At 63.4% G+C, this 55,631-nt stretch carries 54 protein-coding genes and 1 pseudogene (2 of these 55 running past the window's edge); 37 read left to right on the top strand and 18 right to left on the bottom strand.

Features of this window, described 5'->3' with window-relative positions; all coding sequences use genetic code 11:
* The 9 genes from ACFOKF_RS23935 to ACFOKF_RS23895 all read left to right on the top strand — a co-directional run.
* Window positions 1-690 carry the 3' portion of a PRTRC system protein B gene (locus ACFOKF_RS23935; protein WP_380799126.1) on the top strand. It extends 147 nt beyond the left edge of the window, so only the last 690 of its 837 coding nucleotides appear in the window; the start codon falls outside the window, past its left edge; its stop codon occupies window positions 688-690.
* Window positions 687-1,346 carry a PRTRC system protein A gene (locus ACFOKF_RS23930; RefSeq protein ID WP_380799125.1) on the top strand — a complete coding sequence of 220 codons (660 nt, stop codon included), beginning with the start codon at window positions 687-689 and terminating at the stop codon, window positions 1,344-1,346. The genes ACFOKF_RS23935 and ACFOKF_RS23930 overlap by 4 nt, the downstream gene beginning before the upstream one ends.
* Complete coding sequence (locus ACFOKF_RS23925; RefSeq protein WP_380799123.1) at window positions 1,336-2,091, top strand: PRTRC system ThiF family protein; 756 nt, start codon at window positions 1,336-1,338, stop codon at window positions 2,089-2,091. Before ACFOKF_RS23930 ends, ACFOKF_RS23925 begins: the two co-directional genes overlap by 11 nt.
* 236 nt (window positions 2,092-2,327) lie before the next feature.
* On the top strand, window positions 2,328-2,789 hold the full coding sequence (locus ACFOKF_RS23920) for a hypothetical protein (RefSeq protein ID WP_380799122.1): 462 nt from the start codon (window positions 2,328-2,330) through the stop codon (window positions 2,787-2,789).
* A 17-nt stretch (window positions 2,790-2,806) separates the two neighbouring features.
* Window positions 2,807-3,451: an antitoxin of toxin-antitoxin stability system gene (locus ACFOKF_RS23915; RefSeq protein ID WP_380799121.1), complete on the top strand. Its 645-nt coding sequence runs from the start codon at window positions 2,807-2,809 to the stop codon at window positions 3,449-3,451.
* 117 nt (window positions 3,452-3,568) lie between these two features.
* A complete protein-coding gene (locus ACFOKF_RS23910) occupies window positions 3,569-4,351 on the top strand; it encodes a hypothetical protein (RefSeq protein WP_380799120.1) in 783 nt (260 codons plus the stop codon).
* Window positions 4,351-5,022 carry an RES domain-containing protein gene (locus tag ACFOKF_RS23905; protein ID WP_380799118.1) on the top strand — a complete coding sequence of 224 codons (672 nt, stop codon included), beginning with the start codon at window positions 4,351-4,353 and terminating at the stop codon, window positions 5,020-5,022. Before ACFOKF_RS23910 ends, ACFOKF_RS23905 begins: the two co-directional genes overlap by 1 nt.
* Window positions 5,023-5,277: 255 nt before the next feature.
* Window positions 5,278-5,535 carry a type II toxin-antitoxin system Phd/YefM family antitoxin gene (locus ACFOKF_RS23900; RefSeq protein WP_449325401.1) on the top strand — a complete coding sequence of 86 codons (258 nt, stop codon included), beginning with the start codon at window positions 5,278-5,280 and terminating at the stop codon, window positions 5,533-5,535.
* Window positions 5,525-5,857, top strand: coding sequence for a type II toxin-antitoxin system RelE family toxin (locus tag ACFOKF_RS23895; RefSeq protein WP_380799117.1), 333 nt, complete (start codon window positions 5,525-5,527; stop codon window positions 5,855-5,857). Before ACFOKF_RS23900 ends, ACFOKF_RS23895 begins: the two co-directional genes overlap by 11 nt.
* A gap of 18 nt (window positions 5,858-5,875) precedes the next feature.
* On the opposite strand, the gene ACFOKF_RS23890 is transcribed toward ACFOKF_RS23895, so the two are convergent.
* Window positions 5,876-6,520 carry a plasmid pRiA4b ORF-3 family protein gene (locus ACFOKF_RS23890; RefSeq protein ID WP_380799116.1) on the bottom strand — a complete coding sequence of 215 codons (645 nt, stop codon included), beginning with the start codon at window positions 6,518-6,520 and terminating at the stop codon, window positions 5,876-5,878.
* Window positions 6,521-6,667: 147 nt separating this feature from the next.
* On the opposite strand from ACFOKF_RS23890, the gene ACFOKF_RS23885 reads away from it, so the two are divergent.
* The gene (locus ACFOKF_RS23885) at window positions 6,668-7,168 is read left to right on the top strand and encodes a hypothetical protein (protein ID WP_380799115.1); all 501 of its coding nucleotides are present in this window, start codon (window positions 6,668-6,670) and stop codon (window positions 7,166-7,168) included.
* Between the two features lie 60 nt (window positions 7,169-7,228).
* Here the strand turns inward: ACFOKF_RS23885 and ACFOKF_RS23880 are convergent, their stop codons facing one another.
* Entirely contained in the window at window positions 7,229-7,618 is a 390-nt protein-coding gene (locus ACFOKF_RS23880) for a hypothetical protein (RefSeq protein ID WP_380799114.1), read from the bottom strand.
* Between the two features lie 163 nt (window positions 7,619-7,781).
* Here ACFOKF_RS23880 and ACFOKF_RS23875 point away from each other — a divergent pair, with 163 nt between their 5' ends.
* The 3 genes from ACFOKF_RS23875 (at window position 7,782) to ACFOKF_RS23865 (ending at window position 10,395) form a co-directional block, all read left to right on the top strand.
* Window positions 7,782-7,991 (top strand): DUF5818 domain-containing protein, encoded by a 210-nt coding sequence (locus ACFOKF_RS23875; RefSeq protein ID WP_380799113.1) that lies wholly within the window; start codon window positions 7,782-7,784, stop codon window positions 7,989-7,991.
* 805 nt (window positions 7,992-8,796) lie between these two features.
* Complete coding sequence (locus ACFOKF_RS23870) at window positions 8,797-9,303, top strand: DUF736 domain-containing protein (RefSeq protein ID WP_380799112.1); 507 nt, start codon at window positions 8,797-8,799, stop codon at window positions 9,301-9,303.
* Between the two features lie 78 nt (window positions 9,304-9,381).
* Window positions 9,382-10,395 (top strand): DUF2493 domain-containing protein, encoded by a 1,014-nt coding sequence (locus ACFOKF_RS23865; RefSeq protein WP_380799111.1) that lies wholly within the window; start codon window positions 9,382-9,384, stop codon window positions 10,393-10,395.
* Between the two features lie 82 nt (window positions 10,396-10,477).
* Here ACFOKF_RS23865 and ACFOKF_RS23860 read toward each other — a convergent pair whose 3' ends face one another.
* Window positions 10,478-10,819: a hypothetical protein gene (locus ACFOKF_RS23860; RefSeq protein ID WP_380799110.1), complete on the bottom strand. Its 342-nt coding sequence runs from the start codon at window positions 10,817-10,819 to the stop codon at window positions 10,478-10,480.
* 463 nt (window positions 10,820-11,282) lie between these two features.
* Here ACFOKF_RS23860 and ACFOKF_RS23855 point away from each other — a divergent pair, with 463 nt between their 5' ends.
* From ACFOKF_RS23855 to ACFOKF_RS23820, 8 genes and pseudogenes are all read left to right on the top strand, one after another.
* On the top strand, window positions 11,283-11,609 hold the full coding sequence (locus ACFOKF_RS23855) for a CopG family transcriptional regulator (RefSeq protein ID WP_380799109.1): 327 nt from the start codon (window positions 11,283-11,285) through the stop codon (window positions 11,607-11,609).
* Entirely contained in the window at window positions 11,606-13,657 is a 2,052-nt protein-coding gene (locus tag ACFOKF_RS23850) for a type IV secretion system DNA-binding domain-containing protein (protein WP_380799108.1), read from the top strand. Before ACFOKF_RS23855 ends, ACFOKF_RS23850 begins: the two co-directional genes overlap by 4 nt.
* On the top strand, window positions 13,654-16,581 hold the full coding sequence (gene mobF, locus ACFOKF_RS23845; RefSeq protein WP_380799107.1) for a MobF family relaxase: 2,928 nt from the start codon (window positions 13,654-13,656) through the stop codon (window positions 16,579-16,581). The genes ACFOKF_RS23850 and mobF overlap by 4 nt, the downstream gene beginning before the upstream one ends.
* Window positions 16,578-17,126, top strand: coding sequence for a lytic transglycosylase domain-containing protein (locus ACFOKF_RS23840; RefSeq protein WP_380799106.1), 549 nt, complete (start codon window positions 16,578-16,580; stop codon window positions 17,124-17,126). The genes mobF and ACFOKF_RS23840 overlap by 4 nt, the downstream gene beginning before the upstream one ends.
* Window positions 17,127-17,504: 378 nt before the next feature.
* Entirely contained in the window at window positions 17,505-17,789 is a 285-nt protein-coding gene (locus ACFOKF_RS23835) for an HU family DNA-binding protein (protein WP_380799105.1), read from the top strand.
* Window positions 17,790-18,152: 363 nt separating this feature from the next.
* Window positions 18,153-18,500, top strand: a pseudogene (locus ACFOKF_RS23830) (multicopper oxidase domain-containing protein); the annotation flags it as partial.
* Window positions 18,497-19,423, top strand: coding sequence for a copper resistance protein B (locus ACFOKF_RS23825; protein WP_380799103.1), 927 nt, complete (start codon window positions 18,497-18,499; stop codon window positions 19,421-19,423). The pseudogene ACFOKF_RS23830 and the gene ACFOKF_RS23825, both read left to right, overlap by 4 nt.
* 200 nt (window positions 19,424-19,623) lie before the next feature.
* Entirely contained in the window at window positions 19,624-20,562 is a 939-nt protein-coding gene (locus tag ACFOKF_RS23820; protein ID WP_380799102.1) for an NAD(P)H-dependent flavin oxidoreductase, read from the top strand.
* Window positions 20,563-20,606: 44 nt separating this feature from the next.
* On the opposite strand, the gene ACFOKF_RS23815 is transcribed toward ACFOKF_RS23820, so the two are convergent.
* From ACFOKF_RS23815 to ligK, 3 genes are read right to left on the bottom strand one after another with little or no spacing between them, the layout of a single operon-like run.
* Window positions 20,607-21,488, bottom strand: a complete 882-nt coding sequence (locus ACFOKF_RS23815) for an amidohydrolase family protein (RefSeq protein ID WP_380799101.1) — start codon at window positions 21,486-21,488, stop codon at window positions 20,607-20,609.
* On the bottom strand, window positions 21,485-22,549 hold the full coding sequence (locus ACFOKF_RS23810; protein WP_380799100.1) for a 4-oxalomesaconate tautomerase: 1,065 nt from the start codon (window positions 22,547-22,549) through the stop codon (window positions 21,485-21,487). The genes ACFOKF_RS23815 and ACFOKF_RS23810 overlap by 4 nt, the downstream gene beginning before the upstream one ends.
* Complete coding sequence (gene ligK, locus ACFOKF_RS23805; RefSeq protein ID WP_380799099.1) at window positions 22,542-23,216, bottom strand: 4-carboxy-4-hydroxy-2-oxoadipate aldolase/oxaloacetate decarboxylase; 675 nt, start codon at window positions 23,214-23,216, stop codon at window positions 22,542-22,544. The genes ACFOKF_RS23810 and ligK overlap by 8 nt, the downstream gene beginning before the upstream one ends.
* A gap of 103 nt (window positions 23,217-23,319) precedes the next feature.
* Here ligK and ACFOKF_RS23800 point away from each other — a divergent pair, with 103 nt between their 5' ends.
* From ACFOKF_RS23800 to ACFOKF_RS23775, 6 genes are all read left to right on the top strand, one after another.
* Window positions 23,320-24,471 carry a LysR substrate-binding domain-containing protein gene (locus ACFOKF_RS23800; RefSeq protein ID WP_380799098.1) on the top strand — a complete coding sequence of 384 codons (1,152 nt, stop codon included), beginning with the start codon at window positions 23,320-23,322 and terminating at the stop codon, window positions 24,469-24,471.
* A 64-nt stretch (window positions 24,472-24,535) separates the two neighbouring features.
* On the top strand, window positions 24,536-25,423 hold the full coding sequence (locus ACFOKF_RS23795; protein ID WP_380799349.1) for an NAD(P)-dependent oxidoreductase: 888 nt from the start codon (window positions 24,536-24,538) through the stop codon (window positions 25,421-25,423).
* 104 nt (window positions 25,424-25,527) lie between these two features.
* On the top strand, window positions 25,528-26,553 hold the full coding sequence (locus ACFOKF_RS23790) for an amidohydrolase family protein (protein ID WP_380799097.1): 1,026 nt from the start codon (window positions 25,528-25,530) through the stop codon (window positions 26,551-26,553).
* Window positions 26,550-26,972 (top strand): protocatechuate 4,5-dioxygenase subunit alpha, encoded by a 423-nt coding sequence (ligA, locus tag ACFOKF_RS23785; RefSeq protein WP_380799096.1) that lies wholly within the window; start codon window positions 26,550-26,552, stop codon window positions 26,970-26,972. The genes ACFOKF_RS23790 and ligA overlap by 4 nt, the downstream gene beginning before the upstream one ends.
* 1 nt (window position 26,973) lies before the next feature.
* Entirely contained in the window at window positions 26,974-27,867 is an 894-nt protein-coding gene (locus tag ACFOKF_RS23780; protein WP_380799095.1) for a class III extradiol dioxygenase subunit beta, read from the top strand.
* Between the two features lie 162 nt (window positions 27,868-28,029).
* Entirely contained in the window at window positions 28,030-28,968 is a 939-nt protein-coding gene (locus tag ACFOKF_RS23775) for a Gfo/Idh/MocA family oxidoreductase (protein WP_380799093.1), read from the top strand.
* Window positions 28,969-29,034: 66 nt separating this feature from the next.
* On the opposite strand, the gene ACFOKF_RS23770 is transcribed toward ACFOKF_RS23775, so the two are convergent.
* Window positions 29,035-30,429, bottom strand: coding sequence for a sensor histidine kinase (locus tag ACFOKF_RS23770; RefSeq protein ID WP_380799092.1), 1,395 nt, complete (start codon window positions 30,427-30,429; stop codon window positions 29,035-29,037).
* Window positions 30,419-31,072: a response regulator gene (locus ACFOKF_RS23765; protein WP_380799090.1), complete on the bottom strand. Its 654-nt coding sequence runs from the start codon at window positions 31,070-31,072 to the stop codon at window positions 30,419-30,421. The genes ACFOKF_RS23770 and ACFOKF_RS23765 overlap by 11 nt, the downstream gene beginning before the upstream one ends.
* Window positions 31,073-31,181: 109 nt before the next feature.
* Between ACFOKF_RS23765 and ACFOKF_RS23760 the strand changes: the two genes are divergently transcribed.
* From ACFOKF_RS23760 to ACFOKF_RS23745, 4 genes are all read left to right on the top strand, one after another.
* Window positions 31,182-32,255 carry an ABC transporter substrate-binding protein gene (locus ACFOKF_RS23760; RefSeq protein ID WP_380799089.1) on the top strand — a complete coding sequence of 358 codons (1,074 nt, stop codon included), beginning with the start codon at window positions 31,182-31,184 and terminating at the stop codon, window positions 32,253-32,255.
* Window position 32,256: 1 nt separating this feature from the next.
* Window positions 32,257-33,744 (top strand): porin, encoded by a 1,488-nt coding sequence (locus tag ACFOKF_RS23755; RefSeq protein ID WP_380799087.1) that lies wholly within the window; start codon window positions 32,257-32,259, stop codon window positions 33,742-33,744.
* A 34-nt stretch (window positions 33,745-33,778) separates the two neighbouring features.
* On the top strand, window positions 33,779-35,086 hold the full coding sequence (locus ACFOKF_RS23750) for a CitMHS family transporter (RefSeq protein ID WP_380799086.1): 1,308 nt from the start codon (window positions 33,779-33,781) through the stop codon (window positions 35,084-35,086).
* Window positions 35,087-35,171: 85 nt separating this feature from the next.
* Complete coding sequence (locus ACFOKF_RS23745; RefSeq protein WP_380799085.1) at window positions 35,172-36,155, top strand: AbrB family transcriptional regulator; 984 nt, start codon at window positions 35,172-35,174, stop codon at window positions 36,153-36,155.
* Between the two features lie 60 nt (window positions 36,156-36,215).
* Here the strand turns inward: ACFOKF_RS23745 and ACFOKF_RS23740 are convergent, their stop codons facing one another.
* The 5 genes from ACFOKF_RS23740 to ACFOKF_RS23720 form a co-directional block, all read right to left on the bottom strand.
* Entirely contained in the window at window positions 36,216-36,869 is a 654-nt protein-coding gene (locus ACFOKF_RS23740; protein ID WP_380799084.1) for a YjbE family putative metal transport protein, read from the bottom strand.
* A 256-nt stretch (window positions 36,870-37,125) separates the two neighbouring features.
* Window positions 37,126-38,784: a M28 family peptidase gene (locus ACFOKF_RS23735; RefSeq protein ID WP_380799083.1), complete on the bottom strand. Its 1,659-nt coding sequence runs from the start codon at window positions 38,782-38,784 to the stop codon at window positions 37,126-37,128.
* A gap of 47 nt (window positions 38,785-38,831) precedes the next feature.
* On the bottom strand, window positions 38,832-40,256 hold the full coding sequence (locus tag ACFOKF_RS23730; protein WP_380799082.1) for a CapA family protein: 1,425 nt from the start codon (window positions 40,254-40,256) through the stop codon (window positions 38,832-38,834).
* 89 nt (window positions 40,257-40,345) lie between these two features.
* Window positions 40,346-41,842 carry a sensor histidine kinase gene (locus ACFOKF_RS23725; RefSeq protein ID WP_380799080.1) on the bottom strand — a complete coding sequence of 499 codons (1,497 nt, stop codon included), beginning with the start codon at window positions 41,840-41,842 and terminating at the stop codon, window positions 40,346-40,348.
* A 15-nt stretch (window positions 41,843-41,857) separates the two neighbouring features.
* A complete protein-coding gene (locus ACFOKF_RS23720) occupies window positions 41,858-42,523 on the bottom strand; it encodes a response regulator (protein WP_380799079.1) in 666 nt (221 codons plus the stop codon).
* A 258-nt stretch (window positions 42,524-42,781) separates the two neighbouring features.
* On the opposite strand from ACFOKF_RS23720, the gene ACFOKF_RS23715 reads away from it, so the two are divergent.
* The 6 genes from ACFOKF_RS23715 to rutA all read left to right on the top strand — a co-directional run bounded on the left by ACFOKF_RS23715 (window position 42,782) and on the right by rutA (window position 50,461).
* Window positions 42,782-44,401, top strand: coding sequence for a serine hydrolase domain-containing protein (locus tag ACFOKF_RS23715; protein WP_380799078.1), 1,620 nt, complete (start codon window positions 42,782-42,784; stop codon window positions 44,399-44,401).
* Between the two features lie 73 nt (window positions 44,402-44,474).
* Window positions 44,475-47,174 carry a TonB-dependent receptor domain-containing protein gene (locus ACFOKF_RS23710; protein WP_380799076.1) on the top strand — a complete coding sequence of 900 codons (2,700 nt, stop codon included), beginning with the start codon at window positions 44,475-44,477 and terminating at the stop codon, window positions 47,172-47,174.
* A 219-nt stretch (window positions 47,175-47,393) separates the two neighbouring features.
* Window positions 47,394-48,122 carry a pyrimidine utilization protein B gene (gene rutB, locus ACFOKF_RS23705; RefSeq protein WP_380799075.1) on the top strand — a complete coding sequence of 243 codons (729 nt, stop codon included), beginning with the start codon at window positions 47,394-47,396 and terminating at the stop codon, window positions 48,120-48,122.
* Entirely contained in the window at window positions 48,122-48,505 is a 384-nt protein-coding gene (gene rutC, locus ACFOKF_RS23700) for a pyrimidine utilization protein C (RefSeq protein ID WP_380799074.1), read from the top strand. Before rutB ends, rutC begins: the two co-directional genes overlap by 1 nt.
* 94 nt (window positions 48,506-48,599) lie before the next feature.
* On the top strand, window positions 48,600-49,382 hold the full coding sequence (gene rutD / locus ACFOKF_RS23695) for a pyrimidine utilization protein D (protein WP_380799073.1): 783 nt from the start codon (window positions 48,600-48,602) through the stop codon (window positions 49,380-49,382).
* A 5-nt stretch (window positions 49,383-49,387) separates the two neighbouring features.
* Complete coding sequence (gene rutA, locus ACFOKF_RS23690) at window positions 49,388-50,461, top strand: pyrimidine utilization protein A (protein WP_380799071.1); 1,074 nt, start codon at window positions 49,388-49,390, stop codon at window positions 50,459-50,461.
* Window positions 50,462-50,485: 24 nt separating this feature from the next.
* On the opposite strand, the gene ACFOKF_RS23685 is transcribed toward rutA, so the two are convergent.
* The 5 genes from ACFOKF_RS23685 to ACFOKF_RS23665 form a co-directional block, all read right to left on the bottom strand.
* Window positions 50,486-51,499 (bottom strand): adenosine deaminase, encoded by a 1,014-nt coding sequence (locus tag ACFOKF_RS23685; protein ID WP_380799070.1) that lies wholly within the window; start codon window positions 51,497-51,499, stop codon window positions 50,486-50,488.
* A gap of 96 nt (window positions 51,500-51,595) precedes the next feature.
* Window positions 51,596-52,729: an NAD(P)/FAD-dependent oxidoreductase gene (locus tag ACFOKF_RS23680; RefSeq protein WP_380799068.1), complete on the bottom strand. Its 1,134-nt coding sequence runs from the start codon at window positions 52,727-52,729 to the stop codon at window positions 51,596-51,598.
* Complete coding sequence (locus ACFOKF_RS23675; protein WP_380799067.1) at window positions 52,726-54,099, bottom strand: FAD/NAD(P)-dependent oxidoreductase; 1,374 nt, start codon at window positions 54,097-54,099, stop codon at window positions 52,726-52,728. The genes ACFOKF_RS23680 and ACFOKF_RS23675 overlap by 4 nt, the downstream gene beginning before the upstream one ends.
* Complete coding sequence (locus tag ACFOKF_RS23670) at window positions 54,081-54,386, bottom strand: (2Fe-2S)-binding protein (RefSeq protein ID WP_380799065.1); 306 nt, start codon at window positions 54,384-54,386, stop codon at window positions 54,081-54,083. The genes ACFOKF_RS23675 and ACFOKF_RS23670 overlap by 19 nt, the downstream gene beginning before the upstream one ends.
* Window positions 54,383-55,631: the 3' portion of an ABC transporter ATP-binding protein gene (locus ACFOKF_RS23665; protein ID WP_380799063.1), read on the bottom strand. It continues 572 nt past the right edge of the window; the window shows 1,249 of its 1,821 coding nt (coding positions 573-1,821); the start codon falls outside the window, past its right edge; the stop codon is at window positions 54,383-54,385. The genes ACFOKF_RS23670 and ACFOKF_RS23665 overlap by 4 nt, the downstream gene beginning before the upstream one ends.

The following is a 55,631-nucleotide window of genomic DNA, read 5'->3' as shown; positions in this document are numbered from 1 at the left end:
AGCGTCGAGCATGACGGTGAAGGCCAGCCGACAATCGCCGTCGGCGTCCCGCTGTCGCGTGCGCACCTGCGTCAATGGACGCAGGCGTTGGGGCGGACCGTCGTGCCTGAGATCCTGCCGGACAATGTCCTGGTCGCGCATCCCGACATGATCGCCTGGTGGGTTCCAGCGCGCGTGCGCCCTGCCTATTTCGCGCTGTCCTCTCCGCCCGCTGGCCTGCGGCTTCTCGCTGCACGAACGACCGTGCCGGTCCCATATCCCGCCCATCTGTTGGTCGCCACCAGATCCGGACTCGGCGTTTATGCTCTTCCCGCAAACGCGCGCCCTACCGCCGATACGGAACTGCTGCACTCGCCTGTTCTGAACGTCTTTATCAATGGCAGCCTTTGCTGGGGCAATATCCCCCAGCCCAAAGCGCTCAGCATCGCGTCCATCCCTGAATATGAGAGCGCGGTCTTCGACTCCTGGTCGACGCACCCAAATCCGGGCCAGGAACTGACGGTCAGAGGGAAGGGCGGCCTCGTCCGGCTTTGGGACGATCTCGCCGCGCAGGGCGCGCGCCATTTCCCGGTGAGGCGCCTCAAACCGTTCGGTGCGACCATCAGGACGCAGGCCCGGCGACCGGCGGGCACGCAAGCGGCTGCCGCCATGACCGTAGGCAGGCTTATCGAGATGAGCGCGAGATCATGACAGTGCTCGCCGATGATCCGACCTCGGCTGCGGTGCTCGCGGCCATGCCCTGCTACCCGATCCCGCTCCATGGGCGATCGCCGGGTCTCGATGCGCTTCGGGTGGCTCGCGCCGGCCAGGGCGTTGCCGTGGGCCACGATGGCGTGATGCTCATCCTGCGCAGGCCGTGGCTTGCGCTCGACGTCCGCGTGGCGCCGCCGATTGCCGCCTATCTCCCCTATGGCAGCGTCGGTGAACCCAAGGCTGACCTCCGCTGTGGGTTCATTCCGCGCGTGTACCTGATGTCGGTTCTCGATCATTTCCGCGCTGCGCTCCCGAACGAGGCTGCCGCCTTCATAGTGTGGAACGAAAAGACGGGAGAGTTCGCGGTGAATTTTCCCGTCATCGAGGATGCGACGCCTTCGCGCCTTGTCTACCGTATCCCGACCTTGCCGCCCGACTGGCACATGGTCTGCGATATCCATAGCCATGGGCGCGGCTCGGCATATTTCAGCGCAACTGATGATGCCGACGATGCGCATGCGACGAAGATAGCCCTTGTCTTCGGCCGGCTGGATCACCCGGACCGTCCTGCCATGGCGTCGCGCCTGTGCGATAGCGGAATGGTCCTGCCTTTGCCGCGAAGCCCATTTTCCGGAGGGGCCGATGCAGCCTGACACCTTGGAACGCCACCATCTTCCTGCCACCTTCCACAATCGCGCGATCAGGATCTCGCTCGTCGGCTGTGGTGGGAATGGCGCGCAGATGCTGATGGGCCTCGCCTCCCTCGATACCGCGCTCCGCGCGATCTCCTCCCGCTCGCTCACCGTGACCGTGGTCGATGATGATATCGTCACCGAGGCAAATCTTGGCCGCCAGCCTTTCTATCGGTGTGACGTCGGAAACTCGAAAGCGCGCACGCTGACCGAGCGGATCAATCTGGCGCACGGACTCGCCTGGAAGGCGGTCCATGGTCGCGTGCCCGGTGCGATCAGCCTCGATAGCGTCGATATCCTCATCAGCTGTGTCGACACGGCTGCGGCCCGCCGGGCACTGGGCGCGGCGATAGGCGGACTCAACGCCATGCCAGCCTATTGGCTCGATCTCGGCAATCGGGCGACCGATGGACAATATCTGATCGGCTGTCCGGCTCGCGGCACCGACGATGATTGCAGGCGTCTTCCGACGGTCCTCGAATATTTCCCCGAGCTTGGGCAGGAGGGCGTGGCCGAGCACGATGCCCCATCCTGCTCTGTCGCCGAGGCGCTCGAACGCCAATCGCTGTTCGTCAATCGCGTCGTGGCGAGCCACGCTCTTGCCCTGCTGTTCGACCTTCTTGGCCATGGTTCGATCGGCCATGCCGGCGCCTTTCTCAACCTCGCCAGCGGTCAGGCCGTCCCGATCCCGCTGCCGCGAGGCTGAAGCGGCGATCCTCCTGTGTGAACTGGGGTCGAGGCTCCGGCTGATTGCGGTAGCGGCTTGCCCGTGGCTCCTCCGCCCTTGACGCAGATCGCGTGCGCTTCGCCTCGCCGCCGATCCCCGCCCGCCGGTCGATCTGGCGACCGGGGAGGGGAGGGAGAGGCATTTGGTGGCGCCGAACTTGTGCGCTGCATTCGGCCGTTTCCCGGCCAGGCCTCCTCCATTCAAAGGATTTTGCCATGGACGTCATCGTGTCCAGAACCCACCTTGCTGGTCCGCAGCCGATCTACCAATATCGCGCTCTCGTGCCGCTCGATGACGTCGCTGCCGCTCGGCGGGCGCGATGCGTTGTAATCGGGGCGCAGATCGGCGAGGAGCGCATCGCGTCGACCCGATTGTCCGATGTCATCGCACCGGACGCCTGGTTCGAGCGTCACCTTGCCATTGCCTGCGGCGATGCCGCGCGACTCGCATGCGTTGCAAAAAGGATCGAGGCGCTGATCATTCGCGCCATCTACCCCGAGATGACGTCGCAATTGCCGCCTCTGACCTTCGAGCTGGATCATGAGGCTGCGGACGCAACCTACCGTGTCATGGTCCTCGACCTCAATGGCAGCTTCGACTGCTTCGCCCCTGATATCGACACTTTGATGGCGAGTGATCTTGGCCTCTTCCAGGGCTGCGATCGCCGTGCGGCCTGAAGCCGAGGAGGCAGATCATGTCCCAGATTATCGAGACGACGGTTTATCAACTCGACGAACTGGACGCATCAGCCCGCGATCGAGCGCGCGACTGGTATCGGCGCAATGCCACTGATGAGGATTGGCACGAGTTCCGCTTTGCGGATTTCGCGACTGTCTGTGAAATCCTCGGGGTTTCGCTGTCGACAAAGTCTGTACGTCTCATGGGCGGGGGATCTCGCGCCGCGCCGAAAATCTATTTCTCGGGCTTTTCAAGCCAGGGCGACGGGGCCTGCTATGAAGGAGCGTATCGCTGCGCGCGCGACAGCGTAGGGCGAATGCGAGCCCATGCGCCGCAGGACGCCGGCCTCCATGCCATCGCTGCCCGCCTTCTCGACGTCCAACGGCGCAATTTCTACCAGATCAGGGCAGAGATCCGCCATGCCGGTCGATACTGCCATGAATATAGCATGCAGATCACTGTCCGCCGGGAAAGCGCGACGGGCCAGGATATGAGCAACGCGGACGAGGAGACCGTGATCGACGCGCTCCGCGATCTCGCACGCTGGCTCTACCGCCAGCTGGAAGCCGAACATGATTTCATAACGGCCGATGAGCAGGTCGATGAGGCGATCCGCGCCAATGGATACAGCTTCACCGAAGAAGGCTATCGCTTTGGCTGACGTCCGTCCGATATCTCGCTGACCAGTCGCCCTCCCGCACCGGAATATTCCGACTGGCATTTTCTTGCTATAATCGCTATATATATCTTACTGAATAGCGAAACTAGGACAACGCTTATGGTAGCCGCTTCCGCGATCGACAAGCAAGCTGGTTCCGGCGCGAATCGCCGCGGCCGTGGGAAAGGCCGCCCATTTTATGCTTCTTCTGGGCTTGCCGCCTCGGCGGTCGCTGACGGCCGCGTCCTGGTCGACCTCTCGATGGGAGGGGCGGGCAATCTCGAATTGCTGAAGCACGCGCTGGCATCATTGGGTCCTCAAGCAGCGGCGAAGACGGTCGGCGCCAAGGCAACCGACGATGCGGCCAAACTGCTTGCCGCGGCATTCGAGAAAGTTGCCGAGCGCTATCTGAGCGACGCCTTCGCCGGTGAATTCGCCAAGCTGATCTCGGAATATCGCGTGATGCTGCGGGAAAATCTGGCGAAAGCCGATGATGCGCCGCTCAAGGCTGCGCTCAACCGTGCCCGGCTTCAGGAACGCATTCTCGCCGGCACCCAAATGGCCGAACAGGCCGAAGCCTGCGAACTGCTGGGTCTTTCGGGGGCGAATCCATCGGCAACCATGAAGCGCAAGGAAGACCGGCACGAATTGCTGCGCTTCACCGTGGACGGTCGCGCCGTCTACCCGCTGCTGCAATTCGATGTCGAAGGTCGGCGCATCTACCCTGCGATGAGCCATATCATCGCGGCGAAGCCTGCCGATTGGAGCGATTTCCGGCTGCTGCTCTGGTTGACGCGGGAGCATCTCGATTTCGACGACACACCGGGCGCAGCGCTTGGCAGTGATCCCGAGGCCGTCATCGCCGCCTTCGAGCGGGAAGCCGAGCCTGCGGTCCACGGCTGATGCGCTTCAGCATCAAAGTTCCTAATCCCGCCACGATGAAGGTTGGGAAGGAGGACTATCATCTGCTGAAGGCGGGAACGCCGCTGCATCGCATTCACCCCAAAATCTTCCGGTCGACGCAGTTCAATGACAGCGACAAGGGGAGCGCCCGCTTTTCGCCGATTCGCGATGCAGGCGGAGCGATCATCCCGACGATCTATGCGGCGCAATCGTTCGAATGCGTCACTTGCGAGATCATCCTGCGTTGCCCGGACACGCCGCCGCGCGTCCGAACCTCGATCGCGCCGCCTGACATCGTCTATCCTGCCGACTATCGGTTGCATGCCCATAGCGAGGTGAGCACGACCCAGGATCTGAAGCTTGTCAGCATCACTGCCACAGGTCAGCGCAAGATCGGTATCAGCGGAAACGGTCTCCTGGCCGGCCCCAGAAGCAGCTATCCGATCACACGCAGTTGGGCAGAGCGCATCCATACGACCTGCCCGTCGGCGCAGGGGCTCTACTATATCTCCTATCAATATGGTCCCGAGTTCGCCCTGCTGCTCTTTGGCGACCGCGTTCCCGGCGAGGTCCTTGAAGCCGTCTCGACCCGTTCCGTCGCTGATCCGGTCTGCCACGGCGAAATCCAGAAGATCGCCGACGCGCTCTCGATCGATTATGAGGACGTCTAGCGCAACCGCGGCTTAGCGCCGTCTGACGGTCCATGGCTTCGAGCCGGTGCTGCGAAAGGCTGACGCTGTCTTGGCCAGCTCTGTTTATGGACAGATCGAAACCCGGCGCAGAGCACCGCGGGCGCGGCAATCGGTCCTCCATTTCGTCCCAACGTGGACCTCGGGTTTTTGAAGGCTGGGAATGTGACGTGTCTTTTAATGGTGCTGGAACCGTACCGTTAAAAGTGCTATTAAAAGTTCTATTAATGGATTTTGGTGATCGAGATGACAAATATCGTTCTTGCGGAAACAACCGCCAGCGTTTCGGAGCTGAAGCGCAATCCGATGGGAACCGTCGCTGCGGGCGAGGGCTTCCCGGTCGCTATTCTCAATCGCAATGAACCTGCTTTCTACTGTGTGCCAGCGAAGGCATTTGAGGCGCTGATGGATCGTCTGGAAGATGTCGAACTGAACGCTATCGCGGATGCGCGTGTGGGTGAGACCATCGTCAAGATTGCCCTCGATGAACTATGAGCTGGGCTTTCTTGAGTCGGCACTGAAAGAATGGCGCAAACTGGACTCGCAAACGCGAGAACAGTTTAAAAAGAAGCTGGGTGAACGCCTTACGGCGCCTCACGTCCCTTCCGCTCGCCTGTCCGGGGGCAAGGATCGCTACAAGATCAAGCTGCGCGGTGTCGGCTATCGTCTTGTCTATGAAGTGCATGACGCCGAGGTGATTGTGATCGTTGTGGCCGTAGGCAGACGTGACCGAAACGCCGTCTACAAGGCAGCGCAAAAGCGAGCTGATACCACTGCCGCAGTGGAATCCATGCGCCAGGCGCGCCGAAAGGACTGACTGCGTCGGCGTCGATAGTCAGGACGATCGGGCGCGCCTGAATCTATAATCACCCTTCGATGTTCGCAGAACGCGTGCGATCGCCCTGTTCGTGGCGTCGAGGTCGAAAAGTTCGGGGTCGAATTTCCGGCCGGCCCATCGGCGCACGTCCTTGTGGTCGTCATGGGCCGGATCCATCCATGCCTCCAGAAAGTCGGCGTAGCCGGAATAACCACCGACGTCTTCCGGCGGGCCGGAGCGCGTGCCTGCCACGCAGCGCGGGTATGTGGCACCGTCTTCGCGCGGCTGGCGGCGAAGGCTGATCAGGTGACGCCAGCAATCCCCAAAATCATATTCGTAGACGATAGTGAGCGTGGGCTCGGCTTCGTATGGAAAAGTCAGATCCTGGAGCCGGATCTCGGATGCCTCGAACGTGCGAGGCCCGTATAGCGCATCTTCGTTGAACTCCGGCGCACCAATGGTGAGACCGCCAACATGGAACTGGTGAAGGTGGCTGTCGGTCCAGCCAAAGGCGACCTGAAGTACATCGTGGAGCTGGGCGAAGTTGAGTTTGACCGGCAGTTCGAGGATCCGGCTGATCCGCGGTTCGATGCCGATAATGTGGACATCGGCGACAATGACGAAGGAATCTGGATCGAAGGGATCTAGCATGCGCCGGACCATGCCTTGGGTGCCCGTTGGCGGCAATGGTTGAGACAGGCATTTTTCGCAGCGCTGCCTTCATTATCGTTCGCCGCCTGATGGCAGTGTGGCCGATCCGGTGACAACTTTCCTTGACCGGTGGATGCCGGTGCCACTTATTGGATGCCGATGCGCCTTATCGACGAACTCGCTGCCAGAAGAGTTTACTATCGGCGGCCGCTGCCCACACTCCCCGATATTCTCCTGATCGACATTCCTCCCCGCTTCGCGGGGGAAGGGCTCGCGCTCGATCGCTATTATCCTGTGATTCTCGAAACGGTGGCAGAAGCCCACGAGTTTGAGGCCTATCTTTTGGAGCGCCGCGCTTCGTTGGTCCCGCCCTCGCTCCTCGATCGGCGCCCCTCAGCGCTGCGCGTCGAGGAGATCGTCTTCGCGCGCTACGCGCCGCCCGCGCCCGACTGGCCATGGCTCCAGCTATGCTGCTGGCCGCAGGCCTATACCCTGATGGTGCCGTCCCCCAATGATGATTTCGCGCGCGGCGCCTATACCATCGAAGCCTTCACCAGCGTCGGGCAAGTGGACGCGGCGGAGCGCATTCTTCTCGCCACGCTCGGCCCCCATGAGGCCCGGCATGTCAAAGCCTTGCATAGCTTTGGGGGCAACGCCTGACCTGCTGGGCAAGGGGAAGGCGGCGCATCGCGCGCCGCCTTCCCCTTGCCAGGGTCTCCATTATTTGCGGACGATTTCCGCGATCGGGCGCGCCATGTCGGCCCTCTTCTTCATCAGATCGGCAAGCCAGCACATATGCGCGGCAGCGTCGGCCAGCGGAAGTTCGCACACCTCCTCGAACAGCTCGCGCTGATAGTCGAGGTCGCGTTCAAGGATGTCCCGCAGCTTGTTGCGTGCCGGGCTGCCGTCATTCATGACATCAGCATTGGCTTCGCGTGCGGCATCAAGAAAGGCTTCGGCCAGTTCCTGGGCCTCATAATAACCGCCATCCAGGCCTTCGCTCGAAGCAAGGCTCGCCAGCCTGCGGCGCACCAGCGGCAGGTCTGGGTCGACCGCCGCATCGCCCAGCGGCAGGTTAAAATCATAAGAGGCAAGATAGGCACGGATCACGGCAGTTTCCTTCAGCTGGAGAAGGAACATAAAATGAACAAGATTGCAATCCCCCTTTGGGCTGTGTCATGGGCCGCTCTATGTGCGCCTCGATTTCTACAGTCTTTGCTCCTGCTCTTCGCATCTCCGAAACGCCTTCGATGAATATCGGAGGAGCGTCGCTGTGACCGCCAGCAAGGCACCGCTTCGTCTGCGGGGGATCCTCCGGTTTGGGGAACGCGGGCCTTGGCTTGAGGTCGATGACGGTCCCGTCTGGCGGCTCGAGACGACCGAGGATTTGCGTCCCCATGAGGACCAGCCTGTGCAGATCGAGGGCTGGCAGCGAGGGGCAAGCCTGCTCGAACTGCTCTGGATCGGGCCTGCGCCGGTCTGATCGATCATCCCGGCATCGTGCCTTTCGTGCGGTTGGGGCTGCCCGCGATGGGTGGGCAGGGGCTCGTAAAGCTCCGTCGTCAGGTTGGTCGGGAAGGTGATTGCCTCCGGCGGGTTGGCGGATGCCCGTCTTCGCCGGGCACCGGGCTCTATCTCCGCTTCGCTCCGACCAAGCCCCCTGCGGGGTCTTCGCGGCTGACGCCGTAACGATCCCTTCCGCGGGGATGGTGGAGAGGTCAGCCTTCAGCCGCTGACGGCTTTGTCAGGTACGCGACTTGCGCATTTCAGGCTTCGCCTATGGAATCGCGCTTCGCGCGATGTGGTTCGTGGAGCCAGCGGACAAGACGTCACCCCCTTCGCCGCCCTCGCAGGTTCCGCGCGTTGCAGAACCGGTTTCGGCCACAACGAGTTGCGTCGGAGCCAAGCTCCGCCAGGCGAAAAGGGGCCGACGGCGTTTGTCCGTTTCAGCGGCGGCGCCGGCCCCTTTTCACCAGGCTACGCTAAGCCCCTCCCGTGCCTGTTGTGGCCAAGAGCCCGGTCCTGCGCCTTCGGACCTGCGAGGGCGGCTCCGGGTGCGATGACTTGTCAGCCGGCCCACGCTCCCTCTCCGTCGATAAGGAACCGGCCGCAGGCGGCCGGTGCGTCCTTTTGGCCGCTACGCGGCGGTCTTTGTGCTCGGGCTCACCAGGTACGATGGGAACCTGTCAATAAATCAATGAGATAGAAGCAATGGAGGGAAGGGGGTAAGTTAAAAATGCGGACGGGGAAGGAAACTCAAGCCGCTTTTTGGATGAAAGGATGAAGTCATGAAGATCGGTAGTTTCGCATTTGACGAACGGATCAACGATATTGTCGGAAAGATCGCGACGCGCCAGATGCGTTTTCCTTATGTCATCATGCGCAAGGTTGCGGACAGGCAGAGCGATACTGCTCCACTCTATGAATTGTTCGAGACGAGCCCGGCGGGTGATGAAATCCAGATCGGCGTGGTCTGGGAACGCAAGATGACCAAGACCCAGGAAACCTTCCTATCCGGCATGATCGACGATCCGAGCTTCCGGGAACCTTTGCCGATCGCTCTTTTCGGAGATGAACGCAGCGGATTCGACGTCCAGTGGCGGCGCGAGCGCGACCGTGACGCACAGGGCGGAAATTTCGGCGGACGGTCGGGCGGCGGGCAGCGCCAAAGCGCAGGTTCTGGCGGTTACGGCGGAAGGCAGGGCGGCGGCTTTGCGGGCGGCAGCACCGCAGGCGCAGGCGGCGAATATACCGGCGGCGGCGCTCGCGATCTTGACGATGAGGTGCCTTTCTAGTCGCAGCCATGACGGGCCGGGAAGCGCCGTCATTCTGTCCCGGCCCTGTACCGTCAGCCTCCCAACAGGAGCGATCCCATGAGTAAGCCAACAGCCTACCGGAGCGTCAGCAGCTTTGCCGACCTGCCGGAACTCTATGCAGACCTCATTGCCACGCCTGACTTTCTGGCGTCGTTCGGCGATCCCATACCGCTTACGATTATGGAGCGGGGCGAGGAACCCGCAGAACTCGACATGCCCGAACCCATCGCGGCGCAGGCGGAATGCGGCGGCATCATCGCGTCAATTTTCGACCTGTTCACCGATACCCGCCTTGAGGCGCTTGCCCCCGAAGTCGCATGGGGCATTGTCAATTCGTTGCATTTCGTGGCCGGAAAACTGGAGCGGCGCGAGGATCAGTTAGCCGATACGATCCGCGACATGGCGCGGCGGCTGGAACCGGGCGAAGTCTTCACGAAAGAGCTGGAGGACACGCAGCTTGAATGCCAGTCCATAGCCGAACAGCGCGCCGCCATTGAGGCGATGCGGGATTATGCCGCTGCCATGTATCGCACCTGCTCAGGCCGCCCATGGTCCCCGGCTCGCGGTTCGCGGGCGTCCCATGTCACGACCGCAAGCCAAATATCCGCGCTCGACTTCCTGCGCGTCCGGGCGGAAAAGCGGCGGGAGCGCTACGAACCGCAAGGCCCTATCGTCGTCGTATCCGGCCCGCAAAACTGGCATGACGGTCGCATCATCTGGAACCGGCTTGACCAGATCAGGACGCGCATCCCGCGCATGTTGCTTGTCACCACCGGGCAGCGCTTGGGGGTGGATGCCGCGGCCGCCGCATGGGCCGCGCAAAGGGGCGTGCCATGTGTCACCTTCGGCATCTATGGACGCGGGAAAGGCGCGGGCTTTAAACGCAATCGCGACATTGCGGCACTCATGCCGGTTGAGGCGATCCTGTGCGAAGGGTCGGGCATACAGGCCAGCCTTTATGAACTGTTCAACCCTCAGAGCGGCCATCGCGTGCCCACCCATGTTTTCCTGGCGAGCGAGCAGGCACCCGACATCCCCATCAAGCGCAGGCGGCGCGTCATACCCGCATAGGCCCCAAGGCAGAAAAGGATGGGACCGGCCCGCATGTGCGCGCCGGTCCCTTTTTTTGTGCCAGCGGCACTATCCCACATCGCTAGGACTGGACGACGGGTATTGCCTTGTCGCCATTCGCTCCGCCGCCTTGCGGCGGCTTGCTTCGCGCCTCCACAGCTTTCTTGAGCGGCGGCTGTGCAGGCGGGGCGCTCGCACCGGGCAGAGTCCTGAGCGCCACTATCGCAGCGCCGCCGCCGACCCGGATCGCGTGGCTGAGCACATCCCGAAATTCGCGCTCGCTCAGCCTTTCGACGGCAAGTTCCGTAGCGATTTTTCCATAGTGCGCACGTAAAGCCCGCCGCACCGTTTCAGCCTCTTGGGCGAGGCTTTGCTGGTCGGCTTCTATCTTCGCGAGCCGCTCGCGGTCCGTCATCTTGGGCATGTATCGACTCCTCATTGCAAGGGGTCTGCCCGCCATCGCCAACTATTCCCCAAGGAGCAGGCACTTTGCAACGATCTTCGCAGTTCGGCCGCGCTGACGCGCGGCAGTTGACCCCATGTCAGGAGGCTCGCCCCCGCCATTTGAGGACGGGCGCAGCGGCCAGGCGCTGCGAAGGGCGGACGCACGGCCCCAAGGCCGGTGTAATGCACCCTACGCACGGGTGCTGCGGAGAAATATGGCTTAAAATCAACAATGTATAGCCAAATACGTGTATTCGCCCGACACCGGAATTTGTGGTCCATGGCCCACAAGCAGGAAAGGCAGGCCTTGAAACCCGCAGCAATCAGCCATTTTTTGGCGCAATACATGTATTCCACGCGATCGGTTTGAACCGGAGCGTAATCAAGAGTATAAGGGCAGCGCTTCACGACATCCGCAGGGCTCCAGCTATTGGAGCAAGCCTGTGGTCAAAGTTAATTTCAGGATCGAAGAGGGGCTCCATGAGCGCCTCGTTCGGCGCGCTGCCGCCGCCGACCTCAGCCTATCCGAGTTTGTCAGGCTGGTTCTGGCGCAGGCCGCCGAACCCAATCGTGGCTACATTTTCTCGTCCAAGGATGAGATCCTTGCCACCAGCATCCAGATCCTTTCCATCCTCGTCGTCGCGGTAGGACGGCGATCGCCGGAAGCCGTCGAACAGGGGATGGCCGAAGCCCGAGCGCTTCTCGCTGAAAGGGGACTGCTCGATCCGGAACTCGACCCAATTCCGGGTGCGCGGGAGATGGTGCGATGAGCATTTTCCGCAACGATACGCTCGGCTCCTGGACTCGCGGCGGCCAGGCCATCGTCCACAATGTCCGCATGACCACCCAGGTCTTTTTCCAGACCATGTCGGCCTGTCTTGTGCTTTGGGTAATGGGCATCCTCTGGTACTGTTTCGAAACCCTGACAGCTTATCAGCGCTATGTGCTGGTCCAGCTGGCGCTCGCGGAATTCCGCAAGGAGGCGACTCGCGGTGCGGCCGATCTGGTCCAGTTCCAGACGCCCGGCGGCCAAAAATATTGGACAACCGCGGATGCCTTGCTCAATTCGGGCGTGGCGAGAAAAACGCTGGAGGCAGGCGAGGCCGCGCTCATCACCGGCTCGCTGATCGGGGGCATCGGCGCTGCGCTCGCTCTTGGCTGGGCCTGGTATTACTTCACGCGGACCGGCCGTGGGCTTGGATCGAACCAGTTCCTGCGCGGCGCCCGGTTCGGGACGGTGCGATCGATCCGCCGGCTCCTGCGTCGGTATCGAAAGGGCAGCCTGACCATCGGCGGCGTGGCGATGCCGCATGCCTTTGAACCCGAGCATATTGTCCTGTGCGGCGCGCCCGGTACGGGCAAGACCAACATCATCACCACGATGCTCGAAGGCATCAGGAAAAACGGAAAGCGGGCGATCGTCTATGATACCGCTGGCTCCTTCGTCGAAAAATTCTACCGGCCGGGGAAGGACATCCTCCTCAATCCGCTCGACCAGCGAACCGACCATTGGTCGCCTTGGGTCGATGTCCCTCGGGAATATCATTATGATCAGATTGCCCAGTCGACGATCCCCGACAAGGCAGGCGATCCCTTCTGGGCGAAGGCCGCACGCGGGACGTTGGTCGGCGTTCTGCGCAAGCTTGCCAGGCAGAAACACACCTTGGTCTCCATCCTGCTCGATCGCCTTCTTCGCTCGGGGCTGAAGGATCTCGTCGCCTTCGCCGAGGGGACCGAGGCTGCCGCCTTCATCAGCATGGAAGGGGACAGGACCTCCGCCGGCATCCAGGCGGAGCTTGCATCGGTCATGCGCAGCTTTGACTATCTCGACGACACTACCAACGGCTTTTCGATCCGAAGCTGGGTCGAGAATGAGACCGACGACAGCTGGCTGTTCATCACGGTGAAGGCGGACCAGCTTCCCTCCCTACGGCCCCTCATCACCGTCTGGATTGACATTGCGATCGGGGCGATCATGAGCATGAAGCCCGACCCCGAGCGCCGGCTCTATTGCATCATCGATGAGCTTCCGACGCTCCAGCGGCTTCCTTCGCTCAGCGACTTCCTGGCCCGCGCGCGGAAATATGGTGGTTGCGGCATATTGGGGTTCCAGTCCTATCCCCAGCTCGAAGCCACCTACGGCATTCAGGATGCTGCGGCGATCACCGGCTACTGCTCGACCTGGATAGCCCTGCGTGCCAACGACACGCCGACGGCGAAGCACGTCTCGGAAAATCTGGGGCAGGTTGAGCAGATCGAGGCCAACGAGGGCATGTCTTACGGGGTCAATGACATGCGCGATGGGGTCAACCTATCGCGGATGCAGGTGACCAGGCCGTTGGTCATGCATACGGAGGTAACGAACCTCCCCAACCTGTCTGGCTTCCTCCGCTTTGGCCGCGATCTCCCGGTCATCCGATTCGCCGATCGCTTCAATCCGATCGCGAATGTCGCGCCGGCCTTCGTCGAGCGGACCAAGCCGCCGATCCGCCTCCCGTTGGCCGATGAGATCATCCAGGCCGCCCGCGCTGCCGCAGAAGAGCAGGCGGCGCAAAGCGGTCGGACGGGTCGCAGCGGCCGAGCGAAGGTTGTCCGTAAGGGCGGATCGGTAACGCCACAGAGCGCTCCACGTCCCGGTACGCCTTCGCCTGAGTTGCCGCTCGGACAGCCCCCGCAAGCCTCACCCTCAGACGGCAAGCGAGAGAAGGCAGTATCACCGACCCCCTCCATGCTGGGCGCTCGAGCCGGCGCGCGCACTGTCCCGCTATTGAGCCATGGCCGGGTCAACGAAACCCCGGGAGAGGCTGATCCGGCATGATCCATCCTCGCCGCCTGTCCGGCTCAGCCGGCAACATCGCCCGCTACTATACGGTAGGCGACTATTATACGAAGGGCTCCGACGAACATAGCGAGTGGGCCGGGAAGATCGCTGCCGAACTCGGGTTGGAGGGCGCTGTCGATCCGGCCATGTTCCGGGAGCTTCTGGCGGGCAGGGTGGCCGGCGTTCAGCTTGGCCGACGGCGCGCAGACGGCAATATCCAGCATCATCCCGGATGGGACTTTGCCGTCAATGCACCCAAGTCGGTGTCGATCATGGCCCTGGTCGCCCAGGACAAGCGGGTGCTGGAGGCGCACGAGCAGTCCGTGGGGGAGGCGATCGGCTGGTTGGAGGAACATGCCGCCTTTCGCTATCGGAAGCAGGGTGAGGTCGTCCACGAGACGACCGGCCGGATCATAGCCGCGCGCTTCACTGAGCATGCCAGCCGTGAACTCGATCCCCATCTCCATACCCATGTGGTCGTGATGAACATCACCGATCGGCAGGATGGCGCGCCTATGACCAGCATGGAAACCCGCGCCATGTTCGCCGAGCAGATGGTCGCCGGGCAGATCTATCGCAATGGGCTTGCCCAGAGGCTTCATGCTCATGGCTTTGAACTGGAAACCGATCCTCATCGGGGGCTGTTCGAAATCAGGGGCGTGCCCAAGAGCCTGATCGTAGAGTGGTCCAAACGCGCCGAGCAGATCGACGCGCATGCGGAGGAACATGGCCGCAAGGGCCAAGCGGCTCGCGTCGCCTCTTTCTATCAGACCCGTAAACCCAAGCAGAAGACGACGATCGACGGACTTCGGGAGCGCTGGGACAAGGAGGCCGGCCCACTCATCGAAGTGCTCCATAAGGTGAAGGATGCCGCCGACCATGACGGGGTGATCGACCATGAGGCCAATCGCGCCATCGCGGGCCGCGCCGCGCTGTTCGGCATCCGAAACAAGGAAACGCGCGAGGCCGTGAATAGCCAGGGGCAACTGATCCGAACCGGCCTTGCTGCCCATGTCGGGGAAGTGAGCCTCAGCGATGTCCGTCCCTTCATCAGGGAGCATGAAGACCGGGAGAAGCTTCTCGTGACGCGATCCCAGACCGGGGACGCCGTCCTGACTCGCGGGAGAACGACCCGCGCGACTGCCCGGCTTGAGATTGCCCTGTCCAAGCACCTTGCCCTCTCATTGGATGACACCCGGCCGCTGGCTTCGACTGATCGGTTGCTGTCCGTTCTTGAAGGGGAGGCGCTTTCCTCCCAACAAGAACGGGCGCTCGCTAAGCTGGCAACGTCCCGCGACCGTCTGATCGGGGTCCATGGTGTGGCGGGTTCGGGCAAATCGACCCTCGTAAGGGCGTTGGTGAAGGCGGTAGATGCGGATGTCCGGGTGCAGGCGCTGGCGCCCACATCCTCAGCCGCGGCAGAGCTTGGCGTCAAAGCCAATATTCCATCCCAGACCGTTATGAATTTGATCGTCTCGGGCGGGCGAAAACTCGACGCGCGCGACCTATTGGTCGTCGATGAGGCGGGGCAGCTCAGCAACCGTCAGGCGCTGCGGCTTCTGGAACTCAGCCGGAATACGGGGGCCAGAATCCTCTTTCTTGGCGATAACAAGCAGACAGGGGCGATCGAACAGGGGAAGGCATTCTGGCTTCTCCAGCAGCTTGGATTGCCCAAAGCGGAACTCACCGAGACGATTCGACAGCAGGATGAGAAGATGAAGATGGCGGTCAAAGAGGCGCGCCTCGGCGAATATGCGCGCGCGATTGGCTTTCTCGACGGCGTGGTGAGCGGCGACAAAGCGAGCAAGCTGGCGAAGAATTTGGTCGATCGATGGATGGATCTCGCCCCCGAAACGCGAAGTGCCACCAACATTCTCGTGCTCGACAATGCGACCCGAATCACCGTGAACGCCAATGTCCGGCGAGGGCTTCAAAAGGAAGGCGTGATCGCCGCCGAAGAAACGCCGTTGAAAATTCTCGCGCCGACGGGGCTCACCAGCGAGGAGCGCCGGATGGCACGCCTCTACTCGAAGGGGCAGGTGGTGATGTTCAACCGGGACATCGAACGGCTCGGTGTGGCTCGGCAGGCAGAATATGAGGTCGCCGGACTTCGCCGTGATGCCGGCGGTCGCGAAGTTGTCCTGTTGGAAGATCAGCAGGGACGATTCTTGCACTGGGATCCGCGTCGGACCCGCACCTCTTTGGTCAGCGTCTTTAACGTACAGGACCGTGGCCTCGCTTCGGGAGATCGCATCCAATGGCGTCTCGCGACGAAGGAGCTCGGGCTGAAGAATGCCGAACGCGGCACGGTCGAGCGCATGGAGGGGGGACTGGCGACGATCCGCTGGGACCGAACAGGCGAGGCGAAGGAGATCGACCTCTCGCGATATAAGACTTGGGACCATGGCTATGCGGAGACGGTCTACTCTTCACAGTCGAAAACCTATCCGCGGGTCTTCGTTCTTGCGCCGGTCGGCTCTCCGCTGGTCACGGGACAGAACTTTTACACTGCGATCACACGCGCGGAATATAGTGTGACGCTTTGGACGGAGGATCGAGCGGACCTCGTCGACAAATTGAAGCACAACACCGGTCAGAAGACATCCTCCCTCGAAGGGATGGATATGATCAGGCGGAGCGGGACGGAAGCCCGGCTCGATCGAGAAGCTGTTCGCATCCAGAAGGAACGCGACCTCAATGACGTGCAGCGGCGAGAATTGGCCCTTCTAGGTGCTGAGCGGCGAGGCGTTTATAGAGGGAGCGACCGCAAAGGTCTGGCTGGCGCTGGGCTCCGCGCGACGGAAACGCTCACCGCCCTCATCGAGCGTATGCTGCGGAACCAGCCCAAACCGGAAATCTCCCGTCCCAAAGAACCCGACCGGACGGACGAGGAACGCCGCGACCGAGGGCGCGATCGATGACCGGGCCGCATCGCGCATCGCTGATGAGTTGCTGCCTGGCAGCTGTGCTCATTGGGCAGGTTACAGCCGCCGAAGCTGTTATAGGGAGCCACGGCGTCGTAGAGACCGAGAACGCGATCGATCAGTGCATCCATCAGGCAGCGTCCGGGCGCCCATGGCTTGCGCAAACCCTGCGGGCCTTGAGGAGGCAGGAGGGGGGATGGATTGGTGCGGAAGTGAGGAATGCAGACGGCTCGGTCGATCTGGGGCTGATGCAGGTGAACAGCTGGTGGGTTCCTCGTATCGCCCGGCTGATCCACCGAAGCGAGTCGCAGGTAAGATCATGGCTCCGGAATGATCCCTGCTTCAACGTAGACGCTGCCAGATGGATATTTCTTTCGGCGCTCCACGAAGCGAAGGATTTCTGGCGGGCCGTCGGCATCTATCATAGCCCTACTCGCTGGCGGCAGATGCGATATGCAAAGGGAATTGCCCTGATAATGGCGAGTGATCGCCGCAGCCTGCCACTGGCGCGCGGCAACCCACAAACTGCGGGCCGCAGATAATTTTTGCGGATCGGAAGCATTCGCAGCCAGCTACCACCGCGCACGGTACGGCGGGGCTTTCCGCAGCGGGGGTAGGGAAATTGTCAGCGTCCAGGTTCACTCGTCTCAAGCGATTGCGCCGTCAGTTCAATCTGGAGCCTGGCGAATCGGCTGATCGCGGGGGCGAGAGCATTGCGGCCAAAGCCCGGCCGGCTGATGGATTGATAGAGCCAAGCCTATCACCGGCCGCTCAACGGCGGTTGATCCTTCTGCGCAAGGCAGGGAGATCCGGCGTCCGGTAACGGCCTTGGGACTCAGGCTCTCATGGTCGGAAACACCGCTTTCCGCGACGAAGCATCTCTGCCACTGTGGCTGGACCTATGGGGGTAGGAAAGCATTATGGTACGATCTGACCTGATTGACATGATTGCCGAAGAAAATCCGGGTTTGAGCCAAAGCGAGGTCGAAAAGGTCGTCGAGACATTCTTCGACGCGATCGTTACCCAACTCAATGCTGGCGGCCGCGTCGAACTGCGTGGCTTTGGTGCCTTTTCGGTGAGAAGCTACCGGGCTCGGACTGGGCGCAATCCCCGGACCGGCGAGGCGGTCAGCGTGGAGGCGAAGAGCCGGCCATTTTTCAAGCCCGGCAAGGCGGTCTTAACACGCCTGAACGATGGTAGTTGACTGGAAAAGGTCAGGCAGTGCCCAAAGGAAAATTGCGCTTTGGTCGGGATGGACCTTACTCGCGCAAGGATACCGATACACTGTACGTCGTTGCTTCACGACACATGAGGCTAGCTTCGCGAGCGGCAGCGAGGTCGTCTTGGCTCGCGGTTTCGATCCGATCATGAAGCGGACCATTCCATGGCGTCGGCCACTCGAGAAGGCGCTTGCTACAATTCGCTTCTCTGCGCCTGAACTTGCTTTAGCGTGGCTCCCATATGGCTCCCAGCTAGAATTCTACCCAATGCCATCAATTTGCAGCCACATATAAAATACTGAAAAAGCTATATAAAATCTTTCGTCGCACTCTTCGAGCGGTCTATCGCAAACATTGAACGCTATATGTGGTCGTTTGACGGGGTGAAGCTGTCGGACGGCGCGGAACGCATTCCCTTCCGTCACATGGAAAGGGTGCGCGTGAACCTCATCAACGATACGATGATGCCGCACCCTATCCATATTCATGGTCATTTCTTCCAGCTCGTGACCAGTGAGGATGCCGCCACCAATCCGCGCAAGCATACGGTGAATGTCCTGCCGGGGGGGAAGGTTAGTTTCGATCTGACGGCTGATGCGATCGGCGACTGGGCTTTCCACTGTCACATGCTGATGCACATGCATGCCGGGATGATGCGCGTCGTGACTGTCCGCCATGAAGGAGATGCGGCATGAAGCGCCTGACTTTCGTCGCGCTGCTGCTCGCCGGAAGCGCTCTGCCAGCGCAGGCGCAGACCATGGACCATAGTCAGATGGACCATGGCGCGCATCAGATGCCGCAAGCACAAGACGCGCCGCCTGAAGCCATCCCCGCCAATCCGCATGCCGGCCATGGCGCACCCGCGACCGACGCCACAATTCCGCAGGGCGCAGCCCCTTCGGTTCCGACAGACTATGCCGCCGAAGCCTTTTACGCGCCCGATGTCATGGCCCGCGCCCGCGCCGCCATGACGAAGGAAAGCGGCGGCATGACCTTTTCCCAGTTGATGATCGATCGGCTGGAATATCGCGCGCAAAAGGGCGGCGATGGCTATCATTGGGAAGGCGAAGGCTGGATTGGCGGCGACATCAATCGCCTCGCCATCAAGTCGGAAGGCGAGGGCGAAGCCGGCGGCCGCCTTGAAAGCGCCGAATTGCAGGCGCTCTACAGCCGCGCCATCGACCCCTGGTGGAATGTCGTCGCCGGTGTCCGTCAGGATTTTCGGCCCCAGCCGCAGCGCACCTACGCCACGGTCGGGATCGAGGGGCTGGCGCCCTATTGGTTCGAGGTGGAAGCGCAGGCTTTCCTGTCCGACAAGGGCGATGCGCATTTGCGCGTCGAAGGCACTTATGATCAGCGGATCACCCAGCATCTGATCCTGCAACCGGCCGCTGAAGTGAATTTCGCGGCGCAGGATGTGCCCGACATCGGCGTTGGGTCGGGCCTGTCCAACGTGGAGCTGGGCCTGCGCCTGCGCTATGAAATCGTGCATGAATTTGCGCCCTATATCGGTGTCAATTGGGAACGCAGCTTTGGCGATACGGCGCGCTACGTTCGTGCTGCTGGCGATCGGGCGTCGGCCACCAGTCTGGTCATGGGTATCCGCTTCTGGTTCTGACGCTGCATCTTCGCTGAAATAATTATAGTCTCTGCGACGCTACGGCACGCCGTTATCGTCTCCGATCCGGCCTCTTCCGTCCCGCTCCGGCCTAGGAGTGGACGAAGAAGGCGATTATGCATCCTTCATCCGGGCAGGATTCGCGCCGCGACATTCATGCCGGACCATGAAGATATAATGGTGAAGGAGTGCGCGTTTCCATGTCTTTGCTTGACCGTTTCAAGGATCGGCTCGTCCTTCCGGCCATCGCGTCCCCCATGTTCATCGTGTCGCAGCCCGATCTGGTGATGGCCCAATGCCGGGCCGGCGTGATTGGCGCATTTCCCTCACTCAATGCCCGGCCTTCGGGTGTATTCGAACAATGGCTGCGACGGCTGACGGCGGAACTGACGGATGATGACGCGCCCTTCGCGGTCAACCTGATCGTGCATCGGTCGAACCCGCGGCTTCAGGAGGATCTGGAGCTTTGCTGCAAATATAAGGTGCCGATCGTCATCACCTCGCTCGGCGCGCAGGTGGAGGTGAATGCGGCGATCCACAGCTATGGCGGCGTCGTGCTGCATGATGTGATCGACAATCGCTTCGCCCGCAAAGCGGTGGAAAAGGGCGCGGACGGGCTGATCGCGGTGGCGGCCGGCGCGGGCGGCCATGCTGGCACGCTGTCGCCCTTTGCCCTCATTCAGGAGATTCGCGACTGGTTCAGTGGCCCGCTGGCCCTGTCAGGATCGATCGCCAATGGTGGCGCCATTCTGGCGGCGCAGGCGATGGGGGCCGACTTCGCCTATATCGGATCGGCCTTCATCGCCACGCAGGAAGCCAATGCGGAGCCGGCCTATAAACAGATGCTGGTGGACAGCAGCGCCAGCGACATCATCTACTCCAACCTCTTCACCGGCGTGCATGGCAATTATCTGCGCGGATCGATCGAGCGGGCCGGGCTGGACCCTGACAATCTTGCCCTGTCGGATCCGACGAAAATGGATTTTGCCAGCCTGTCCGAAGATAAGAAGGCGTGGCGCGATATATGGGGCTGCGGTCAGGGCATCGGCGCGATCGACGCGGTGGTGCCGGCTGCTGATCTGATCGCGCGGCTCAGCCGGGAATATCAGGCCGCCCGATCACGGCTTTGCGCCATGTGATCGGCAAAACCCCGGATAGCGCTCGTGCGCCATCCGGGGAATCGTCAGCCGACCAGTTCTTCGGGCCAATAAAGGCGCATCGGATTGTCGATCAGCAGCTTGCGCTGCAAGGCTTGTGTCGGGGCGATGCGCGGGATCATGTCGACCAGATGCCCGTCATCGGGAATATTGTCCTGCATATTGGGGTGCGGCCAGTCGGTGCCCCACAGGACGCGATCCTGATAGTCGGACACCAGCGGGGCGACCGCATCGGCGAAGGCATTCCAAGGGTCGCCGGTCGGATCGAGACGGTCGGAGCAGGTTGCCTTGAACCAGATGTCGTCCCGACTGTCGAGGAAGGCGCGGAACGCCTTCATGTCAGTGCCGTCCGGCCCCTGGGTCACGTCAGGGCGGCCCATATGGTCGATCACCAGCGGCACCGGGATTGCATCCATGAAGGGACGCAATTCCTCCAATATGTCCGCCTCGAAATAGATGACGACGTGCCAGCCGGGGGGAAGGCGCTTCGCCACCTCAAGGAATTTGTCCTTGGGTGCATCATCGACCAGCCGCTTGAGGAAATTGAAGCGGATGCCACGGATGCCGCCGTCATGCAGGACGGCGAGGTCGGTCTCCGAAATCGCCGGATCGACCACGGCCACGCCACGCGCCTTGCCATTGGATTTGACGATGGCGTCCAGCGTGGCGGCATTGTCGGTGCCGTGACAGCTGGCCTGCACGATGACGTTGCGGGCAAAGCCCAGATGATCGCGCAGCGCGAACAGCATGTCCGGGCCGGCGTCTTCGGGCAGATATTTCGCCTTCGCGCTGAACGGGAATTGCGCCATCGGGCCGAACACATGGCAATGGGCGTCGATCGCGCCGGCCGGCGGCGTGTACAGCGGCTTGGACGGATTGCCGTGCCAGCTGGTGATGCGGTTACTCATGCGAAAACCTCTCCATCCATCAATTTGCGCGCGGTGCGCAGCATCGCCGCGCTGATGACCGCGCCGCTATCGTCCAGTTCCATGACACAGGTCGTCTCGCCGGTCGGATGCTCCACCGACAGCGTCTTTCGGTTGCCGGCTGGGATCGAGGCGACCTCGGCCGCCGGCGAACCGTCAATCAGGCAGGCGGTGGCGACGCTGACTGCGCCAAGGACGCCGATCGATGCATGGGCGCGATGCGGGATGAAGCTGCGCACCGTGACCGCGCCGCCATCGCGGGGCGGGGCGACCAGCATCATCTTGGGAACGGACTTCTCCCTGACGTCGCCCAAGTTCATCCGCTCGCCCACGGCAAGGCGGATGCCCTCAATGCGGGCCTTGAGCCCCACATCCTTGTCGAGCGTGTCGCGGTCTTCATAGCCAGTAACGCCGACATCCTGTGCCTTCATGACCACGCAGGGCATGCCATTGTCGATCAGCGTGACGCGCACGCCTTCTACCTCATCAAAGGCATTGCCAGTGGGCAGTAGCGCACCGCAGGAGGAGCCGGCGGTATCACGAAATTCCAGCGGTATTGGCGCGGCGCTGCCGGGAACGCCGTCGATCTTCGCGTCGCCGTCATAGCGGACCTTGCCGCCCGGTGTTTCCACGGTCGCGATCGCAATCTGGCCGGTATTTTCCATGAAGATGGCGACACGAGTTTCGCTGTCCTGTGCGGCGACAAGACCGCGCTCGATCGCGAAAGGGCCGATGCCGGCAAGGATATTGCCGCAATTCTGGGCGTCGCTAACAATCGCCTGTTCGACGAAGACTTGCAGGAAGAGATAGTCGACATCGACCCCCTCCCGCTCCGATTTCTTCACAACGCCAACCTTGCTGGTCAGCGGATCGGCGCCGCCCATACCGTCAATCTGACGCGGATCGGGCGATCCCATGATGCGCAGCAGGAAGGCGTCCCTTGCAGCCGTATCGGTTGGCAGGTCGTCGGCCAGGAAATAGCCGCCCTTCGATGTGCCGCCGCGCATCCACATCACGCGGGCGCTGGTCTGGCTGTCAGACATATTTCAGGCCCATTTCTTCCAGACGTGGGCGCATATTGTAGATGTCGAGGCCCAGTTCGCCGGCGGCAAGGCGCACGCGCTTGGCTTCTTCGGCTGCTTCGCGAGCCTGCGCCTTTTCCAGCACGGAAGCCGCGTCGGCGCGGGGGACGATGCACACGCCATCATCGTCGGCGATGATGACGTCGCCCGGATTGACCAGCGCATTGGCGCAGATAACGGGGATGTTGACGCTGCCCAGCGTATTCTTGACCGTGCCTTGCGCATGCACCGCCTTCGACCAGACGGGGAAGTTCATCTGGGTCAGGTCGCGCACGTCGCGCACGCCCGCGTCGATGATGAGGCCGCGGCAGCCGCGCGCCTGTGCCGATGTGGCGAGCAGATCGCCGAAATAACCATCGGTGCAGGGGCTGGTGGGGGCGAGCAGGAGGATGTCGCCTTCCTTGAGCTGTTCGATTGCGACATGGACCATCCAGTTGTCGCCGGGCGCTGCGGAGATGGTGACGGCGCTGCCGGCGATCCGTGCGCCGCTGTAGATCGGGCGCATATAGGCGGCGAGCAGGCCGGTGCGGCCCTGCGCTTCATGGACGGTGGCGACGCCGCATTTGGCGAGGCCGTCGATGACGGAGAGGTCCGCCCTTTCGATATTCTGGACGACGACGTTGGACATGGAACCGTTCCTTCTCCCTAAGTCGACAAGGAAATGGACACCATAAGCGCAATGCTCAAATCCGAACTGGCGCAGGCCCATAAAATTTTGATAATCATCAAACATGCAGCCTGATCAGTTCAATATCCGTCACCTTGCCGCCATGGCCGCCGTTGTCGATCAGGGCAGCGTCAGCCTGGCGGCGCGTGCGGTCAACCTGACCCAGCCGGCGGTGACGCAGGGCATCGCCAAATTGGAGGCGCAACTGGGCGTGCGGCTGTTTGATCGGCAGCCCGGCGGCATGGCTGCGCTGGAGGCAGCGTTGCGTCTGAAACCACGCATCGATGTGGCGCTGCGGCTGATTGGCAGCAATCGGGTGACGGCGGCGCAGGTGCGTGCGTTCGTCGCGCTGGCGCGGGCGGGCAGCTATGCCGCCGCGGCGGCGGCGACGGGCGTGGCGGAACCGTCGCTGCACCGTGCAGTCGGCGATCTGGGGCTGGCGGTGGGCAGCCGGTTGGTGGATCGCCGGGGCCGGGGTGTGATGCTGACCAAGGCAGGCGTCACGCTGGCGCAGCGATTGCGGCTGGCGCTGACGGAATTGCGGCAGGGGCTGGAGGATCTGGCCGACCTGAAGGGCGAGGAGGGCGGACGCATATTGGTCGGCGCGATGCCATTGTCCCGTGCGCGGCTGTTGCCTGACGCGATTGCGCGGTTCCGGGCCGATTTCCCGCAGGTCCACATCGCGGTGCATGAAGGATCGCATGCCGAATTGGCGGGGCCTTTGCGGGAGGGCGAGATCGACATGATGATCGGCGCACTGCGCGATCCGGCGATGGCCAGCGACTTGATGCAAACCCCCCTGTTCGAGGATCGTCCGACCATATTGGCGCGGCGCGGCCATCCGCTGGAACAGGGCTGGGATGCGAAAGCGCTGCGCCGTTTTCCGTGGATTTTGCCGCCCGAAGGCACGCCGCTGCGCCAGTTGTGGCGGATGATGTTCGCCGAACTGGGCGGTGATCTGCCCGCCGTGCCGATCGAGTGCGGATCGGTGATGACGATCCGCCAGTTGCTGGTCGGCGGCGATTATCTGACATTGCTGTCTTACGATCAGCTGGCGCTGGAGCTGGAGGCGGGGTTGCTGACGGACATCGGGCCGGCGCCGGGCGCGATCAGCCGGACCATTGGCCTGACGACCCGCGCAGACTGGCGGCCGACCCGGTTGCAGCAACAATTCATGGCGGCGGTGAAGGCCTCTGCGGCAGACATGACTTCGTAATTTCTTATGATGATGTGGCGGATTCGATTGGATGCGTTTGAAAGGATGCGTCATCCCTGAAGCCATGGAGCAGGACATTGGTCTGATCGGATTTGGCGAAGCGGGGGCCACCTTTGCACGGGCAGGGGACTGGGCCGATGCTGCCCATGTATTTGATATTAAGACGGATAATGAGGGCGCCTCGCGGGACGCCATGCTCGCCGCCTATGCCGATGCCGGCGTTCGGCCTGCAATCAGCCTGGATGACGCATTGAACAATGTGTCGCTGATCATATCGCTGGTGACGGCGGATCAGGCGCTGTCTGTCGCGCGCATGGCGGCAGGGCTGATCGCAACTGGCGCTATCTTCTGCGACATGAACAGCGTTGCGCCGCAGACGAAGCAGGCGGCGGCGCAGGCGATCGAGGCGGCGGGCGGCCATTATGTCGACGTGGCGGTCATGGCCCCGGTCGACCCCGCGCGCCTCAACGTGCCGTTGTTGTTGAGCGGCGGATTGGCGGGCGAAGCGGAATCGCGGCTGCGGGCGCTGGGTTTTGGCAAGACCCGCGTCGTTGGCGCGGATGTCGGCCGGGCGTCCTCGATCAAGATGATCCGGTCGGTCATGGTCAAGGGGATCGAGGCGCTGACCGCCGAATGTGTGCTGGCAGCGCAGGCGGCGGACGTGCTGGACGAAGTGCTGGCTTCCCTCGACGCGAGCGAGAAGGCGCGGCCCTGGGAGGCGCGGGCGGATTATAATCTCGACCGGATGCTGGTGCACGGGCTGCGCCGCGCAGCGGAGATGGAGGAAGTGGTCAAGACGCTGGAGGGGCTGGGCACCGGCGCGGCGCTGACGCGCGGCACGGTCCAGCGCCAGGAGGCGATCGGTGCGCTGGGCGTGAAGGCGCCGCCTGAAGGGCTGGGTGCGAAAATTGGCGTGATTGGCTTCGATGGCGTCCCCGCCCGGGCGGGATGACGAGGTTTATGGGTTCGGCATCGCGTGCCTCCGCCTGAGATCCCAGCTTTCGCTGGGATGACGGAAGGAGGGGAGAATGCGCATAAGGTTGGAGATAGAAGCGGATGAGCCTGATTATCGATTGCCACGGTCATTATACAGTCTTGCCCAAAGGGCATGACGCCTGGCGCGAGGAACAGAAAGCGGCGTTCAAGGCCGGCACGCCCTGCCCGCCTTACCCCGAGATCAGCGACGCGGAAATCCGCGAGACGATCGAGGCGAACCAGTTGCGCCTGATCAAGGAGCGCGGCGCCGACCTGACCATCTTTTCCCCGCGCGCATCGGCGATGGCGCCGCATGTCGGTGACGAAGCGGTGGCGAAGGAATGGGCGATCCGTTGCAACGACCTGATCGCGCGCGTCGTGGCGATGTTCCCTGAAACCTTCGTTGGCGTGTGCATGCTGCCCCAGTCGCCCAAGGCGGACATGGCCAATTCGATCGCGGAGCTGGAGCGTTGCGTCACCGAACTGGGCTTCATCGGCTGCAACCTCAATCCTGATCCGGGCGGCGGCCACTTCACCCACCCGCCGTTGACCGACCGTTACTGGTATCCCTTTTACGAAAAGATGGTCGAGCTGGACGTGCCGGCGATGATCCATGTGTCGGGCAGCTGCAACCCGGCGATGCACGCGACTGGCGGCTATTATATCGCCGCTGACACCATCGCCTTCATGCAGTTGCTGGAAGGCGATCTGTTCAAGGATTTTCCGAGCCTGCGCTTCATCATCCCGCATGGCGGCGGCGCGGTGCCCTATCATTGGGGGCGCTATCGGGGGCTGGCCGATATGCTCAAGAAGCCCGACCTGTCGACGCATCTGATGAACAACATCTTCTTCGACACCTGCGTCTATCACCAGCCGGGCGTTGATCTGCTGGCCGACGTGATCGAGAATAAGAATATCCTGTTCGGGTCGGAAATGGTCGGCGCGGTGCGCGGCATTGATCCCACCACCGGATTCTATTTCGACGACACCAAACGCTATGTCGATGCGCTGGACATCAGCGACGAGGAACGCGCCGCGATCTTCGAAGGCAATGCCCGCCGCGTCTTCCCGCGCCTCGACGCGAAGTTGAAGGAGAGGGGACTATGATAACAGAAGATCCCAAACATCAGGACATTCACGAATATCTGGCCGAGATGGAGGATATTCCCGGCACCCGCGTCTTCACCGCCGCGCGGGCGCGTAAGGGCTACCATATCAACCAGTTTGCGATGAGCCTGATGAGCGCCGAGAATCGCGAACGGTTCAAGGCTGATGAGCGCGCCTATATGGACGAATGGCCGCTGACCGAGGAGCAGAAGCTGGCGCTGCTGGCGCGCGACTATAACAAATGCCTCGATCTGGGCGGCAATGTCTATTTCCTGTCGAAGCTGTTTTCGACCGACGGCATTCCGTTCGCCGAAGCCGTCAGCACCATGACCGACATGAGCTTTCCCGAATATCGCGAAATGATGATGAAGGGCGGCCGCTCGCCAGAAGGTGTTCGCTCAATCAAGGAGGGTCGCTGAAATGGCGCATATTACCGCTGGCGTGGCGTCGAGCCATGTGCCGTTGCTGGGCGTGGCGTCCGACTTTAACAAGGATCGCGACGAGTATTTCGGGCCGATCTTCGCCGGTTATGACTGGACCCGCGAATGGGAGAAGGCCGAGAAGCCCGACGTCGTCATATTGGTCTATAATGACCATGCCTCCGCCTTCGACATGAAGATCATCCCGACTTTCGCGATCGGTTGCGGCGAGCGTTACAAGTCCGCCGACGAAGGCTGGGGGCCGCGCGCGGTGCCGGACGTGGAGGGGCATCCTGACCTGGCCTGGCACATGGCGCAGAGCCTGATCCTGGACGAGTTCGACATGACCATCATCAACGAGATGGATGTCGATCATGGCCTGACCGTGCCGCTCTCCATGATGTTCGGCAAGCCCGACGCCTGGCCGTGCAAGGTCGTGCCGCTGGCGGTCAATGTCGTTACCTATCCGCCGCCATCGGGCAACCGCTGCTGGGCGCTGGGGGAGGCGATCCGCAAGGCGGTTGAAAGCTTCCCGGAAGATCTGAATGTCCAGATATGGGGCACGGGCGGCATGAGCCACCAGTTGCAGGGGCCGCGAGCCGGCCTGATCAACCGGGAATGGGACAATATGTTCCTGGACGGGTTGATCGGCGATAGCGACCATCTGCGCCGCATCCCGCATATCGAATATCTGCGCGAAACGGGCAGCGAAGGCATCGAGATGGTGATGTGGCTGATCATGCGCGGCGCGCTGGGCAAGAAGACCCGCGCGTTGCACCGCCATTATCATGTGCCCTGTTCCAACACCGCGATCGGCCATCTGGTCCTGCGCCCCGACAATGGCGAAGGGCTGGACATGACCGGCAGCGACGTGACCGCGATCGCGGCGGAGTAAGCTCACTTAAAGCCCCTCCCTTTCAAGGGAGGGGTTGGGGTGGGTCGCGAGCGCAGCGCGCATCCAGCCTATCCCACATAGGTCAACGGCGATTGCTGATGCAATCGCCCCACCCCCAGCCCCTCCCTTGAAAGGGAGGGGAGTTAAGATACGGAGTTTCCCATGCGTATTGCCCTGGCTGGCGCCGGCGCCTTTGGCGAAAAGCATCTTGATGGCCTCAAGAATATCGACGGCGTGACCGTCACGTCGATCATCGGTCGCGAACTGGATGCGACGAAGAAGGTCGCGGAAAAATATGGCATTGGCCATGTCACCACGGACCTGAACGAGACTCTGGCCCGCGATGATGTCGATGCGGTGATCCTGTGCACGCCCACCCAGATGCATGCCGCGCAGGCGATCGCCTGCATGGATGCGGGCAAGCATGTCGAGGTGGAAATTCCGCTGGCGGACAGTTGGAAGGATGCGCAGGCGGTGCTGGCCAAGCAGCAGGAAACCGGCCTGACCTGCATGGTCGGCCATACCCGCCGCTTCAACCCGTCGCACCAGTTCGTCCACAACCGCATCAAGGCGGGCGAGTTCAACGTCCAGCAGATGGATGTGCAGACCTATTTCTTCCGTCGCAAGAATATCAATGCGAAGGGCGAGCCGCGCTCCTGGACCGATCATCTGCTCTGGCATCACGCCGCGCACACGGTCGACCTGTTCGCCTATCAGGCGGGCAAGATCGTGTCGGCGCACGCCATGCAGGGGCCGATCCATCCGGAACTGGGCATCGCCATGGACATGTCGATTCAGCTGAAGAGCGAGACGGACGCGATCTGCACCCTGTCGCTGTCGTTCAACAATGATGGACCGCTGGGCACCTTCTTCCGCTATATCGGCGACAGCGCGACCTATATTGCGCGCTACGACGATCTGGTGAACGGCAAGGAAGAACCGATTGATCTGGCCGGTGTTGCCGTTTCCAACAATGGCATCGAATTGCAGGACCGCGAATTCATCAGCGCGATCCGTGAGGGCCGGGATCCCAATTCGAGCGTCGCCAAGGTGTTCGATTGCTATCGCGTGCTGGGCGAGCTGGAAACGCAGCTGGGCTGATGGGCAGTTTCCCTTCGGGGTCGCAGGAAAGGGCGTGGTCGTCAAAGCGGCCGCGCCCTTTTCATATCAGGCTGCATCTGCCGGGAAACGGACGCAGATGTGCGTGCCGGGGCCGTCAGGCAGAATTTCGACGCTCGCGCCCATGCGCGACGCAGCGGACTGGACGATTGCCAGGCCCAGTCCCGTGCCGTCAGGTCCGCTCTGGCTGTTGGCGCGGAAAAAGCGTTCGAAGACCTTTTCATGATGCTGGGGCGCGATGCCGGGACCATCGTCGCCGACGGTCAGCAGGATCTGATCCGACGTACGGGATAGGGTAACGGTGACGGCGCCGCCGGGTCGGTTGTAGCGAATGCCATTGTCGATCAGGTTGGCGAGGATTTCGAACACCAGCGTGCGATGCGCCTGCACGCGATAGGGGCAATTGTCCTGCACATCGAGGTTCAGTTCGACTGTGGCATGGATCGCCTGGTTGATCAGGCGGCCGATCACGGCGGCGCTGACTTCCTTCAGGTCGACTGTCTCCAGCGGGGGCGCGGCCCCGGCCTCTTCGGCGCGGGCCAGCGCCAGCAATTGCGTCACCAGCCGCTCCAGCCGCTGCACGGCGTCGGCAATCTCATCCATCGCCGCGATCGATCCGCGCCGGGCCAGTTCGATCTGCACCTTCAGCACGGACAAGGGCGTGCGCATCTGGTGCGAGGCGTCGGCGGTGAAGCGGCGTACGCCGCTCGTCGCGCGGTCCAATTGCGCCAGCAGATGGTCGAAGGCGGTGGCCAGCGGCTCCAGCTCATTGGGCAGCGGCCCGGCGTCGAGCGGAGAGAAATCGGGCCGGGTGCCTGCATCGCGCGCCTCGACCGATCGGCGCAGGCGCGCGAGCGGACGCAGGCTCCACCCCAGCGCCGGGCGCACCAGCAGCACCGCAACGCCGACCAGCGCGACTTCGCCCAGCAGCAGCGCGATCACCAGCTGCTTGACCAGCGCCTTGCGATTGTCGAGCGTTTCGGCGACCTGCACGATGACCGGCTGGCCGATCCGGGGCAGCATCCGCTTCACTTCGGCAATGCGGATGCCCTGATCGCGGTAGCGGGCGAAGCGGAAACGGGGCTGGTCGACGAGCATCGTCGCCGGATCGGGCGCGGGGAGATCGGCATAGCCGGTCAGCAGATCACGGCCCACGGCGATGCGGTAATAGACATTATCGCGCTCGCCATTTTCCAGCATCCCGAAGGCGGCGGGGGGCAGGTCCAGCGTGACCTCGCCGCGCTCCACCTGCACCGTTTCGGCGATCGCCCCCAGCGCGCCACCCAGCACGCGGTCGTTGGTGCGGCGCACGACGTCGGCGATCAGCGTCGCGCCGCCAATGCCGATGATCGCCGCCGCCCCCAGCAATGGTCCCAGCATTGCCGCCAGCAGCCGCGTGCGCAGCGCAATGGCGTGCGCCTTGCCCGCTCCGTCAGCCGGCATCGAGCATATAGCCAACGCCCCGCACCGTGCGGATGCCCGGGCCATCGGGGGCCAGCTTGCCGCGCAGCCGCGTGACATGCACTTCGATGGCGTTGCCGCCAACCGGCTCGTCGAAGCCAAAGACTTCACCGATCAGCAATTCGCGCGGCACAACCTGGCCAGCGCGGGTTGCCAGTGCCTCCAGCACCGCCAGTTCGCGGCGGCGCAGGTCCAGCGGCCGGCCCGCGACGTCCGCCGCGCCGGTGGAGCGGTTGATGGTGAGCGACCCCACGCTGATTTCCGGCGTCGGATCGCCGCCGCGCCGACGGCCCAGCGCGCGAACCCGCGCCTCCAACTCTTCGGGATCAAAGGGTTTGCGCAGATAATCGTCCGCGCCCAGATCCAATCCACGGACCCGATCATCCAGCGCGTCGCGCGCCGTCAGCATCAGCACCGGCACCTTTTCTCCGCGTCGCCGCAATTCGGCCAACACGGCGAATCCATCCATGTCGGGCAGGCCGACGTCCAGAATCACCAATGCATAGGGTTCGCTGCCGACCACGGACAGCGCATCCTCGCCGGTTGCGACATGATCCACGGCATTGCCCCCCGCACGGAGCAGGGCGGAAATGCTGCGCGCCAGAGCGGCGTCGTCCTCGATCATCAAAATCCGAATGGGGCACCTGATGCTGAAAGGTTGATGACAGCTTGGCTTCGTAACTGACCCCCACATTCTTATCCGACGACAGAAACGGAAAGCAAAGGACAGGGTGATGCGAAGGGTTATTCAGATACTGGCAGCGTTGGCAAGTCTGGCCATGCCGGCCGCCATCGCGGTGGCGGAACGGCCGACCGGCTATCCCCGATCCTATGACCAGCTGATCGCGGACGCGCAGGCGGAGCGGCAGGTCATCGTCTACGCCAATGCCGACACGTCGGAAATGGCGCCGGTCATCATCGCGTTCCAGCGGCGCTATCCCGGCGTGATCGTGCGCTATGCCGATCTTGGCTCCAACGAAATGTATCGCCGGTTCGTGGCGGAAGCGCGATCGCGCAAGCCGTCCGCCGATCTCGTCTGGTCCTCGGCCATGGACCAGCAGGTCAAGCTGATCAACGATGGCTATGCGCAGGCCTATGCCAGTCCGGAAAAGCCCGCTTTGCCACCGTCCGCGGTGTGGAAGAATATGGGCTTTGGCGTCACCGCCGAACCGATCGCCTATGCCTATAACAAGAAAGCTGTTCCCAATCCGCCGCGCAGCCATGCCGCGCTGGAGGCGATGCTGCGCAGGGATCGCCGGGCGCTGACGGGCAAGGTCACGACCTTCGATCCGGCCCGCTCCAACACTGGTTACCTCTATCTGACGCAGGATTATGCGATCACCGGCGATACCAAATCGCTGGTGGCAGCGATGGCGGCGACACGCCCGGTCCTGTCGATCACGACCGAACCGATGCTGCGCGGCGTGGCGGAAGGAAAACTTGCCATCGCCTATAATGTCATCGGATCCTACGCCGTTGAACGCGCGCGCCGTGACCCGCGCATCGGTGTGGTCTTCCCGACCGATTATACGATCGTGATGTCCCGCATCGCCTTCATTGCGCGGGAGGCGCGCCACCCCGCCGCCGCTAAACTGTTCCTCGATTTCCTGCTGTCGCGTCAGGGCCAGTCCCTGCTCGCACAGCACAGTCTCTGGCCGGTGCGCACCGATATTCGCGGTCGCCGGCTTCCCGCGGCGCAGGCGCGTCCGATTCGCGTCGGGCCGCAGCTTCTCGTCAATCTCGATCGCCTGAAACAGCAGCGCTTCCTGCGCGACTGGAACGCGATTCTCGCTTCTGGAGCCAAATGAAATGATGTCTTCGTTGCTGCGTGGCGGTTGCGCCGCGCTGGCGCTGATCGCCGCCACACCTGCCCTTGCCCAGACGCCCAGCGCGGAAGAACTGGCTGCCCTCGTCAAGGCGCAGGCGGCCGAAATTGCGGCGTTGAAGGCGCGCCTCGACAAGATTGAAGGGCAGGCGGTTGCGCAAAATGCTGCGCCTGTTGCTGCGCAACAATCCGCACCGCAGGTCGCCCGGCAACAGGCGAGTGAACCGCTGGTCATCGCGCCCTTCGCGCCGCAGATCGTGCCGCCCGGCCCCGCCGACATCGACGTGGCGCAGGCGCGCGCCGTTGCCGCCAATCCGTCGGGCGTAACGACCGAATGGGGCGCGGGCCTGCCCGTCTTCCGGTCCGCCGACGGCGTCTTCACCTACAAGCCGCGCGGCCGCATATTGGTGGACGTCAGTTCGACCATGGGGTCGCGCTATAATGGTCGCAACACCACTACTACCGGCATGCGCGCGCTGCGTCTGGGTCTGGAAGGCGGCGTGGGTCCGCATTTCTTCTATCAGTTCGAAAGCGACTTCTCCGAAAATGAAGTCGACATCGTCACCGCCTTCATGGGCTGGCGCAATCGGCTGAGCAGCAAGGTCGACTATGACGTGCGCGCCGGCCACCTGTTCAACGACCGCGCCTTCGAAGGCAGCACGGGGTCGGATTCCACCCCCTTTCTGGAGCGCGGCGTAGTGTCCACCGCGATCATCCCGCAACGCGGCTTTTATGGCATCGGCATCATGGGCCGTATGTTCGGGCCGAACTGGCATGCTTCGGTCAGCGTGACCGGCGATCGCGTCGATGGCCAGCAGGCCACCAACGACAGCCGCACAGCCGCCTTCCGCGCGCACTGGAACCCGATCAAGACCGACAATTCGCTGCTGCATGTCGGGGCGTGGGGCTTTGACGAGGCGCTGTCCTCCGCGGCCACCACACTCACGCGCAGCACTGTTATCGGCGGGCGCTTCAACGGCGCGGTGCGGGTGTCGACCGGCGAATTGCTCGGCGGCAAATCGACCACCGGCTATGGCGTCGAACTGGGCGGCTATACTGGCGGCCTTTGGGTCATGGGCGAAGCCGGCCGCCGCGTCGCGCGCCTGACCGGCGGCCGTCCTGATTTCGAAAGCAAGGCATGGAGCGTATCGAGCGGCTTCTTCCTGACCGGCGAACTGCCGCCCTATAATCCGCGTCTGGGCAGCTTTGGCCAGCCCAATGTTCTCGATCCGGTGCTGAACGGCGGATCGGGCGCGATCGAACTGACGGCGCGTTATGAAAATCTGGACTATACCGACCTTGTCCTTGGCGGCGACGGCTGGGCCGCGACGCTGGGCGTGAACTGGTATCTCAACAGCTTCACCCGCATTCAGCTGAACGGCATTCACTGGCGCACCAACAACCGCGCCGGTGCCTACACCGGCAGCGACGACGGCCAGACCGTCAGCGCGCGCGTCGGCGTGACCTTCTGATCTTTCTTCTCTCCGCCTCTTCAAGGATGCAGCGATGAACCTTGCCCTGCTCGGCTTCCTGATGGTCGTCACCTTCATGACGCTGATCATGACCAAAAAGATGACGCCGCTGGTGGCGCTGATCGTCATCCCTTCCATTTTCGGCGTGGTCGCCGGTCAGGCCGCCGGTCTTGGCGACATGATGATCGACGGGATCAAGAATCTGGCCCCAACCGGCGTCATGCTGCTTTTCGCCATCCTCTTCTTTTCGACCATGACGGATACGGGACTTTTCGATCCGCTTGTCGGCCGGTTGGTGAAGCTGGTGCATGGCGATCCGCTGCTGATCCTGCTGGGATCGGTGGTGTTGTGCGCGATCGTCAGCCTGGATGGCGACGGGTCCACCACCTACATCATTACCTGCGCCGCGCTGCTGCCGCTCTACAAGCGGTTCGACATGAAGCGCATCTACCTCGTCTGCCTGTTGATGGTGACGAGCGGGATCATGAACCTGACGCCCTGGGGCGGGCCGACCGCCCGCGCCGCCAGCGCGCTGAAGCTGGACCCCGCAACCCTGTTCCTGCCGTTGATCCCCGGCATGATCGCAGGTCTTGCCTTCCTGCTGGGCCTCGCCTTCTGGTTCGGCGTCAAGGAGCGTCGTCGCCTCGGCCATGTGCATCTGCCGCAGCGTGAATCGGTCGACATCGCCGACCTTGGCGTGTCGCAATATCCCGAAGCGCGCCGCCCGCATCTGCGTAAGGTGAATGCGGCGCTGGTCATCGCGCTGCTAGTTCTGCTGGTATGGGGCGTCCTGCCGCTATCGGTGCTGATGATGATCGCCTTCGCCATTGCGATGATCGTCAACTATCCCGGCGTCGCGCAGCAGAAAGAGCGGATCGCCGCCCATGCCGGCAATGTCCTGTCGGTCGTGTCGCTGATCTTCGCCGCTGGCATCTTCACCGGCATCCTGGGCGGCACCGGCATGGTGGAAGCGATGAGCAAGGAAGTCGTCGGCGTCATCCCGCCGGCGCTGGGGCCATATATGGCGCCGATCACCGCGCTTCTCTCCATGCCGTTCACCTTCTTCATTTCCAACGACGCCTTCTATTTCGGCATGCTGCCGATCCTGGCGGAGGCGGGCGCCCATTATGGCGTTGACCCGATGGCGATCGCGCGCGCTTCGCTGATGGGCCAGCCGGTTCATCTGCTCAGCCCGCTGGTGCCGTCCACCTATTTGCTGGTCAGCCTGGCCGGCATTGATCTTGCCGATCATCAGCGGTTCACGCTGCTGCCGGCCGCGGCCGTCTGCATCGTCATGACGCTGGTCGGCATGATCGCGCTGGCCTTTCCCTTTGTTGCCTGACGGGTCGCAACCGGTCAAACACCGGGCAACGCAGGGCGTCCTCCGCTTCCTGGCAGCCATCGCTGTCGGCGCAGCGGGGGGCGCTTTGTTCCTGGAGATTGGCGCCCCTTTGCCCTGGGTGCTGGGGTCGATGGCGGCCTGCGCTGTGGCCAGCGTCATCGGGCTGCCGATACAGGCATCCGCCGCCACCCGTCGCCCGATGGCGGCGGTGATCGGCGTGGTGCTGGGCAGCAGCTTTGGTCCGCATCTCTTTACGCAGGCGCGCGACTGGATCATCCCGCTCGCCGCCTTGCCTTTCTTCCTGGCGACTGCCGCGCTGCTGTGCGTCACCTATTTCCGCAAGGTCGCGAAATTCGATCCGGCAACGGCCTATTTCGCCGGCATGCCGGGCGGCATCGCCGAAATGGTGGTGATGGGGGCGGAGCGGGGGGCGGACGAACGCGCCATCGGCCTGATCCACGGCGCGCGCATCTTTCTGGTCGTCTTCATCCTGCCCTTCCTGATCCGGCTGGATCATGACCCGGTCGTCACCGCTCCGACGGCGGCCGTCACCGGCGAGGTGGCGGACTGGTCGCTGCTGCTGTGGGCGGGGGGCTGTGTGATAGTCGGGCTTGCCATCGGCAAACTGCTGCGCCTGCCGGCCTGGCATCTGGTCGGGCCGCTGGCGGTCAGCGCGGCGGTGCATATGAGCGGCCTTGCCGATTTCCGCATTCCCGGCTGGGCACTGGCGGCCGCGCAGGTAGGGCTGGGCGCGACCATTGGTTGCCGCTTCGTGGGCCTGACGCTGAAAGTGCTGCTGCGTACAGTGGCGCTGGCGGCGGGATCGACGCTGATCTTGCTGGCCGTCACTTTCGCCTGGGCGGCGGGCGTTGGCCTCCTTACCGGGTTGGACCCGGTGCTGCTGACGCTGGCCTATTCGCCCGGCGGGCTTGCCGAAATGAGCATGGTGGCGCTCAGTCTGGCGCTGGAGCCGGGCGTGGTGATCATCCACCATCTGACCCGCGTTGTGCTGGTCCTGATCGCCGCGCCGCTGGGGTTCAGGGCGATGGCCCGGCGGGACAAGGCCTGACACAAAGAAGGGGCGGCTGATCCGATTGACCCGGATCAGCCGCCCCCTTTTTGTCCGGGATCAGAAGAGGGTCATCAGACCCGTCGCCGGATCGATCGTCCCTTCATAGATCATCTTGCCCGCGACATAGAGGATCACCAGCAGACCGAAATAGGCGATGATGCGATAGCGTTCGATCACGCGGGCCAGCAGGTTGGCGGCGATGCCCATCAGCGCGACGGACAGGACCAGACCGATGACGAGGATGCCCGGATGTTCGCGCGCGGCGCCGGCAACCGCCAGCACATTGTCCAGGCTCATCGACACGTCGGCGATGGCGACGGCCCATGCCGCCTGGGCAAAGCCCTTTGGCGCGGCCTTGCCGGCAATATCCTCGGCATCTTCGGCATGTCCGTCCGACCGCAGTTCACGCCACATCTTCCATGCGACCCAGACCAGCAGCAGGCCGCCGGCAAAGACCAGACCCACCAGCTGCATCAGCTGGGTCACGACCAGGGCAAAGGCGATGCGCAGCACCAGCGCGGCGATCACGCCGATTGCGATCACCTTGCGCCGCGATGCGGCCGGCAGCCCGGCGGCCAGCGCGCCGACGACGATCGCATTGTCGGCCGCCAGCATGATGTCGATCAGGACGACCTGGCCAAAGGCGGCGAGGGCGGATGGGGAGCCGAGATTGGAGAAATCGGCGACAATATGGGTCCAGATGTCGTTCATAAATCCTCTCGCCGTTCGCGGGGGCGGGTCTTGGACGCTGGCGTCGCTTCGAACGGCCAGAGGCGCGCAGGCGTCGGGATTCCTGCGGCGTTAGCCGCGCGGAACGCCCGCCGGTTAGACCGGGAAGCTGTCATCAACCTTTCAGCCGCCCGACCCGACATCCGGCGCATAGAGGTGCGGGCGTCGCGACACAAGCCATCAGATGGCGGGCAAGAGGAGGGAAGGGGGCATGGCAATCCCCCTTCCCTGGGCCGGATTATCGGCGCTGCGCCGCAGTGGCGTCGCGGGTAGCGCGAAATTCGCTGTCGCTTGACCAGTTGGGCCAGTCATGGCTGTCGGCGATGCGGCGGCCGACATTGTAGAGCAGGGTCATGTCCCCCTGCCAGCTGCTGGTGTCCCAGCTGGCGTCATATTCGTCGGCCGGCTGATGATAGCGGTCGCGCGTATAGATGTCGCCCAGCTCCTTGCCGCGCGCCGCGCCGCCATTCACCAGTTCGCGGCCGGGGTTGAAGGAAATGGCCGGCACGCCGCGCTTGGCCATGGGGAAATGGTCGGAACGGTAAAAGCTGCCCGCTTCCGGCCGCGCGTCGGGCGTGTAGTGGCGGCCGAGCTTCTCGCCTTCTTCCGTCAACGTGGTGAGCAGGTCCAGCTTGGCTGCGCCGGAAATGCTGAAATTGGTGGTCTTCTCTACGCCGAACGGCCCGTCCATATTGACCACGCCCGCCGTCGTCGCCAGCGGCCGCAGCGGATTGTCGGCATAATATTCGGACCCCAGCAGGCCCTTTTCCTCCGCCGTCACCGCCAGGAACAGTATGCTGCGTTCGGGCTTCGGCCCCTTGGCATAGGCGCGCGCCAGTTCCAGCAGGGCGGCGGTGCCCGATGCATTGTCCTTCGCGCCATTATAGATGGTGTCGCCCTTCGCATCCGGCGCGCCGATACCCAGATGGTCCCAGTGCGCCGAATAGATGACGGTTTCGTTGGGATATGTGCTGCCCTGCACCAGCCCGGCCACATTGTGCGAGGTGATGATTTCCGACTTCACGGCATAGTCGGCGCTCATCGTCGCCTTGAGGGGAATGGGCTGGAAATCCTTCTTGCGCGCCGCCGCCTTCGCTGCGTCGAAATCGATGCCCGATGCGGCGAACAGCCTGGCGGCCAGATCCTTCTGCACCCATCCTTCCATCTGCGTATGCGCGGACTTGGGATCGGCCCGGACGATGTCGAACATGGTGTTGGTGTTGCTGTTCTTGACCGTCGCCCAGCCATAGGATGCCGGCTCGCTTTCATGCACCACCAGCACGCCGGCCGCGCCCTGCCGTGCGGCTTCCTCATATTTATAGGTCCAGCGGCCATAATAGGTCATCAGCTTGCCGCCGAAATCGCCCTCGCCGCCTTCAAAGTCCGGGTCGTTGACCAGCACGACCATGATCTTGCCGTGCAAATCAACGCCCTTGAAATCATCCCAGCCGCGCTCCGGCGCCTTCACGCCATAGCCGACGAAGACCAGCGGCAAATCGGCGAACTTGACGGAGGACTGGCCCGTTTCGGCGGCGCGCACCGCGATTTCACTGCCCTGCGTCAGCGACTGCGCCGCGCCGCCGATCGTCATCGACAAAGTAGGCGTGCCGCTGATGTTCGACATGCGCAGCGGCACGTCCTGATACCATGTGCCCTTTTGTCCCGCGGGCTTCAGGCCCGCCGCCTTCATCTGTGCGGCGATATAGTCGATGGTCTTCACCTCGGCGCGGGTGGCCGGACCGCGACCTTCAAACTCGTCGCTCGCCAGCGTCTTGATGTCGTTGCTGATGCGCGCAACGTCGAAGGTCGGGGCCGATCCGGCGGCGATCGCCATGGCGGACGTGGAAAGCAGCCCGGCGACCGCCAGGAAGGACAGGGATTTGAAAGAGGGCAACATGGTCAGGATACTCCTCGGCCGACGGGCGGCTGATGGGGACATGGGGATCAGTTCGATCCGCTGACGCGGATAATGCCGATCCCGCGCACAATGTCGATATGCGTTCCAAAGGGTTGCGACAGGCGCTGCAACCGGGCGAGGATGCGCGCGCCAACCGTCGCGTCCGCCAGATGCGGCACGCCGCGCCCCGCGCCGGCGGCGTTGACGCCCAGATCGACGGGATAGAGGCGAATTTCGCTCAGCTTGCCATCCTTATACTGGCTGACCGCGATCACCGTTTCATACAGGTTGGGATCGGCAAATTCCTTTGCCCCGCGCGCCTGAAGCAGTTCCGGCGCGGTGACGCTGCCCGGCGTGATGCCGAACTGGTCGTACATGTCGGCGGGCAGGTCATCCAGGCTGTTGTTCATCATCGCGAAGTTGCCGAGCGAATAGAAGATCGGCTTGCCCTTGTAGATTTCGATCCCGCGCAGCTGATGCGGGCCATGGCCGACATAGACGTCCGCGCCCGCATCGATCGCCTGATGCGCCAGCGTCGGCGCGAAATTGGCCGGCGTCTGGAAGGCGTTGCCCGGTTCGTGATTGTGCAGCGAGAAGACGGTGAAATTGCCATTTTGATGGGCCTGACGCACGGCAAGCAGATTGGCGGCCACATCATTGGCATTGAGATCATATTCGATCGTCATCGGCGTGGCGGGGGTGGCGGTCGCGCGATATTCGCGGCCCTTCATCTTCACCGGCGCGCCCGACTTGGTGCCCGCAAGACGCGCGATGGTCGCCAGGTCAGCGTCGGACACCAGCCCGATTTCGGTGCTGCGGATTGCATTCGCGCCGCCGCGCCCCGGCACCTGTCCCAGCGGGTCGGATGCGGGCGACATTGGCGTGAAGCTGGTGGTCGCGGACACCAACCCGACGCGGCCATGCGGCCCGTCAAAATAGGCGGGCGCGCGCGCCGCCGTCATGCTGCGGCCAGTGCCGGCATGGACCAGATGGGCGTCGTCCAGCAGGGCAAGCGTGTCATACAGCCCCTCGACGCCCCAGTCGGTGGCGTGGTTGTTGGCATGGCCGACAATGTCGACGCCCATCTTTGCGACATCGACCGGCACGGCGGGATCGGCCAGCATCCAGGTGCCGCCCGATTCCGCCTGCGGCGACCCCTTGAAGGTCTTGAGGTCGAGCGCGCTCGTTTCGAAATTGCCGAAGGTGACGTCGGCGCCGCGCAATATGGCCAGCATATCGGGCGACTGCTTTTCGATCGTCGCCAGCATCGGCCGCAGGTAGATGAGGTCGCCCACCGCCGCGAAGCTGAAATTGCCGGCAATGGCCGTGCTGGGAACGGTCGCGGTGGTCAGCTTGCCGCCGCTTTCCTCTTCCTCGGCATGGACGGGGATGGAAATAGCGGCCATCAGGGCGACACTCGCCAGCGACAAGGCGCGCACGGATGCGTGGCGGAACAGGGTGGGCAGGATCATGGAGTTTCCCCTTGGCTTCGACCGGAATCGGTTTTGCCAACGGGATAGCCATGGGGGCTGACATGAACCTGTCGTAGCGTAGGTCTTGTTCAGCCGGTCTTGGAGCGGAAGCGGACGATGGCGCACAGGCCCCGGCCCGACCGGCCATCCTCCAGATCGATCGTCGCGCCCATCTGCTGCGCTATGGCGCGTGCGATCGGCAGGCCAAGGCCGGTGCCGGCCGGCGCGTTGCGCGCGGGAATGCGATAGAAGCGATCCCACACCTTGTCGCGCTCGGCCGCCGGGATTCCCGGCCCGTCATCGTCGACCGCGACGATCACGGCGTCGCCGTCGCGGTCGACATGCACCGACACCGTACCGCCCGGCCGGTTATAGCGGATGGCGTTGTCCAGCAGGTTGCCGATCAGTTCGGCCGCCAGCGTCGGCTCGCCGATCGCCATGGCGCGGCCTTCCACATGATTATCGTACCCGATGTCCATGTCGCCCGGCGCTTGCGCCGCCCGCTCGCCCGTCACCGTGGCGGCGACCTCCGCCAGGTCGAAGGGGCGCAGGCGTACGCCGGCCTGATCTTCGCTGCGGGCCAGCGCGATCAACTGGCGCAGCAACTGTTCCAGCGTGTCGATGGCATGGGGAATATCCTGCAAGGCGGCCTTGCCCTGCGGCGAATGCGGGCCATAGCGATCCAGCACGTCCAGTTGCACCCGCGCCACCGCCAGCGGCGTGCGCATCTGGTGCGATGCATTGGCGGTGAATTGCCGCAGCGAATTGGTGACGCGCTCCAGCCGTTCCATCAATCCATTGAAAGCCGCGACGAAGGGCTGCATTTCGACCGGGTCCGTTTCGGTCGTGGTCAGGCGGAAGGTGGGGGATGCTTCGCCGCGCGCGCCTTCCACCTGGCGGGTCAGGTCGGCGAGCGGACGCAGCCCCCATTCGATCGCCCACCAGAACAGCAGGCCCGTCACCACAAGCGCCGCCAGCCCGGCCAGCACCACCTGTTGCAGGAAAGCGCGTTCATAATCGGCGCGATCATCCATATAGTCGGCGATCTGGATCGCGATCAGCTGGTTGTCGCCAGCGGCGCGGCGAATTTCGGTCGCAATTCGGGCGGGCTTGCCGTGCAGCGTGCCGCTGCGCAGATAGGCGGCCTGTGTGACCTGACGTGCATCCGCCAGGTCCAGATAGCCGCGCACCATCGGCGTTTCGCGATAGGCGTTGACGAAGGTCGCGGGCTTGTGCCGGTCGACTACGCCATCCCATGTCGCGTTGTAATCGGCTGGCGGCAGCAAGGCGGGGTCGCCAGCCACCAGCGTCTGACCGCGATAGACGCTGTAGAGCACGACCGGGCGCGCACGCCGCCGCAGCAGATGGATGACCAGCGGCACCAGTCGCTCCCGGTCGGCCGCCGGGCTGTTATAGGCCAGGCTCAGCGTCCGCACCGATCCGATCAGCACCCGATCGACGGTGTTCGCTTCGGTGTCATGCGTCACCAGCGCGGTGAGGATGCAGAACAGCAGCACCAGCGCCGCCAGCGGCATCAGCACGGCGCCGGTCAGCCGCAGGCGCAGGGAATGGGAGGATTGCCGCATCGCCGGGGAGGACCGTCAGCCCGCTTCGATCATATAGCCGAGACCGCGTATGGTGCGGATCGCCGGGCCTGATGGTTGCAGCTTGCGGCGCAGGCGGCCGACATAGACTTCCAGCGCATTGGGCGTGACTGCATCGTCGAAATTGAACACTTCGGCCGCCAGCCTTTCCTTGGCCACAACTTTCCCCGGACGGCCCATCAATGTTTCCAGCACCGCCAGTTCGCGGCGGCGCAGGTCCAGCACGGCGTCGTCCAGATAGACAGTCCTGCTGGATCGGTCGAACATCAGATTGCCGATGCGCAACACCGGATCGGGCGTGCCCTGGCTGCGCCGCACCAGCGCGCGGATGCGCGATTCCAGTTCGCGCGGGTCGAACGGCTTGGCCATATAATCGTCCGCGCCCCGGTCCAGCCCGTCGATCCGGTCGTCCACCATGTCGCGCGCGGTCAGGATCAGGATCGGCGTGGTCGCGCCGCGCGCGCGCAGCCGGCTCAATATGTCCAGCCCGTCCATGTCGGGCAGGCCAAGGTCCAGCACGATCGCGCAATAGGGTTCCTGATCGGCCAGCCGCAGCGCATCTTCGCCATTGGTCAAAAGGTCGACGGCAAAACCGGCAGCCTCCAGCGAGGCGACCATGCCGCGCGCCAGCCGTTCGTCATCTTCCACCAGCAATAATCGCATGACCGTCTCCGCGTCGCGGCGTCCTTTGCAGGCAACAGGAAATTGCGCCGTGCATGGCGCATCCCGATCCAAAAGGGAAGGCTGCGAGTCAGCGGCTTGCCGTTGATTGCGCGCGAACGGCCTTTGGCTGGCATGTGTCAGGTTCATGACAGCGACTCCGTCTAGGCATGCAGGCCAACAGATATTCGCGCCGATGTCGACGCGGAACGACACATCAGCCGCCTGCCCGTGAAAGGGGCGGGCGCAGGGGAATCAGACATGACGATCACACGGCCTTCGTTCGCGGCGGCGCTCCTGTCCTTGTGCCTTGCCGGCGCTGCCCATGCCGCGCCGGCACCGGCGGATGCCGCCAGCCTCGCCCGGCTGGACGCGCTGTTCGCGCGTTGGCACAGCCAGAATGCACCGGGCTGCGCCATCGCCGTGTCGCGCGATGGCCAGGCGATCGCCACGCGCGCCTATGGCATGGCCAGCCTGGAACTGGGCGTTCCCAACAGCGTCGACAGCATTTTTGAGGCCGGTTCCGATTCCAAGCAGTTCACCGCCGCCGCCACGCTGATGCTGGCGCGCGCAGGCAAGCTGTCGCTGGACGATGACATCCGCAAATATGTGCCGGAAATGCCCGATTATGGCGCGCCGGTGACGATTGGCCACTTGTTGCACCACACCAGCGGCCTGCGCGACTGGGGCTCGGTCGCCGCGATCGAGGGCTGGCCGCGCAACAGCCGCACCGCCGACAATCAGGACATGCTGGCCATCGTGTCGCGCCAGAAGGAACTGAACTTCGCGCCCGGCAGCCATTATCTCTACAGCAACAGCAACTTCAACCTGCTGGCCATCATCGTGGCGCGGGTCAGCGGCCAGTCGCTGGCGGATTTCACGCAGGATCATATCTTCAAGCCGCTGGGCATGACCCACACGCGCTGGCGCGACGATCATGGCGATGTCGTGCCCGGCCGCACCGGCGCCTATGATTATGAAGGCAATATCTATCGCAACGATCAGGTGATCGAGGACGCCTATGGCAATGGCGGCCTGCTGACGACGGTGGGCGATCTGGTGAAGTGGCAGGCGGCGCTGGACGCCGACACCTTCGGCCCCGGCTTCACCGCGCAGATGCAGACGCCCACGAAGCTCAACGATGGCACCCCGATCGCCTATGCGTTGGCGCTGGTGAACCTGGATCATCATGGCCAGCAGGAAGTGAGCCATTCGGGATCGACCGGCGGCTATCGTGCCTGGATGGCCCGCTATCCGCAGCACAAGCTGGCCGTCTCGCTGCTCTGCAATAGCGGTAACGCCGATACGCCCACGCTGGGGCGCGCCGCCGCCGACATCTTCCTGCCTGCCTATAAGGCGAAGCCCTATGCGCCAAAGGGCGCACTGCCCGCAGGCGTCTATGCCGATGGCATGACCGGCTTTCCGGTGCGCTTCGACAGCGATGACAAGGGCAATCTGCGCGCCAACGGCACGGTGCTGACGCCGGTCGGCCCGGGGCGCTGGGCGCAGCGCGAGGATATTTTCGCATTCGGCAAGGGCGGTCTGACGCTGGAACATCGTGAAGGGGAGACGATCGCCTATCGCAAGGTCGACGCCGTCACCGCCTTCGATCCCAAGCCTTATGTCGGGCGTTTCTGCGGCGTCGACACCTTCGCTTGCCTCAGCTTCCGGCAGGAAGGCGATCGGCTGATCTACAGCGGGCCGCGCTGGTATAACCAGCCGCTCAAGCCCGCTTATGCCGATGTTTTCACCGGCGAAGCGATGCCGCAATCCTCGCGCATCACGGTCAAGTTCGAACGCGACGCCAGCGGCGCGGTCACGGGCCTGCGCTTTGGCGAAGGCCGCGCCTACGACGTCGCCTTCCGCCGCGTCGCCGACTGAATTTCACGCATCACACAAGAGCCGCTCGGGTCGCGGCCACAACAAAGCCAAGAGCATCAAAAGGGGACTATCCATGTACAAGAATGAAGACGGACTTCGCCGCCTCCTGATGGCCGGCAGCGCGGGGGCCGCTCTGGTCCTCTCGCTCGCTTCGGCCCCCATCGCCATGGCGCAGGACAGCGCTGCCGCTGCGGATGAAGAAGCCGCACCCGCGATCGTCGTCACCGGATCGCGCATCGACCGCAAGGGTTTCGAAGCGCCGACGCCGACCACCGTCATTGGCGAAACCGAACTGCGTCAGGGCGCCCGTCCCAGCATCGCGCAGGTTCTGAACGATCTGCCGCAATTCCGCGCGACCCAGTCGCCCGCCAGCACGGTCGCCAACACCAACTCCTCCTCTTCGGCGATGGACCTTCGCGGCCTGGGCGTCACGCGCACGCTGACCCTGCTCAACAACCGCCGCTTCACCGGCGCGACCGACCTCAACACCGTGCCGCAGGGCCTGGTGAAGCGGGTCGAAGTCGTCACCGGCGGCGCATCGGCCGCCTGGGGTTCGGGCGCGATCGGCGGCGTGGTCAACATCATCCTGGACGATGAGCTGGAAGGGCTGACGATCGGCGCGCAGAACGGCGTATCGTCGCGCGGCGACGGCTATCGCTACGGCTTCGACGGCACCTTCGGCACGAAGTTTGCCGATGGTCGTGGCCACTTCATGATCGGCGCCGAATATCAGAAGGATGAAGGCATTCTTGACCGCAATTCGCGCAAGAATGTCGGCAGCGCCAACATTTTCACGCCGGCTGGCACCGACGCCAGGCCGATCCTGGTGCGTGACGTCAACGCCTCCAACACCAGCCTGGGCGGCCTGATCACGGCGGGCACGCTGCGCGGCCAGACTTTCAACAGCGACGGTACGCTGCGCCCCTTCCAATATGGCAGCATGGTCAGCGGCACGACCATGGTCGGCGGCGAAGGCGTCGCCACCAACGATGAATATTCGCTGACCAATCCCTATCAGCGCGTCAACAGCTATGCTCGGGCCAGCTTCGAAGTGGGCGACGCCACCTTCTGGGCGGACGGCAGCTACAGCCGCATCTGGGCCAAATATCCCTTCTACGCGGAAAGCGGCACTTACACCCTGTCGGCCAGCAACCCCTATCTGTCGGACACGATCCGCAGCCAGCTGGCCGCCGCCGGTGAAACCAGCGTCAAGGTCGGCCGCGTGTTCGAGGATTATGGCTACCGCACCTTCGGCTATTATCGCCAGAATGTGGAAGGTTCGGTGGGCGTCGACGGCAGCTTTGCCGACGGCAAGTGGCGCTATTCGGCTTATTACAGCCATGGCGAAAACCGCAACATGCAGAGCTATGACAACCAGATCACCGGCGCGAATCTGACCAGCGCGCTGGACGCAGTACGGGATGCGAGCGGCAACATCGTCTGCCGCGTTGCGCTGACCGATCCGACCACGGCCTGCCGTCCGCTCAACATCCTGGGCACCGGCACCGCCAGCCAGGGCGCGATCGACTATGTGTTCGGCAACACTGCGCGCGTCGTCTACACGACCAAGATGGACAGCGCCGGCGCGAGCTTGCGTGGCGATCTGTTCGAAACCTGGGCCGGTCCCGTCTCGGTCGCGGTCGGCGCCGAAGCGCGCTGGGAAGAACAAGTCACCAACAGCCTGGACGCCACCTCAGCCGCCAAGGGTTTCAGCCGCTTCAACTTCTCGCCGCTGAACGGTGGCTTCAATGTTCAGGAAGGTTTCGGCGAAGTCGCCATCCCGTTGCTGGATCAGCCTTTCAGCAAGCTCGACGTCAATGGCGCCGCCCGCTACAGCCGTTACAGCACCAGCGGCGGCATCTGGTCGTGGAAGCTGGGTCTGACCGATCGCATCTTCGACAATCTGCTGATCCGCGTCTCGCGTTCGCGTGACATTCGCTCGGGCAGCCTGGCGGAGCTTTACACCACCACCACGACCAGCTTCACGACCGTCGTGGAAGCCGACGAGGATAATGTTCAGCGGACCTATTCGATCACCCGCTTTGGCGGCGGCAACGCGAACCTGAAGCCGGAAATCGGCAGCACGCTGACTCTTGGCGCAGTGTTCACGCCGACTTTCCTGCCGGGCTTCAACCTGTCGGTCGACTATTACAACATCAAGCTGAAGGACGCGATCACCTCGCTCGGTGCGCAGGATGTCGTCAGCGGCTGCGCCGGCGGCAACGCCAATCTGTGCAGCCAGATTGTGCGGGACAGCGCCGGCGCGCCCACGACCATCTACACCACCTATATCAACCTGGCCGAATATCGGACCAAGGGCGTGGATATGGAAGCCAGCTACACCCTGCCGCTCAGCAAGGTCAGCGGCGGACTGGGCGGCACGATGCGCTTCCGTGGTCTGGCGACCTATGTGCCCAAGGTGATCATCGACGGTGTGAACCGCGCCGGCGATGTGGGTGACAATGTCAGCTATGGCACGCCGCACTGGCGCGCGACCGGATCGGTCAACTACACCAATCAGGATGTGTCGATCGACGCCCGTGTCCGCTATGTCGGCGGCGGCAAGTTCAACCATCAGCTGGACATCGTGAACAATGACATCGCCTCGCGCGTCTATGTCGACCTGGGCGGTCAGGTGAATATCGACAAGTTCACCCTGTTCGCGAACGTCAACAACCTGTTCGATCGCGATCCGCCGCTGACCACCTATGGCGCGATCCACTATGACACGATCGGTCGTTACATGACTGTCGGGGCGAAGGTTCGCTTCTAAAACCTGTTCGGCGCTGCGCCTTCGGGCGCATCCGTCCGGGTCCGCCCCACCACAGACCACCCGGATATGCTACCCTGATGGGTGGATTGCCGGAGGAGCGGACTCGATAAAATAGGAAAAAGGGCGGCGTGTCTGTTGGACGCGTCGCCCTTTTTCATGGGCTTGCATCCTGCCTGCGGTTCGGGGAAGCTATGCTCTCATTCAGGGAGAAGCGCCTTCATGCCGGTTGTCGTCACCCCGCCATTGACCGGAACCGCCAGCGTCCTGCTGCCTGCGCGGCCCGAACCGATCCGGGTCGATCCGTCGAGCAGCGCCGTCATCGTCATCGACATGCAGAATGCCTATGCCTCACCGGGCGGCTATGTCGATTTGGCGGGGTTCGACATCGGCGGCGCAGCAGGGGTGATTGGCCGGATCGCACAGGTGCTGGATGTGGCGCGCGGCGCGGGCATGCCCGTTGTCTATCTGCAAAATGGCTGGGACGCCGACTATGTCGAGGCGGGCGGTCCCGGCTCCCCCAACTGGCACAAGTCCAACGCGCTCAAGACAATGCGGGCGCGCCCCGAACTGAAGGGGCAGCTGCTGGCGCGGGGCGGCTGGGATTATGAACTGGTCGATGCGCTGGCCCCCCAGCGCGGCGATATCCGCGTCCACAAGACTCGCTACAGCGCCTTCTTCAACAGCCAGCTCGACAGCGTGCTGCGCGCGCGCGGCGTGCGCACCCTCATCTTCGTCGGCATCGCCAGCAATGTCTGCGTCGAATCGACGCTGCGCGACGCCTTTCACCTCGAATATTTCAGCGTCATGCTGGACGACGCCACCCATCATCTGGGGCCGGATTTCGTCCATCAGGCGACGCTCTACAATGTCGAGAAATTCTTTGGCTGGGTCAGCACTGTCGCGGATTTCTGCGGCAGCGTCGGCCAGTTGCCGCAAGGAGACGCCTGATGCCATTCGAACCGATCAACCCGCCGCAATTCCCGACGCCGATCGCGCCCTATTCGGCCGGGGCGAAGGCGGGGAACACCGTCTATGTCTCCGGCGTGCTGGCCCTGGGGGAGGGCGGCACGGTGTTGCATGTGGGCGATGCCGCCGCCCAGACCCGCCATGTGCTGGACGTGATCAAGGTGACGCTGGAGGCGGCCGGCGCCAGTCTGGAGGATGTGGCGATGAACCATATCTTCCTCAAGGATCTGGCCGATTATGCCGCGTTCAACGTCGTTTATGCGGACTATTTTCCCGGCGCGAAGCCTGCCCGCTACTGCATCCGCGCTGATCTGGTGAAGCCCGACTGTCTGGTGGAAATCGCTTCGGTAGCGCACATTGGCTGATTCTCGCACCGTCCCAACCCCCGTTCGGTTCGAGCCTGTCGAGAACCATGCGCATGGTTCTCGACAGGCTCGAACCGAACGGACGGGATGTTGAATGCCGATCGCTGATGGCCTTTACTACGAAATCCATGGAGCGTCCGACGCACCACCACTGATCCTGTCGAGCGGATTGGGTGGATCGGCGAGCTACTGGGCGTCCAACACCCCCGCATTGGCAGAGCATTTCCGCGTCATTGCCTATGACCATCGCGGCACCGGGCGCAGCGATCGCGCCTTGCCCGCAACGACGTCTGTTGAGGATATGTCAGCCGATGTGATCAGCCTGATGGATGCGCTGGCAATCGATACCGCGTCCTTCATCGGTCATGCGCTGGGCGGCATGATCGGTATCGAAACCGCGATCATGACGACGCGTATCGATCGGCTGGTGGTCATCAACGGTTGGCGAACGCTAGATCCGCACACCAGCCGTTGCTTCGACGTCCGGCTTGACCTGCTGCGTGACAGCGGTCCCGCCGCTTTTCTGCGTGCGCAGCCCCTGTTCCTGTTTCCACCCGACTGGATTTCGGCGCACGATGCGGCGCTGGTTGAGGAGGCCGGGCATCAACTCGCCCATTTCCCGGGCACTGCCACCGTCGAAAAGCGGATCGCCGCTGTCCGCGCCTATTCACCTGAACTGTTGGATATGGCGGCTACTGGCCACTGGCTGGTCATTGGCACGCGCGACGACATGCTGGTGCCACTGACCAGTGCGCTGGACGTCGCCAGCCCTGTTCCCTGGGCCAGTCGCTTCACCTTCGATTGGGGCGGCCACGCCTGCAACGTCACCGATCCCGAAACCTTCAACCGCATCGTCCTCGATTTTCTCAGGAGCTGAAAACCATGCAGGTCGGCGTCTTCATCCCCATCAACAATAATGGCTGGCTGATTTCGGAGAATGCGCCGCAGTACAAGCCCAGCTTCGACCTCAACAAGGAGGTGGCGCTGCGGGCGGAGAAGCATGGGTTCGATTTCCTGCTGTCGATGATCAAGCTGCGCGGGTTCGGCGGGAAGACGGAGTTCTGGGAATATGGCCTCGAAAGCTTCACCCTGATGGCGGGCCTTGCCGCCGTGACCGAGCGGATCAAGATTTTCGCCACCTGCCCCACGCTGATCATTCCGCCCGCCTTTGCCGCGCGCATGTGCAACACCATCGACAGCATCAGCCATGGCCGCTTCGGCCTCAACCTGATCACCGGCTGGCAACCGCCCGAATATACGCAGATGGGCCTGTGGCCGGGCGAGGAGCATTTCCGCAACCGCTATGCGATGCTGGACGAATATGCCCAGATTTTGCGCGAATTGTGGGAAAGCGGCACATCGGATTTCAAGGGCCAATATTATAGCATGGACGATTGCCGCGTCTGGCCGCAGCCAACCGGCGACATGAAGATCATCTGCGCGGGATCATCCGACGCCGGCCTCGCCTTTTCGGCCAAATGGGCGGACTATGCCTTTTGCCTGGGCAAAGGCGTCAACACGCCCACCGCCTTCGCCTTCAACAATGACCGGCTGGCCGCCGCCACCGCGAAGACCGGACGCGACGTGCAGGTCTTCGTGCTCGTCATGGTGATCGCCGCCGAAACGGACGAGGCGGCGATGGCGAAATGGCAAAGCTATAATGACGGCGTGGATTTGGACGCCATCGCCTGGCTGGCGGAGCAGGGCGCGAAGGATCAGGTGAATGCCGACACCAATGTCCGCCAGCTCGCCGCGCCCGAAGGCGCGGTGAACATCAATATGGGCACATTGGTCGGCAGCTATTCCAGCATCGCGCGGATGCTGGATGAGATGGCGCAAGTGCCCAATACCGGCGGCGTGCTGCTGACCTTCGACGATTTTCTGGAGGGCGTCGACGCGTTCGGCGCCCATATCCAGCCGCTGATGAAGAGCCGCGCGCATATCGAAGCAGGCTGATGCAGCCTGCGCCGGCGCGTCGCCTCAATGGGCGGCGAGCCAGGCGTCGACCTTGGCGACATGGGCCTGCGCCACCTCTTCAGGCAGGAAGGCGCCGGTGAAGCTATTGCGGGCGAGCTGCGCCAGCGCCGCCTTGTCCAGCCCGCGCGCCTGCGCGATGGCGCGATAATTGTCGGCGACATAGCCGCCAAAATAGGCCGGATCATCGGAATTGACCGTGGCCTTCAGGCCCAGCGCCAGCATCCGGTCGATCGGATGCTCCTCGATCCGGTCGATCACGCACAGCTTCAGGTTGGACAGCGGACAGACGGTCAGCGTCATACCCGACCGGACCAGCCGATCGACCAGCGCCATGTCCTCCAGCGCGCGATTGCCATGGTCGATCCGGTCGGCCTTCAGCAGGTCCAGCGCCTGCACCACATAATCGGGTGGCCCTTCCTCACCGGCATGGGCGACCAGACGCAGCCCTTTCGCCGCGGCGGCGGCAAAGACGCGGGCGAATTTCTCGGGCGGATGGCCCAGTTCCGATGAATCAAGGCCGACCGCCGCGATCCGGTCCAGCCAGGGTTCGGCCATGGTCAGCGTGTCGAACGCGGCCTCTTCGCTCAGATGGCGCAGGAAGCTCAGGATCAGGCTGCTGCTGATGCCGTGCCGGGCCTCAGCCTCCGCCATGGCCGACAACAGTCCCTCGATCACCTCGGCAAAGGGGATGCCGCGATCGGTGTGGGTCTGTGGATCGAACATGATTTCGGCATGGATGACGCCATCGGCGGCGGCGCGGTCGAAATAGGCGGCGGCGAGGTCATGGAAATCCGCGCGCGTCCGCAGCACATCCGCCCCGGCATAGTAAATATCCAGGAAATCCTGCAAATTACTGAAGGCATAAGCCGCCCGCACATCCTCGACAGAGGCATAGGGGATGGCCACGTCATTGCGCCGGGCCAGCGCGAACATCAGTTCCGGCTCCAGGCTGCCTTCAATATGCAGATGCAGTTCGGCCTTGGGCAGGCCGGTGATGAAATTGTCAAGATCGGTCATCGCCCCTGTTTAGAACGCGACTCCGGCAGCGGCAAATGCAATATTGGCGATGCCCGGTTGCCGGGATGCGCGCAGTTGCCGGGGGAGGCTCAAGGGTCAGGCCCCGGCGAAGCGCGCGATCTTATACGGCTCCATCGGAATGTCGGTGCCGCCCTTCGCGATGATTTCCGCCATCGTCTCACCCACGCCCGGTCCGATCTGGAAGCCGGAACCGGAAAAGCCGAAGGCATAATGAAGACCGCTGGTCGTCGCGCTTGGCCCCATGACCGGCTGGCTGTCGGGCATATAGCCTTCGATGCCGGACCAGACGCGGATGATGTTGAGCTTGCCCAGTTGCGGGGCCAGCCGGCGGATTTGCTTGAGCTGGCTCAGCGTATTTTGCGGCAGCACATAGGCGCGATAGTCTTCGGGATAGGATGGGCCGCGCGTGCTGCCCCCCAGCACGATATTGCCGCGCGCGACCTGCCGGAAATAGACCGTCTCTTCCTCCAGCGGCGTCATCACGCCGACGGCGGGGGGGATTGCATAGGGCACCGGCTCGGTCACGCTCATATTTGGACCGCGCGGCACGATCGGCACCGGTTCGCCAAACTGGCTGGACAACGCATTGCCCCAGGCGCCCGCCGTCACCAGCAGGATCGGCGCGCGGAAGGTCCGCCCGTCCGCTGCGGTCACGACGAAGTCTTCGCCGACCTTTTGCGCATCGATGATCTTCGTATTTTCGTGGATCACCGCGCCCAGCTTTTGCGCCGCGCGGGCGAATGCCGGGGCGGCTAGGCGCGGATTGGCGTGACCATCGGTCGGCGAATAGGAACCCGCCAGCACATCTGGCCCGAAGAAGGGGAATTTGTCGCGCAGCGCATTGCCGCTCAGCAGTTCCAGGTCCAGCCCTTCCAGCCGCGCCTTGTCCGCATAATCCTCCATCGCGCCGACCAGTTCGGGCCGGTCGCGATAGCAGACGCGGATATGCCCCGACTGGAGATATTCGACATCCGCGCCCAGCAATTCCCGCGACTTGCGCCAGATGGCGATGGCGCGGTTGGCGAGCGGCAACTGGTGGATCGCGCGGCCCTGCCGACGGACATTGCCGAAATTGGTGCCGCTCGCCTGCCGCCCGATCAGGTCGGTTTCCAGCAAGGTGACCGACAGGCCATGGCCGCGCAGAAACAGGGCGGCCGATGATCCCATCAGCCCCCCGCCAACGATGATGACGTCGCTCGCCCCACTCATTCGTCTTCTCCGATCGCGATCGTCAGTGGCTTGACAGGCGCCTGTCCGCGCAGGCGGCCGACCTGCTCGACCGGGATGCCGGCCTCCGCCGCGATCACCTCCGCGGCGGCGAGGCCACAATAACGCCCCTGGCATCGGCCCATGCCGACCCGGCTGAACGCCTTGGCCCGGTTCGCCTCCTTCGCGCCCGTCTCGCGCATCACGCTGCGCAGATCGCCCGCCGTCACGCCTTCACAGCGGCATAGGATGGCGTCGTCGGGTAAGGCGGCGGCCTGATCGACCGGCCATGGGAAAGCCTTGGCAAGGCCGCGCGCGAACTTCGCATAAGTTGCGACTTCGCCGCGCAGGCTGATCATGACGCCCTTGTCCACCGGCAGGCCCAGATCGGTCAGCGCCGCCAGCGCCGCCAGTTTTCCGCTCGCCTCGGCCGAGCGCGCGCCCAATATCTTCGCGCCGTCCCCGGCCAGATAGACGCCTGCGATGCTTGCGCGCCCGTCGCCGTCGCGTTCGGGCAGCCATTGCCGCGTCCCGACATCGAAGGCGAAGGCGCAGCGCGCCAGATCGGCCAACTGCGTCTCGGGCCGCAGATGATAGCCCATCGCCACCGCGTCGCAGGCGATCTGCCGTTCCTTGCCGCCGCCATCGCGATAGCGGATGCCGCTGACGCCCGTTTCAGCATCGCCGACAATCTCCAGGGGGACAATGCCATGCTGAACCAGCACGCCGGCGCGCTTCAGCGCGCGCGTCAGCTTGACGCCGTTCCACAGCACCGACGGCACGGCCATCAGGTCCGGCATCGCCTTGACCCGCGCCGAGAAAGGCGATGTGTCGAGCACCGCCGCCACCTGCGCGCCCGCCTCCACATATTGGCTGGCGACCAGATAGAGCAATGGTCCCGATCCCATGAAGACCACCCTATGCCCGATCGACACGGCCTGGCTTTTCAGCGCCACCTGCGACCCGCCCAGACTATAGGCGCCTGCGAAATGCCAGCCCTTGACCGGCATCAGCCGATCGGTCGCCCCGGTGCACAGCAACAGCGCATCGAACGGCAAAGCTTCCTGACTTGCCCCGTTCGCCGTCCACACATGTCGGTCGGCGATATTCCACACCAAAGTTTCGGGCCGATAGTCGATCCGATCCTTGATCGCGTCGAACGCGCTATGCACTTCCCGCGCCCGCTCCGTTTCGGTGCCATAGAGTTTTTCATAGGGGCGGGTGAAATGATCGGGCTGACGACGATAGATTTGTCCGCCGTCGCGCCGCCCTTCGTCGATGACGGTCGGCCGCAGTCCGGCTGCAACGCAGGCTTCCGCCGCGCGCGTGCCGGCTGGTCCCGCACCGACGATGATTATCCGTGGCTCGACCATGACGCCCCCGGCTGGCTGGTGAGGATGCGCTGGCCCGGTGCGGCCAGGGTGGAGCAGGCGCGCAGGCGATCGCCATTTTCGGTCCAGACCCAGCAATCCTGGCATGCCCCCATCAGGCAGAAGCCGGCGCGCTTTTCCGGTCCGAACTCGCTCTGGCGCAGCGTTCCGCCACTGGCGAGCAGCGCCACCATCAGCGTATCGCCCTCCAGCGCCGCGACAGGCTGGCCATCGACATGCAGGGTGACAGGCGGGCGATCGGTTTCGCCCAGTCGAACGAACCGGCTCATGACGCGATCAAGCTTTCGTCTCCATGGTGGCACAATATATGGCTGCTCATTCCATCGGCCTTTTCCAGCGGATGGCGCGGCGGCGGCGTGACGTTGCACAGGCCATCCACGCGCGCGGCGCAACGCGGCAGAAAGCGGCAAAGGTCGGGATGCTCGACGCTCGCGCCGATCAGCGGCGGCTTGCGCCCGGCATGGCTTTCCTCCAGCCAGCCCGCCCGCATTTCCGGCACCGATCCGATCAGCAGGTCCGTATAGGGGTGGAAAGGCGCGGACTGGAAAGCGGCGCGGGGGCCCATTTCGACCATCGTGCCCGAATAGAGGACGAGGATGTCGTCGCAGATCGCCCGCACGGTCGAAATGTCGTGGCTGATGAACATGGTCGCAATGCCCAGATCGCGCCGCAGGTCGGCCATCAGGTCCAGGATCGCCGCGCCGACCACCGTATCGAGCGCCGACGTCACCTCGTCGCAGAGGATCAGTTGCGGATCAGCGGCGAGCGCGCGCGCCAGATTGACGCGCTGTTTCTGCCCGCCCGAAAGCCCGCCAATGTTGCGGTCGATCAGGTTCACCGGCAGGCGGATGAGATCCAGCAGCTCCAGCACCCGCATATGCGCGGCATTGCCTTTGAGACCATGATAGAAGGCCAGCGGCCGCTCCAATATCTGCCCCACGCTATGCGCCGGATTGAGCGCAGTGTCGGCATTCTGGAACACCAGTTGCACCCGGCGGAACTGTTCGCGGCTGCGGCCCGCAAGGCCAGGCGGTAGCGCTTCTCCGTCCAGCAGAACCTGTCCGCTCGCCGGCGGCAGCAATCCGGCGATGACCCGCGCGATGGTCGATTTGCCCGACCCGCTTTCGCCGATCACGCCCAGCGTTGCGCCCCGCTCGATCGTCAGGTTGATGTCGCGCAGCACCGGCACGCGCGGCCGGCCATCCTTGCCGATCTTGCCATAGCCCGCAGTGACCCCTCGGATTTCCAGCAGCGGCGCGGCCGGCAGATCGGCCTGCACCGGCGTCGGGCGGATCGTCGGACGCGCGGCGGCCATCAGCGTTTTGGTATAATCGTCGGCCGGCCGGTGCAGCACCTGATCCGCCGTGCCGGCCTCCCGGATGCGGCCCTGCTGCAACACGACGATCTGATCCGCCATCTGCGCCACCACGGCCAGATCGTGCGAGACATAGATAGCGGTCGCCCCGCGCTCCAGCACCACGGCCTTGAACGCGCGCAGCACTTCGATCTGGGTG

The sequence above is a fragment of the Sphingobium rhizovicinum genome (assembly GCF_042647625.1).
Lineage (GTDB): Bacteria > Pseudomonadota > Alphaproteobacteria > Sphingomonadales > Sphingomonadaceae > Sphingobium > Sphingobium rhizovicinum.
Note: the sequence above shows the minus strand (reverse complement) of the source record. Positions and strands in the feature narration are given on the sequence as shown.

What these genes read in the sequence shown, in the direction of transcription:
- ACFOKF_RS23925 (WP_380799123.1), top strand. Translation starts at nt 1,336, where the DNA reads ATGCAGCCTGACACCTTGGAACGCCACCATCTTCCTGCCACCTTCCAC.
- ACFOKF_RS23765 (WP_380799090.1), bottom strand. Translation starts at nt 31,072, where the DNA reads ATGATCGAGGACGACGCCGCTCTGGCGCGCAGCATTTCCGCCCTGCTC.
- ACFOKF_RS23770 (WP_380799092.1), bottom strand. Translation starts at nt 30,429, where the DNA reads ATGCCGGCTGACGGAGCGGGCAAGGCGCACGCCATTGCGCTGCGCACG.
- ACFOKF_RS23755 (WP_380799087.1), top strand. Translation starts at nt 32,257, where the DNA reads ATGATGTCTTCGTTGCTGCGTGGCGGTTGCGCCGCGCTGGCGCTGATC.
- ACFOKF_RS23795 (WP_380799349.1), top strand. Translation starts at nt 24,536, where the DNA reads ATGGAGCAGGACATTGGTCTGATCGGATTTGGCGAAGCGGGGGCCACC.
- ACFOKF_RS23865 (WP_380799111.1), top strand. Translation starts at nt 9,382, where the DNA reads ATGAGTAAGCCAACAGCCTACCGGAGCGTCAGCAGCTTTGCCGACCTG.
- ACFOKF_RS23760 (WP_380799089.1), top strand. Translation starts at nt 31,182, where the DNA reads ATGCGAAGGGTTATTCAGATACTGGCAGCGTTGGCAAGTCTGGCCATG.
- ACFOKF_RS23720 (WP_380799079.1), bottom strand. Translation starts at nt 42,523, where the DNA reads ATGCGATTATTGCTGGTGGAAGATGACGAACGGCTGGCGCGCGGCATG.
- ACFOKF_RS23680 (WP_380799068.1), bottom strand. Translation starts at nt 52,729, where the DNA reads ATGAGTGGGGCGAGCGACGTCATCATCGTTGGCGGGGGGCTGATGGGA.
- ACFOKF_RS23715 (WP_380799078.1), top strand. Translation starts at nt 42,782, where the DNA reads ATGACGATCACACGGCCTTCGTTCGCGGCGGCGCTCCTGTCCTTGTGC.
- ACFOKF_RS23885 (WP_380799115.1), top strand. Translation starts at nt 6,668, where the DNA reads ATGCGCCTTATCGACGAACTCGCTGCCAGAAGAGTTTACTATCGGCGG.
- ligK (WP_380799099.1), bottom strand. Translation starts at nt 23,216, where the DNA reads ATGTCCAACGTCGTCGTCCAGAATATCGAAAGGGCGGACCTCTCCGTC.
- rutA (WP_380799071.1), top strand. Translation starts at nt 49,388, where the DNA reads ATGCAGGTCGGCGTCTTCATCCCCATCAACAATAATGGCTGGCTGATT.
- ACFOKF_RS23730 (WP_380799082.1), bottom strand. Translation starts at nt 40,256, where the DNA reads ATGATCCTGCCCACCCTGTTCCGCCACGCATCCGTGCGCGCCTTGTCG.
- ACFOKF_RS23820 (WP_380799102.1), top strand. Translation starts at nt 19,624, where the DNA reads ATGTCTTTGCTTGACCGTTTCAAGGATCGGCTCGTCCTTCCGGCCATC.
- ACFOKF_RS23790 (WP_380799097.1), top strand. Translation starts at nt 25,528, where the DNA reads ATGAGCCTGATTATCGATTGCCACGGTCATTATACAGTCTTGCCCAAA.
- ACFOKF_RS23905 (WP_380799118.1), top strand. Translation starts at nt 4,351, where the DNA reads ATGCGCTTCAGCATCAAAGTTCCTAATCCCGCCACGATGAAGGTTGGG.
- ACFOKF_RS23860 (WP_380799110.1), bottom strand. Translation starts at nt 10,819, where the DNA reads ATGCCCAAGATGACGGACCGCGAGCGGCTCGCGAAGATAGAAGCCGAC.
- ACFOKF_RS23735 (WP_380799083.1), bottom strand. Translation starts at nt 38,784, where the DNA reads ATGTTGCCCTCTTTCAAATCCCTGTCCTTCCTGGCGGTCGCCGGGCTG.
- ACFOKF_RS23910 (WP_380799120.1), top strand. Translation starts at nt 3,569, where the DNA reads ATGGTAGCCGCTTCCGCGATCGACAAGCAAGCTGGTTCCGGCGCGAAT.
- rutD (WP_380799073.1), top strand. Translation starts at nt 48,600, where the DNA reads ATGCCGATCGCTGATGGCCTTTACTACGAAATCCATGGAGCGTCCGAC.
- rutC (WP_380799074.1), top strand. Translation starts at nt 48,122, where the DNA reads ATGCCATTCGAACCGATCAACCCGCCGCAATTCCCGACGCCGATCGCG.
- ACFOKF_RS23800 (WP_380799098.1), top strand. Translation starts at nt 23,320, where the DNA reads ATGCAGCCTGATCAGTTCAATATCCGTCACCTTGCCGCCATGGCCGCC.
- ACFOKF_RS23750 (WP_380799086.1), top strand. Translation starts at nt 33,779, where the DNA reads ATGAACCTTGCCCTGCTCGGCTTCCTGATGGTCGTCACCTTCATGACG.
- ACFOKF_RS23915 (WP_380799121.1), top strand. Translation starts at nt 2,807, where the DNA reads ATGTCCCAGATTATCGAGACGACGGTTTATCAACTCGACGAACTGGAC.
- ACFOKF_RS23725 (WP_380799080.1), bottom strand. Translation starts at nt 41,842, where the DNA reads ATGCGGCAATCCTCCCATTCCCTGCGCCTGCGGCTGACCGGCGCCGTG.
- ACFOKF_RS23930 (WP_380799125.1), top strand. Translation starts at nt 687, where the DNA reads ATGACAGTGCTCGCCGATGATCCGACCTCGGCTGCGGTGCTCGCGGCC.
- ACFOKF_RS23835 (WP_380799105.1), top strand. Translation starts at nt 17,505, where the DNA reads ATGGTACGATCTGACCTGATTGACATGATTGCCGAAGAAAATCCGGGT.
- ACFOKF_RS23810 (WP_380799100.1), bottom strand. Translation starts at nt 22,549, where the DNA reads ATGTCTGACAGCCAGACCAGCGCCCGCGTGATGTGGATGCGCGGCGGC.
- ACFOKF_RS23890 (WP_380799116.1), bottom strand. Translation starts at nt 6,520, where the DNA reads ATGGTCCGGCGCATGCTAGATCCCTTCGATCCAGATTCCTTCGTCATT.
- ACFOKF_RS23710 (WP_380799076.1), top strand. Translation starts at nt 44,475, where the DNA reads ATGTACAAGAATGAAGACGGACTTCGCCGCCTCCTGATGGCCGGCAGC.
- ACFOKF_RS23850 (WP_380799108.1), top strand. Translation starts at nt 11,606, where the DNA reads ATGAGCATTTTCCGCAACGATACGCTCGGCTCCTGGACTCGCGGCGGC.
- rutB (WP_380799075.1), top strand. Translation starts at nt 47,394, where the DNA reads ATGCCGGTTGTCGTCACCCCGCCATTGACCGGAACCGCCAGCGTCCTG.
- ACFOKF_RS23815 (WP_380799101.1), bottom strand. Translation starts at nt 21,488, where the DNA reads ATGAGTAACCGCATCACCAGCTGGCACGGCAATCCGTCCAAGCCGCTG.
- ACFOKF_RS23870 (WP_380799112.1), top strand. Translation starts at nt 8,797, where the DNA reads ATGAAGATCGGTAGTTTCGCATTTGACGAACGGATCAACGATATTGTC.
- ACFOKF_RS23840 (WP_380799106.1), top strand. Translation starts at nt 16,578, where the DNA reads ATGACCGGGCCGCATCGCGCATCGCTGATGAGTTGCTGCCTGGCAGCT.
- mobF (WP_380799107.1), top strand. Translation starts at nt 13,654, where the DNA reads ATGATCCATCCTCGCCGCCTGTCCGGCTCAGCCGGCAACATCGCCCGC.
- ACFOKF_RS23825 (WP_380799103.1), top strand. Translation starts at nt 18,497, where the DNA reads ATGAAGCGCCTGACTTTCGTCGCGCTGCTGCTCGCCGGAAGCGCTCTG.
- ACFOKF_RS23920 (WP_380799122.1), top strand. Translation starts at nt 2,328, where the DNA reads ATGGACGTCATCGTGTCCAGAACCCACCTTGCTGGTCCGCAGCCGATC.
- ACFOKF_RS23895 (WP_380799117.1), top strand. Translation starts at nt 5,525, where the DNA reads ATGAACTATGAGCTGGGCTTTCTTGAGTCGGCACTGAAAGAATGGCGC.
- ACFOKF_RS23685 (WP_380799070.1), bottom strand. Translation starts at nt 51,499, where the DNA reads ATGACCGATCTTGACAATTTCATCACCGGCCTGCCCAAGGCCGAACTG.
- ACFOKF_RS23740 (WP_380799084.1), bottom strand. Translation starts at nt 36,869, where the DNA reads ATGAACGACATCTGGACCCATATTGTCGCCGATTTCTCCAATCTCGGC.
- ACFOKF_RS23780 (WP_380799095.1), top strand. Translation starts at nt 26,974, where the DNA reads ATGGCGCATATTACCGCTGGCGTGGCGTCGAGCCATGTGCCGTTGCTG.
- ACFOKF_RS23775 (WP_380799093.1), top strand. Translation starts at nt 28,030, where the DNA reads ATGCGTATTGCCCTGGCTGGCGCCGGCGCCTTTGGCGAAAAGCATCTT.
- ACFOKF_RS23670 (WP_380799065.1), bottom strand. Translation starts at nt 54,386, where the DNA reads ATGAGCCGGTTCGTTCGACTGGGCGAAACCGATCGCCCGCCTGTCACC.
- ACFOKF_RS23675 (WP_380799067.1), bottom strand. Translation starts at nt 54,099, where the DNA reads ATGGTCGAGCCACGGATAATCATCGTCGGTGCGGGACCAGCCGGCACG.
- ligA (WP_380799096.1), top strand. Translation starts at nt 26,550, where the DNA reads ATGATAACAGAAGATCCCAAACATCAGGACATTCACGAATATCTGGCC.